Raw genomic sequence first — 55979 nt, forward strand, 5'->3', positions numbered from 1 at the left:
CCCGCGCGCAAGGCCGCAAGCCTGTCCTCGGGCGCGAGCGTCGCGCTGAGCACGATCACGGGAAGGGTGGCTGTTGACGGATGCGCCTTGATCTGGCGGCAAAGGGCAATGCCATCGATATCGGGAAGGTGCATGTCCAGCAGCAGCAGATCCGGTGCCTCCTGCGCGATCTGGCGCAGAACCTCCGCCCCGGTCCAGGCCTGAACGGTATCGTACCGGGCTGCCGAAAGCTTGACCTTCAGCATGATCCGGTTCGTCGCAACATCATCCACGATCAGGATTTTTCCTGCCATGGCGATCCGAACTCCCTTACCCTGAAACGATACCTCCTGTAGCTATGCGTCGATAAGGTTAACAAACTCTTTCACGCCGTAAGGGGGCAGGGGAAATGCAGCATGAATCGGCGCAGGTTCTGGCCATTCGCGCACTTGGCTGGCTGGCCGGTCAGGATGAGATCTTCGACGCCTTTCTTGCCGCTTCTGGGGCTGCGGCAAGCGATGTGCGCGCGATGGCCTCTGACCCCGGTTTTTTATGCGCGATGCTCGATTTCCTCATGCAAAGCGATGCCTGGGTGATTACCTGTGCCGGTGATCTGGGCGTGCCCCCCGAGGTGCTGCAAGGCGCGCGTGCGGTGCTTGGCGGTGGCGATCAGAGGCACTGGACCTGAGGGGATGAGATGACGCGGATAGCCGGGATCCTGTTTGACAAGGATGGAACGCTCTTTGATTTCAACGCTACCTGGGCGGTTTGGGCGCATGGGGTGATTGAGCGGCTGAGCCGCGGCGATGCCGGGCTAGCCGCGCGGATGGCGGACGCGATCGGGTTTCTGCCCGCGCAAATGCGTTTCGCCTCGGGGTCGCCCGTCATCGCGGGCACCCCGGCCGAAGTCGCGGGGTATCTGCTGGCACATCTTCCGGGCCGCGCGCTGGATGAACTGGTGGCCGAGCTGGACGCGGCCGCGCAGACGGCGCCGCAGGTGGCGGCGGTTCCCCTCGCTCCCTGTCTGGGCGAGTTGCAAGCGCAGGGTCTGCGTCTGGGCGTCTGCACGAACGATTCCGAGGCCGCCGCCCGCGCACATCTTGATGCGGCCGGGGTCGCGCAGCTTTTCGACATGATTGTGGGCTATGACAGCGGCTATGGCGAGAAGCCCGCGGCGGGGCCGCTGCTGGCCTTCGCGCAAAGGGTCGGGCTGGAGCCCGCGACGATCGCGATGGTGGGTGACAGCCCGCATGATCTTCATGCCGCTCGGGCGGCGGGCATGGTTGCGGTGGGCGTGCTGAGCGGCCCTGCCGACGAAGCGACGCTTGCACCGCTGGCCGATGTCGTCCTGCCCGACATTTCGGCACTTGCCGCATGGGTAGGGCGTCGGGGCTGACAGCGCCTCTGGCCAAGCACATGCCCACCGGCTAGCGTGAAGCGAGATCGCAAGGAGGCGGGCCATGATCGGGGCAAGAGTGCAGTATCTTCTGTTGGGTATCGCGGGCGGCCTGGCGTTCTGGCTGCTTCAGCAGATCGACGAAGAGATTGCGGCCGGGCGCCTGCTGCTCGCGCTCGGCGTCTTCTCGGTGACGTTCTTCGGCGGTGCCCTTGGGATGCTGAGCGAGCTTGGTCTACGGCGCTCGGTGATTGGTGCGGCGGGGCTGGGTGTGGTCGTTTCGCTCTTGGCGCTTTGGGAAAGCCTAGGGTTTGCTACGGCCGGCCAGATGCTGTCGGCGGGTCATGCACTCGTCGCCGTCGCGACCGTCGCGGCCTTGCCGGTGCCGTTCCTGATCGCGGCCGGCTTGCCCGGCGGCAAGGGCTGGTCCGACTACCGCATCCTGTTCATAGAAAGCTGGAATATCGTCGTGCGATACGGTGCGGCCTGGCTTTTCGTCGGGATCGTCTGGATGGTCCTGATGCTGGGGGGCGAGTTGCTGGAGCTTGTGGGGATCACCTTCCTCACCGAGATTCTGCGCGAAGATATTGTGGTCTCGCTTGTTTGCGGCGCGGCCCTTGGCCTGGGGCTATCGGTGGTGGCCGAGATGTCCGACATGGTCTCACCCTACCTTCTGCTGCGCTTGCTGCGCCTGTTGACGCCGGTGGTGCTGGGGCTGGTGGTGATCTTTCTGGCGGCGCTTCCGGTGCGCGGGCTGACGCATCTGTTTGGCGGCATCTCGCCAAGCGGCGTTTTGCTGGGCATGGCCTGGGCGTCGATTTCTCTCGTTTCCATCGCGGTTGATCAGGACGATATCGAGGCCGTGCATGGCCCGCTTCTGGCCTGGGCCGGGCGCGGGCTAGCGCTGGTGTTGCCGGCGCTTGCGGCGCTTGCGGGGTGGGGTATCGCCCTGCGCGTGCAGGACCACGGCTGGACGCCCGACCGGGTGATGGCGGCCACGGTGGCGGCGGTCGTTCTGGGCTATGCGGGCCTCTACGCGCTGAGCGTGCTGGCGGGACGTGGCTGGATGGCCTGGATCCGCCGCGCCAATATTGTGATGGCGCTGGCCCTCATCGCGCTTGGGGTGTTGTGGCTTTCTCCAATGATCAACCCCGAGAAGATCTCGTCCCGCTCGCAGATGGCGCGGTTCGCGGCAGGTGAACTGACGCCCGCCGAACTGCCGCTGTGGGAGTTTAAGAGCGAATGGGGCAACCCCGGCGCGCTTGCACTGGCCGAGTTGCAGCGAACGGCGCAGGACCCCGCGCAGGGCGATCTTGCGAAACGGCTGGAGAAGTTGGCCAGCGCCGAGAGCCGGTATGATCTGCCGGGGCCCGACGAAACCGATCTTGATCTTCAGGTCGACGGCCTTCGCGGTGCAGTGACCACCGTGGCTGCGGGCGGTGAGGTGCCCGAGGCGCTCTGGATCGAGCTTGTGCGTATGAACGCGCCGGGCTCCGCGGCGGATTGTGCGACAAAGACCGCGGCGGGGAATGGGCGTTGTGTTCTCGTTCTGGCCGACTTCCGGCCCGAGTTGCCGGGCGAAGAGGCCATTTTCTTCCGCGCCCGGCCGGATGGTGCGCTTGAGACCCAAGCCTATCGCGCCGAGGGAGGGCGGTGGCTGACCACAGCGGCGGTGCCTCTGGTCGGGGCCGGGTCGTTGCCTGCGGATGTGCTGATCGACACGCTCTCAGGGCAGGCCCCTGCGCTGGTTCCCTCGGGTATCATGGCGCTTGAGATCGGCGGTGCGAAGTTCACCGTTTCGCCCTGAGCGCCTTGGGGAATTGTTAACGGGCCTGTCCTAACGTGCCTCTGGGACGGAGGCATCATGCATGGCTTGATCAACAAATCGATTCAGGCGTTTCTGCGCGCCAATTACGGCCAGAGGCTATGGTTGCAGGTCGCCGAACGTGTCGGTTTCGATTCCGAGGGGTTCGAGGCGATGCTGCGCTATGACGATCAACTGACCGAGGATCTGCTGCAAGCTTCGGTCGAGGCGCTCGACAAGCCGCGCGGTGTGTTGCTGGAGGATATCGGCGCTTATCTCGCCTCGCTCGAGCCGATCAGGCGGCTGCTGCGCTTTGGCGGAGAGGATTACTGGGAATTCCTGCAATCGCTCGATGAATTGCAGGGTCGTGGTCAGATGACGTTGCCCGACCTAGAGTTGCCTGAACTGGCCCTGCGAACGCTGCGTGGGGGGCAGTTCATTCTGGATGTGGACGGGACGATACCGGGCTGGGGGGCGGTTATGACGGGCCTTTTGCGAGCCATGGCCGATGATTATGGCGCCTTGGCAATGATCGAAGAGGCGGAGGCCGCCGAGGGCAGGGAGGCCGTGCAGGTGGTTTTGTTGGAGGCGGCTTTCAACGAGGGGCGGCGGTTCGATCTGGCGCCCTGTCGGGAGTAGCCGATGAGCGCGCCCTGTGCCTGCCAGAACTGGGTGCGTCTTGCACGGGGGCTTGGCCCGGATGCCTTGGGGCAGCTGATGCCGATGTTTCTCTGGCTTGACCCGCAAGGACGGATCAGCGCCCTCGGCCCGGCGCTTGGCAAGATCCTGGGGCCGGGTCGCATACTTGGATCGCGCTTCGAGCAGCATTTCCGGTTGCGTTGCGCGCGGGCGGGTCGGTCCGGCGTGGCCTCGGCGCTCGATGGCCGTCGCCGGATCAGCCTGTCGCTGCGCGCGCGCCCCGAGATCACCCTGCGCGGCTCGGTCGCCGATGTTGGGCTTGGGGCGGCGGACGGGCTGCTCTTGAACCTCAGCTTCGGGATTCATCTTGCCGAAGCCGTGCGCGAGTTCGGCCTGACGGAAACCGATTTCGCACCGTCGGACATGGCGATGGAACTGCTCTACCTGCAAGAGGCCAAGGCGACCGTGTTGAACGAGTTGCGCGCCCTGACCGTGCGGCTGGAGGACGCCCGCCGCTCCGCGCTGAGCGAGGCGCAGACCGACCCACTGACCGGGGTCGCGAACCGCAGGGCTTTCGATCTGGCGCTGGAACGGCTGATCCGCGGCCTCGGGCGCGGCGGGCAGAGCTTCGCGTTGGCCCATGTGGATCTGGATTACTTCAAGTCGGTCAATGACACGCTTGGGCATGCCGCGGGCGATCAGCTGTTGCGCAACGTCGCGCGGGTGCTTGAGGAAGAGACCCGCCGGAGTGATCTGGTCGCGCGTGTCGGCGGCGACGAGTTCGTGCTGCTGCTACGCGGCGCGACCGATCCCGAACGTCTCCAGTCACTTGGTGCGCGGATCATCGCACGGCTGGAAGAGCCGTTCACCTATGGCGAGCAGACCTGCCGGATCTCGGCCTCGATCGGTGTCGCGCTCTCGCCCGATTACGATGAGCCGACCGCCGAGGCGATGCTGGCCGATGCGGATGCCGCGCTCTATCTGTCAAAGCGGCTGGGCAAGGGGCGCTGCTCGCTGGCCGCGCCACAGGCGGATGCCGAAGGGATGCGCGCCTAACGTCATCGGTGCGTTACATTTTTCTTTCCAGTCCCGAGGCGGATCGGGTAGGGCTTGCGCATGAAGCAGGGCTTTCCCATTGCGGCGCCGGGGATGCGGATCGGCATTCTGGGTGGATCGTTCGATCCTGCCCACGAGGGACACGCGCATATCACCCATCAGGCGATCCGGCATTTCGGGCTGGACCGGGTGTGGTGGATGCTCAGCCCGGGCAACCCGCTCAAGGCGCGCGGTCCGGCGCCAATGGCGCTGCGCATCGCGCAGGCGCGCCGGATCATTCCCGACCCGCGCGTCGATATCACCGATCTCGAGACCCGGCTGGGCACACGCTACACCGCCGAAACGCTCTCGCGCCTGTTGCCGCTTTATCGCGGCGTGCAGTTTGTCTGGCTGATGGGGGCTGATAACCTGGTGCAATTCGATCGCTGGGACAATTGGCAGGAGATCATGCGGATGGTCCCCGTTGGGGTTCTGGCCCGGCCTGGATCGCGCCTGGCCGGAAAATGCGCCCGCGCGGCGCGGATCTTTGACGCGCATCGCCTCCCAGCCGAGCAATCCCACCGCCTGCCGCTGGCGCAGCCTCCCGCCTGGTGCTTCGTCGATATGCCGATGTCCGATCTGTCGTCCTCGGCGATCCGGGCGCGAGGTGACTGGCGCGGCACGGCTTGAAGCCGCGCAAGCTTGCGCGCTAGGCTGCGGCAAGGGCTTCGGTGCGGAGTAGGCGATGCAGCTTTCACGACGTCAGATGATCTTCGGGGCGGGGGCGCTTGCCTGCGCCATCCCGCGTGTCTCTTGGGCGGCTGGTGGGGCGGATGGCCCGATCGCGGGCCTGAGCGGGGATGTCAGCTATGTCGTAGCCGAACTGGCCAGCGGCAAGATACTTGGCGCGCGCAACGCAGAGAAGGCCATGCCCCCGGCGTCCACCGTCAAGGCGATCACCTCGCTTTACGCGCTGGAGACCTTGGGGGGCGGGTATCGGTTCGCCACCCGGCTGATCGCGACCGGCCCGGTCTCGGGCGGTGTGCTTCAGGGCGATCTGGTGCTGGCGGGTGGCGGCGATCCGACGCTGACGACCGACGATCTGGGCGATATGGCCGCGCAACTGGCAGCGTCCGGGCTGCGCGGGGTCAGTGGGCGCTTCCTCGTCTGGGGCGGGGCCTTGCCCTACGCGCCCGAGATCGCCGGCGATCAGCCGATCCATGTCGGCTACAACCCGGCGATCTCGGGTCTGATCCTCAACTTCAACCGCGTACATTTCGAGTGGCGCCGTGCAGGGAAGGGCTGGCAGATCGGCATGGATGCGCGGGGCGAACGGTTCCAGCCCAAGGCCTTCACCGCCGAGGTCGCCTTGGCGAACCGCAAGTCGCCGCTGTTCACCTATGCCAATTCGGGCGGGAAGGAGCATTGGACGGTCGCCGCGAGCGGGTTGAACAAGCATGGCAGCCGCTGGCTGCCGGTGCGCAACCCCGATGCCTATGCGGGCGACGTGTTCCAGACGCTGGCGCGTGCGCAGGGGCTGGCGCTGCCTGCACCGAGATCCGTGCGGGATATGCCGGGCGGCACGGTTCTGGTCGAGCACCGCTCGGAACCGCTCGGCGTCATCTTGCGTGGCATGATGAAATACTCGACCAACGTGACCGCCGAGGCGGTGGGCATGACGACGAGCACCGCGCGCGGAGCGCCTGCGGGGCGCGGCCAATCGGGCGCGTCGATGGGGCAATGGCTTGCGGCACGCATGGGCGGGTCGGGGGCGCGGTTCGCCGATCACTCGGGGTTGGGCGCCGAGTCGCGCATTTCCGCGCAGGAGATGGTGCGTGCGCTTGCGCAGCTTGGCCCCGGCATGGGGCTGCGCGACCTGATGAAGGGGTTCGATCTGCGCGACGACGCGGGGCGCAAGATGCAGAACCAGACGCTCCAGATCGAGGCCAAGACCGGCACGCTGAACTTCGCCTCGTCGCTGGCCGGCTACATGACCGGGCGCAACGGGCGGCAACTTGTCTTCGCGATCATGACGGCGGACATGAATCAGCGCCGCCGCACGGTGGGCCAGGAAACGCCGGCAGGCTCACGCGAGTGGATCCGCCGCTCGAAAATCCTGCAAAGCCGCCTGCTGGAGCGCTGGTCCGCGCTTTAAGCCTCAGAGCTTGACGTGGCGCACCTTGGCGCCCCACTCGATGGCAACCGCGTGGAGGCGGTCGATCGCCATCTCGCCGCGAATCTCCTCAAGCATCCGCAGCTCGGGCTGATGCAGCACGCCATCGGCCGCGGCCACGTCGCAGGCCAGCGCATAGGCGGTTTCATATAGCTTCTGAGGCAGGGCCGCGCGCACGAGGCCAAAGAGCGCCTCAAGCCCCTCTTCCTCTTCAAAGAGCGAATAGACGGTCTGCGCGACGGGACGGATGCGGTCGATGTCATAGGTGGCGAAGATCGGCATGTGGTTCACCATCCGCTCGATCGCGACCAGTTCCGATGTCCGGATGTTCTCATCCGAGGCCGAGACCGCGACCATGACGGCGACAAGCGCGTCTTGCGGGGAAAGCGAGGGCAGGGTGTCGGTCACGGGGGGGCATCCTTTCACTGGTTCTGTGGGCAAATTATTGACGATTGCGCCCCCGTTCAATAGGTGGGTCGCGAATGGGCGCATGGGGCGCCCGGTGAGGTGTGAAATGACGAGCCTTCGTGACGCAGCGATGAAATCCAAAGCCTGGCCCTTCGAGGAAGCCCGCCGGGTTCTCAAGCGTTACGAAAAGAAAGACCCGGAGAAGGGCTACGTGCTCTTTGAGACGGGCTATGGCCCGTCGGGTCTGCCGCATATCGGCACCTTCGGCGAGGTGGCACGCACCACGATGATCCGCCGCGCCTTCGAGACGATCTCGGACATCCCCACGCGCCTGCTGTGCTTCTCGGACGATATGGACGGGATGCGCAAAGTGCCGGAGAACGTGCCGAACCAGGATCTGCTGAAGGCCAATATCCAGAAGCCGCTGACCGAGGTGCCGGACCCGTTCGAAGAGTTCGAGAGCTTCGGCCACCACAACAACGCGATGCTGCGCCGTTTCCTTGATACCTTCGGGTTCGAGTATGAATTCGCCAGCGCGACCGAGTATTACAAGTCGGGCAAGTTCGACGCGATCCTTCTCAAGGCCGCCGAGAAATACGATGAGATCATGGCGATCATGCTCAAGTCGCTGCGCGAAGAGCGTCAGCAGACCTATTCGTGTTTCCTGCCGATCCACCCGGAAACCGGGCGGGTGCTTTACGTGCCGATGAAGAATGTCGATGCCAAGGCCGGCACGGTGACCTTCGACGACGAAGAGGGGCGCGAGTGGACGCTGCCGATCACCGGCGGCAATGTGAAACTGCAATGGAAGCCCGATTTCGGCGCGCGTTGGGCCGCGCTCGACGTCGATTTCGAGATGTATGGCAAGGACCACTCGACCAACACGCCGATCTATGACGGGATCTGCCGCGTGCTAGGTGGCCGCGCGCCCGAGCATTTCACCTATGAGCTGTTCCTTGATGCCAATGGTGAGAAGATCTCGAAATCCAAGGGCAACGGTCTGTCGATCGACGAGTGGCTGACCTATGCCTCGACCGAGAGCCTGAGCTACTTCATGTATCTCAAGCCCAAGACCGCCAAGCGCCTGTGGTGGGATGTGATCCCGAAGATGGTGGACGAGTATCACCAGCAGCTGCGCGCCTACCCGGATCAGCCTATCGACCAGCAAGTGAACAACCCGGTGTGGCATATCCACGGCGGCAACCCGCCCGAGTCGAAGATGGTGGTGCCGTTCGCGATGCTGCTCAACCTCGCCTCGGTGGCCGGTGCGACGGATAAGGAGGGGCTGTGGGGCTTCATCAAGCGCTATGCGCCCGAAGCCACGCCCGAGACGCATCCCGACCTCGATCAGGCGGCCGGGTTCGCGGTGCGCTACTTCCACGATTTCGTCGCGCCCGAGCGTCAGTTCCGCCTGCCGAGCGATCAGGAGCGCGCTGCGATGGAGGATCTGGCGGCCCGCCTCGAAGCACTGCCCGACCAGGATCTGCACCTGACCTTTGCCGATGCGGATCCCTCGGAAGCGTTGCAGACCATGGTCTTCGCGGTTGGCAAGGAGCATGGGTTCGAGAACCTGCGCGAGTGGTTCCAGGCGCTTTACGAGGTGCTTCTGGGCGCGTCGCAGGGGCCGCGTTTCGGCGGGTTCATCGCGCTTTACGGCGTGAAAGAGACCATCGCGCTGATCAATCGCGGTCTTGCGGGCGAACTGGCGGCCTGATCACCCGGCGCGCCAGAGTTTGAACCAGCGCCCCCACCGGTCCGCTAGGGCCTCGGGCGGTTCGGCAAAAAGACGGGAGCCGAGGCGGAATGCCTCGGCTTCCTGCGTTTTCTGGATCTGCCGGAGATGGTGGCGTAGGGCTCTCGCCGCGTCATGCGGTAGATGGGTGGGCGCGGCTTCGGCCAGCACGGCGAGGTCGTGGTGCTGGCCAAGCAACTCGCCCAAGGTGTCGACGATCTGAGCGTGGCCCTGCATCTTCTCGGGCCAGATCGGCTCCAGCAGGCGGGTATGATACCAATGGTGCTTTGTTCGCGACCGCCAGGCGTGCAGGGCCTCATCGGTCGGATCGTGCTGCGCGCGCGCCATCCGGGCTTGCGCTCGTGCGTAGCTCTTGCTCAGGCCGGGGGCGAGCGCCTTCCAACCCTTGCCGATCACGCTCCAATGTGCGGCGCGGTCGCGGATGGTGGCGATGTTTTGCGCGAAGGTCTCAAGGGCTTCGTGCTGGAGGGCCGTTGCGGTGACATCCGACAACCGTTCGTGCATCAGTTCCGCCTCGGCGGAGCCCTGCGCGATACCTTGCAGGGTCTCGCGCATGACCTCGGCGTCGCGCAGTTGTGCGATCCCGGCGGCGGCATCGCGCAGGGCGGCGTTTTCTTTGGCAAAGCTCTCGAAGCGCGGCGCGACAAGACGCAAGAGCCCACGCGTCTTCTTGGTTGCCTTGCGCAACTCGTGAATGTGCGCGGCGCCTTCGGGCTTGCGTGCGAGTTCTACCGCGAAGGATAGCTCTTCGGTTGCGATGCGGCGCAGCATCGCGGTGGTGTCGGTGTCGTCGGCTTGTAGGCGGTAAGGCATGGTGCGGTCAGTCTGGAGGCTTGCCCATTTGGTAGCAAGCCGCTGCGTCGGTTTCGTGACACGGCGAGCGTTCGCTGCCCTCAGCACATTTTTAACCCTGGCGGCTAGTTCTGGCGCGGCCGGTGCGGCGGGCGCCCCGTGCATTTCCATGACGAACCGCCATCGCGCCGCTTCATGCCGGTGGCGCTCGGGTGGGACTGAACCAAGAGGAACCTCGAATGAACATTGCGGTTACGGAGGGTCTGGCGCTAATGCCGCCGGCTTTCGAGTTGGGGCTTGATGTGTGGTCGAGCGCAGACGGAACGGCCGGATCGGCAACCTATCAGGGCGCGGCGAATGCGGCGATCGTTCCGGCCGATCAGGATTTTGGCGCCTGTCTGGAGCTGACCAAGACCCAGTCCACCCAAAAGCTGCGCTACATGGGCCAGACGCCGATCCTGCCTGGCGCCTATCTGCGGATCACGGCGCGCGTCAAGGCGATCAGCGGCAACCTGCCCATCGTGCGGATCGCCGCCTACGCGATGAATGCTTCGGGCCACGTCGCGGGGCTGGTCGAGCGCTCGGCCGAGATCGCGCTGGAAAGCTATGGGCAGGTGGTGAGCGTGTCCGCCATCGTCGGCACAGGGCAGCGCGTGGGCGTGGACATGCCCTGGGGCACCCAGCCCAGCTACGGTCACTTCGGGATCGACCTGACCGGCGCAAACGGCGGCGTCGTGCGCATTGATGACATCGTGATCGAGGATGTGACCGAGGTTTTCCTGCGCGATATGATGGATTGGGTCGATGTGCGCGACTACGGCGCGCGGGGCGATGGCGTGACCGATGACCGCGCCGCCTTCATCGCGGCCGACAATGCCGCCAACGGGCGTATGATCGTGGTTCCCAAGGGCAGCTACCTGATCGGCTCGACGCTGTCGATCAATGCGCCGATCCGCTTTGTCGGCACACTGGTCATGCCCACCGCTGCGCGGCTTTCGCTGATGTCGAGCTTCGACTTCCCAACCTATGCCGAGGCCTTCGGGGGTGAGCTTGCCGGCCTGAAGAAGGCGCTTCAGGCGCTGTTTGCCTATACCGATCACAATTCTCTCGACCTGAAAGGTCGCCGGGTCGAGGTGACCGAACCGATCGACATCAAGGCCCTTGCGCCGGATCTGAGCAGCTTCTCGAACCGTCGTGTCCTGCGCAACGGCCAGCTGAACGTGATCGACGGCGCGGTCTGGGCCGATACGGTTGTGACCTCGCAGGCGACCTATTCCATCAGCGCCCCCGAGACGCTGACCGGCGTCGCCAACATAGCCAATATCCCGGTCGGTGCGCGCGTGTCGGGCACGGGCGTCGGGCGCGAGGTCTATGTGCGCGCGGTCAATGTGGGTGCGGGCTCGCTGACGCTGTCGCACCCGCTGTTTGGCGGGGCGGGGACGCGCACGCTGACCTTCACGCGCCACAAATACGTGCTCGATTTCTCGGGGCTTGCGAAGCTCGACCGGTTCAACATCGACGATGTCGAAATCCTGTGCAACGGCGAGGCCAGCGCGATCATGCTGCCGCCCTCGGGGCAGATGTTCCATGTGCGCGACTGCTACATCAACGCGCCGAAGGACAAGGGGATCACCTCGATCGGCACCGGCTGTCAGGACATGCTGATCGACCGCTGCCAGTTCCTGTCGAACGAAAGCCAGGTTCCGGCGACGCAGCGCGTCTCGGTCGCGTTCAACGTCAATGCCAACGACACCAAGATCCGGGATTCGCGCTTCGTGCGCTTCGGGACGACGATGATCCTGCACGGGACGGGGCACCTGATTGTCGGCAATCACTGGTTCCAGGGCGATGAGGAAACGAACGGCGCCCGCATCGCGGGCCTCGTGTTCACCCAGACCAATGTGCAGTCGGCGGTGACGGGGAACTACATCGACAACTCGGTGATCGAGTGGACGAACGAATACGATCCAACCCCGAATTTCGGCAACGAGTATTCCTTTGGCGGCCTGACCGTCACCGGCAACACCCTTGTCAGCCTCGACGCAGCGCCCTGGTTCACCTGGTTCTCGATCAAGCCCTATGGTTCGGGGCATTTCATTCACGGGCTGAACATCTCGTGCAACGTGTTCCGCGCCATCAACGGCGAGGTCGATCGCTTCGAGAAGGTGGACACGACCTATGCCGACCTCGATCGCTCGCGCTTTCGCAATATCCAGATCGAGGCGAATACGTTCAACGGCGTCGGGCAGTTCGTCTGCAACCCGGTCTTTCTGCAGGTCGATCAGGCGACAGCCCAGACGGTGTGGACCGTCACGCCCGGCGCCTATCTTCCGTTTGGCGGGTGGGCGCGGAATGTGGAAAGCGTTCTGGCCGAGGGGATGATCACCAATAACTCCGGCTCGCGCGTTTCGTCGATGCCCTATGTGGTGGTCGAGCAGGGCGCCGCCAAGCAGGATGTCACGCTGAACTGGGCCGAGGCCGCCAAGGGGCGCGTCCAGGTCAAGATCCGTTGCGATAATCCGAACTGATCCGGTCCCGCGATCGACCGGCAAGAAGGGCGCCCGTTTGGGCGCCCTTTCATTTTTGCGCCAGATCCTCGGCGCTCAACCGATAGGCCCGCGCGAAGCCGCCGTTAAGAAGGCCCGACAAGAGCCGAAACTCGACGAAGAAGAAGTCCGGCAGATTGATGTAGAGCTTGGCCTTGGGATGATCGGCAAGCCATCTGTCGCGCGCCAGGGCGCCGCGCGGGTCATCCGGGGGCAGGGCGTGCGCCTCGGCCTGAAGGCTTAGCCGCGGATGGGTCAGCGGATCGCCCTTGGCGCCCGGCTCACCCAGCAAAAGGCCCGCCCGTGCGTCGTGCCGCAATGCCCGGCTGTGCGCCGAGAGGCCCGATAGCAGGGCCCAAAGCCCGCCTTCGGGGCCCGGGCCCAAGGCGATGCGGCTGACCGAGGGAAAGCCCGTCTCGGGGTCGATAACGGCGAGCGATCCATGCCGCGCTGCGGAAATCAGATCATGCGCAAGTTGGCGCGCGTCGTCGTCGGTGGTGCGGATCGGGGATTGGGGCGGTACCATCCGGGGCCTCCTGCAAGGATCTGCGGGGTCTCTGGGTGCCATGCGTAGCAATGCGCGCACCGCCGGACAAGCGGTGCTTGATACGCGAATGAGTCGCGAACCATTGCAGGAAAGTCGCAAACGCAGATCGCGCCCGAGACGCGCTAGCACTGGCGTCCTCAAAGCGATCCAGCGGCTAGGGCTGCGCCCCTGGCACCCGCCCTGTTCCTTGCGAAGGCATCCGGATGCTGCCGGCTCAGTGGGGCGGCAGCCCGTTGGTAGCCCCCCGCATTTCCCGCGATCAGAGATTCGGCTGCGCAACGCGGGCACGAATCAGCCCTGCGTGCTGCACTGCGGCATCGGAGTTGTGGCAAAATGCATTGATATCGCAGAAGTTCGGGGGTCGGGCTGGTCGGCCACGGAAATGAAAAATCTCACGCAGCCGTGAACTGGCAAGGGTATGAAAGAAAATGTCAAATTTTCGGACATTCCAGTAACATTAACATAATTATCTTTTTTGTTGTGAAGAAATTTACAGAAAATTCAATTTCTATTAGGGGGTTACATGAAACCTGACAATTGGTTTAAAGTGCCGTTGGGGTAGGATGTCTCTGACTTGTTCGGGGGCGGGTTGCGGCCTTGTGCCGCTGGTTTTTCTAGGGAGGATTGGCCATGGCGGCTCAGGAGCAGGCAAACGCAGCGCCCGACGTGCGTGAAGTTCCGGCTGGATTTGAGAATGCTCACGCGAACACGCAGAAGTATCTGGAGATGTACCGTGAGTCTGTTGAAAACCCGGACGCGTTCTGGGGCCGTGAAGGCAAGCGTCTGGACTGGATGACGCCCTACACCAAGGTGAAGAACACGGACTTCACCTATGGCAAGGTTTCGATCAAATGGTTTGAGGACGGCGTTCTGAACGCCTCGGTGAACTGCATCGACCGCCACCTGAAGGATCGCGCGCTGCAGACTGCGATCATCTTCGAACCCGATGATCCGGCTGAGCCTGCCCAGCACATCACCTACAAGGAGCTGTCCGAGAAGGTGAACCGGATGGCGAACGTCCTGCTGTCGCAGGGCATCATGCGCGGCGACCGCGTTGTCATCTACCTGCCGATGATCCCGGAAGCGGCCTATGCGATGCTGGCCTGTGCCCGTATCGGCGCGATCCACTCGATCGTCTTCGCGGGCTTCTCGCCGGACGCTCTGGCGAACCGCATCAACGACTCGGGCGCGAAACTGGTGATCACCGCCGACTTCGCTCCGCGCGGTGGCCGCAAGACCCCGCTCAAGGCCAACACCGACGCCGCGCTGCTGCATTGCTCGGACAAGGTGCGTTGCCTTGTCGTGAAGCGCACTGGCGACCAGATCTCCTGGGTGCAGGGCCGCGACGTCGACCTGCTCTACCTGATGGATCACGTCTCGCCCGACTGCCCGCCGCGCCCGATGAACGCCGAAGATCCGCTGTTCATCCTCTATACCTCGGGTTCGACCGGCAAGCCGAAGGGGGTCGTGCACACGACCGGCGGCTATCTGGTCTATGCCTCGATGACGCATCAATACACCTTCGACTACCATGACGGCGATGTCTTCTGGTGCACCGCGGACGTGGGTTGGGTGACCGGCCACAGCTACATCGTCTATGGTCCGCTGGCCAATGGCGCCACGACGATCATGTTCGAGGGCGTGCCGACCTATCCGGACGCGGGCCGCTTCTGGGAGGTCTGCGAGAAGCACAAGGTCAACCAGTTCTACACCGCGCCGACGGCGATCCGCTCGCTGATGGGGCAGGGGCCGGAATGGGTTGAGAAGTACGACCTCTCGAGCCTGCGCGTGCTGGGTTCGGTGGGTGAGCCGATCAACCCCGAAGCCTGGGTGTGGTACGACAAATACGTCGGCAAGGGCAAATGCCCGATCGTCGACACCTTCTGGCAGACCGAGACTGGCGGCCACATGCTGACGCCGCTTCCGGGCGCGACGCCCACCAAGCCCGGCTCGGCCACCAACCCGTTCTTCGGCGTCAAGCCGGTGATCCTGGACGCGGCGACCGCCGTGCGTCAGGGCGAGACCGAGGCCGAGGGCGTGCTGTGCATCTCGGACAGCTGGCCGGGTCAGATGCGCACCCTCTGGGGCGATCACGAGCGCTTCCAGGAAGCCTATTTTGCGCAGTATCGCGGTTACTACTTCACCGGTGACGGCTGCCGCCGCGACAAGGACGGCTACTACTGGATCACCGGCCGCGTCGATGACGTCATCAACGTCTCGGGCCACCGGATGGGCACGGCCGAAGTTGAATCCGCGCTGGTTGCGCACCCGACCGTGGCCGAGGCCGCCGTTGTGGGCTACCCGCACGACCTCAAGGGCCAGGGCATCTACGCCTATGTCACGCTGATGAACGACATCGAGCCGACGGACGAGCTGCGCAAGGAGCTTGAGAAGTGGGTCCGCACCGAGATCGGCCCGATCGCCAAGCCCGATATCATCCAGTGGGCTCCCGGCCTGCCCAAGACCCGTTCGGGCAAGATCATGCGCCGCATCCTGCGCAAGATCGCCGAGAACGACTTTGGCTCGCTCGGTGACACCTCGACGCTGGCCGATCCTTCGGTGGTTGACGATCTGATCGCCAACCGTGGCAACAAGGGCTGAAACGATGGCAACTGATAACAACGCAGTCGCGACGACGCCCGCCGTTCTGATCCTGCTCGGCCCCCCCGGGGCCGGGAAAGGCACCCAGGCCCGGATGCTCGAAGAGCGTTTCGGCCTGGTCCAACTCTCGACCGGCGATCTGCTGCGCGCCGCCGTTGCGGCGGGCACGCCTGCTGGCCTCGCCGCGAAAGCGGTGATGGAGGCCGGTGGCCTCGTCTCGGACGAGATCGTGCTGAACATCCTGCGCGATCGCCTCGGCGAGCCGGACGTGACCGCAGGCGTGATCCTCGACGGCTTCCCGCGCACGGCGGGCCAGGCCGAGGCGCTTGACGCACTCCTGTCCGAGGCCGGTCAGCGGGTCACCGCGGCGATCAGCCTTGAGGTGGATGACGAGGCAATGATCCAGCGCGTCGCTGGCCGCTATACCTGCGGCAGCTGCGGCGAGGGCTATCATGACGATTTCAAACAGCCCGTTCAGGCGGGTGTTTGTGACAAATGCGGAGGCACGGAGTTCAAGCGCCGGGCCGACGACAACGCCGAGACGGCGCGTGCAAGGCTGGTCGCCTACCACGCCCAGACGGCACCGCTGATCGCCCACTACGGGGCCCTCGGCGTTCTCGAGAAGATCGACGCGATGGGTAACATCGACGAAATCGCCTCGGGTCTCGGGTCGATCGTGGAACGCGTATCGGCTTAATTTTGGGGGAGGGGCGGGCCCGTTCCGGGCCCGTTTCGGAAAAAAACAGGGAGTTACGCTTATGGCGGACAAATCTTCGTCCAATGCCTACTGGAGAGCGAATATCCGGACCATCCAGCTGTATCTGGTGATCTGGTTCGTCTGCTCGTTCGGCTTTGGCATCCTTCTGCGCCCGATGCTGTCGGGCATTGGCATTGGCGGCACCGATCTGGGCTTCTGGTTTGCTCAGCAGGGCTCGATCATCGTCTTCTTGATCCTGATTTTTGCTTATGCCGCGCGCATGAACAAACTGGATAAAGAACACGGCGTGGAAGAATAAGGGAGAGCAGGGACAATGGATCAGTTTACCCTAAACCTTCTCGTGGTGGGTGCGACTTTCGCGCTCTACTTCGGGATCGCGATCTGGGCCCGCGCGGGTTCGACCGCAGAATTCTACGCGGCCGGTGGCGGCGTTCACCCGGTTCTGAACGGTATGGCGACCGGCGCTGACTGGATGTCGGCCGCGTCGTTCATCTCGATGGCCGGTATCATCGCTTTCGGTGGCTACGACACCTCGGCCTACCTGATGGGCTGGACCGGTGGCTACGTGCTTCTGGCGATGCTTCTGGCGCCTTACCTGCGCAAGTTCGGCAAGTTCACCGTGCCGGAATTCATCGGTGACCGCTTCTACTCGGGCACCGCGCGCGTTATCGCCGTTATCTGCCTTCTGATCGCGTCGATCACCTACGTTATCGGTCAGATGTCGGGCGTTGGCGTTGCCTTCTCGCGCTTCCTCGAAGTCGAGGCTTCGACCGGCCTGTTCATCGGCGCCGCGGTCGTGTTCGCTTATGCCGTTCTTGGCGGCATGAAGGGCATCACCTACACGCAGGTCGCTCAGTACGTCGTTCTGATCATCGCCTACACCATCCCGGCGATCTTCATCTCGCTCAACCTGACCGGCAACCCGATCCCGGCTCTTGGCCTGTTTGCCGACGCCAAGTCGACCGGTGAGCCGCTGCTGACCACGCTGAACGGCATGCTCGCCGACCTCGGCTTCAGCTCGTACACGCAACAGTCCGACACCACGCTGAACATGTTCCTGTTCACGCTGTCGCTGATGATCGGTACTGCGGGTCTGCCCCACGTTATCGTGCGCTTCTTCACCGTTCCCAAGGTGTCGGACGCCCGTTCGTCGGCTGGCTGGGCGCTGGTGTTCATCGCGCTGCTCTACCTGACGGCTCCGGCCGTGGCTGCGATGGCGCGCATCAACCTGGTCAACACCGTTTATCCGGAAGGCACCACCGCTGCGCCGCTGGCGTACGAAGCTCGTCCGGATTGGGTCAAGAACTGGGAGAAGACTGGTCTTCTCAAGTTCGAAGACAAGAATGGCGATGGCCTGATCAACTACGTTGCTTCGAAAGATGCCAACGAGCTTGACGTGAACCGCGACATCATCACCCTGGCGAACCCGGAAATCGCTGACCTGCCTGGCTGGGTTATCGCTCTGGTTGCTGCCGGTGGTCTGGCTGCCGCTCTGTCGACCGCTGCGGGCCTGCTCATGGCGATCTCGTCGGCTGTGTCGCACGACCTGATCAAGGGTCAGATCAACCCGGGCATCTCGGAAAAAGGCGAGCTTCTGGCCGCCCGTGTTTCGATGGCCGTTGCGATCGTTCTGGCGACCTACCTGGGTCTGAACCCCCCGGGCTTCGCGGCGCAAACCGTGGCTCTTGCCTTCGGTCTGGCAGCTTCGTCGATCTTCCCGGCGCTGATGATGGGTATCTTCTCGAAGCGTGTGAACTCCAAGGGCGCCGTTATGGGTATGCTCGCGGGTCTGCTGACCACCCTCGTGTACATCTTCCTTCACAAGGGCTGGTTCTTCGTCGCAGGCACCAACAGCTTCACCGACGCCGACCCGCTGTTCCTCTCGATCAAGTCGACCTCGTTCGGCGCGATCGGTGCGATGATCAACTTCGCGGTCGCCTACTTCGTGTCGAACGCGACCGACGATGTTCCGGCCGATGTGCAGGAACTGGTCGAGTCGATCCGCATCCCGAAAGGCGCTGGCGCGGCCACCGGCCACTAAGCGTTTGGGCTTGGGTGGCGCTCCGGCGCCACCCCACAAAATCCCGGGTCGCCCGACAGGGCGACCCTCCTTCTCCGGAGAAAGTCATTATGGGCGGCGCACAACAGGCCATTATCGCGTTTCTTGAGAGCGTCCATCCTTATGACAACCTGCCGCGGGACGAGTTGGTGCGCGTCGCCAGTTCCTTCAGCCGCAGGGAGGTTCCCGCCGGAACCGACATCTATCGCAAGGACGACAAGCTTGAGGGCCTCTACCTGATCAAGTCGGGCGGGGTCGAGATCACCGAGGAGAACGGTGCCCTCGTGTCGATCCTTGGGCCGCGCAACTCGTTCGGCGAGCGCGGGTTGATGCGCGAAGGTATCGCTGTCACCAGCGCAAAGGCGACCGAGCAGACCGTGCTTCTGATGCTCCCGCTGGCCGAATTCGCCCGCCTGAGCGACGAGTTCCCCCCCTTCAAGCGGTTCTTCAACCGCACCCGCGGGCGCGAGTCGCGCCAGGCCGATATCGCGACCATGAAGATCGCCGATCTTCTGGCGCGCAAACCGATGAGCTGTTCGCCCGATGCGACAGTGCGCGAGGCCGCGCAGATCATGCGCGATTCCCATGTCTCCTCGCTCGGTGTGACTGAGGGTGACAAGCTGCGCGGCATCGTCACTGTGCGCGATCTGTCCAACAAGGTGCTGGCAGGCGGGCTGAGCCCCGATGTGCCGGTGCGCGATGTCATGACGCCCGATCCGATCTCGCTGCCGCTCAGTGCGCTTGGGTCGGACATCCTGCACATCATGCTGGAACGCCGTATCGGCCATCTGCCGATCGTCGAAGGCGGCCGCTTCGCCGGGATGATCACCCAGACGGACCTGACCCGCTTCCAGGCGGTCAGCTCGGCCGTGCTGATCCGCGACGTGGCTGGCGCCGACAGCGTCGAAGAGATGGCGGCGGTCACCGCGCGCATCCCGCAGCTTCTGGTGCAACTGGTCGGCGGGCATCACAGCCACGAGGTCGTTACCCGGCTGATTACCGATATCGCCGATGCCGTGACGCGGCGCCTGCTCGCCATGGCCGAGGCCGAGCTTGGCCCGGCGCCCGTGCCCTACCTCTGGCTGGCCTGTGGTAGCCAGGGCAGACAGGAGCAAACCGGCGTCAGCGATCAGGACAACTGCCTGATCATCGACGATGCCGTGACGCCCGACGACATGGTTTACTTCCGCAAACTCGCCAAGATCGTCTCGGACGGGCTGCATGCCTGCGGCTACGTTTATTGCCCCGGCGACATGATGGCGACGGCTGATCGCTGGTGTCAGCCCGCGCGGGTCTGGCGCGACTATTTCCACGGCTGGATCAACAAGCCGAACCCCGAGGCGCAGATGCTCGCCTCGGTGATGTTCGACCTGCGCCCCATTGGCGGCAATGGCCCGAGCCTCTATCAGAGCCTGCAAGAAGAGACGCTGGAGATCGCCGCGCGTAACTCGATCTTCGTGGCGCATATGATCTCGAACTCGCTCAAGCACACGCCGCCACTTGGCCTGATCCGCGGTTTCGCGACGATCCGTTCGGGCGAGCATCGCAATCACATCGACATGAAGCACAATGGCGTGGTGCCGGTCACCGATCTGGGCCGCGTCTATGCGTTGCAGGGGCGGTTGACTGCCGCCAACACTCGGGCGCGTCTGCTGGGTGCCGAGGAGGCGGGGATCATCTCGGCCTCGGGCGCGCGCGATTTGATCGAGGCCTATGACCTGATCGCCACGATGCGGCTTGAGAACCAGTCGCACCTGATCAAGGCGGGGCGGAAGCCGGACAACTATCTGGCGCCGTCGGACCTGTCGGATTTTGAGCGCTCGCATCTGCGCGACGCTTTCGTGGTGGTGCGCACGATGCAGTCGGCCGTTGGACACGGCAAGGCAGCAGTGAGCTAAGGGGTAACGATGGTCAACGATTTCATCACCATGCTGGCAGCGGCCTTTCTGGCCGTCGTCGTGGTTTTCGCGGCACGCCATGCGCTGCGTAAGATCCTCGGCGTACAGCTGCCCAAATGGGCGATGCCTGCGACGGCCGGTGTGGCAATGCTGTTCGCCACGATCTGGAGTGAATACGCTTGGTATCCGCGCCTGCGCGCTGGCCTGCCCGAGACCGCGACGATCCTGCGCACGGTCGAGGAGAGCAAGCCGTGGCGGCCCTGGACCTACGTATTCCCGATGACGGTGCGGGCGATGGCGCTGGATCGCGGCACGGTCCGCCATCCTGCACCGGGGATCGCACAAACCGAACTCTTGTTGATGCAGCGTTGGATGCCGGTACAGCCGGTCAGCGTTGCCTATGACTGCGAAAATGCGGCGCGCGCCGATCTTGTGGAGGGGGCGCAGATCAACCCGGATGGCACGCTGACGGGGGCCGAATGGTACCCGTTGGATGCCACCGATGAGGGACTGAAGGCCGCCTGTCTGGGAGGATGAACATGGCCGACGGTGGGAGGAAACATCGTGTCCTTATCGTGGAGGATGAGGACAACATCGCAATCGCGCTCGACTATCTGATGAGCCGCGAGGGCTTCGATCACGACCGCATCGCCACCGGTGCGGGCGCGATCGATCGCATCCGTGCGACACATCCCGATCTGGTGCTTCTGGATGTCATGTTGCCCGAGGTATCGGGCTATGAGATCTGCCAGGAAATCCGGGCCGATACCGGTCTGAGCGACGTGAAGATCCTGATGATGACCGCGCGTGGTTCCGCCATGGAGCGGCGCAAGGGGCTTGCCCTCGGGGCTGACGGGTTCATCGCAAAGCCGTTCGAACTCAAGGAATTGCGTGACGAGGTGCATCGTCTTCTCGATGAGGGAGCGCAGACATGACCCTGGCCAATCTCAGCCTCCGTTTGCGCGTCTTTCTGTTTTTTGCCGCGCTGGCGGCTGGGAATATCGGCGCCCTGGTCGCTGGAATGGTCTTCGGGTTTGAAAAACTGGGCGTGCCCGAGGCGCTCGATGGTTTCATCATCGGCGGCACGGTCGCCGGTTTCGTGATCCTCGGGTTGATCACCGGCGTATGGTTCCTGTTCGACGAAAACGTGGCCAAGCCGATTGAGCGGCTTGCAGGCGGGATGCGCGCGCGCACCCACGCCGAGGTCGCCTCGGAGCTCGACCAGTCCTCCGGCCGTTATCTGGGCGATCTGGCCCCCGCAGCAGCCGCCGTCACGCAGCATCTGGCCGAGACGCGCTCGGCCCTCATCGAGTCGGTGCAGCGCGAAACCAACCGTCTTGCGCGCGAGAAGGAGCGGCTCGAGGCGTTGCTTTCGGACGTTCCCGTGGGGGTTTTGCTGTGCACACCGGACCATCAGCTGGTTTTCTACAACGGGCAGGCGGTTGACCTTTTGGGTGGTGGCCATGCGCCGGGCCTTGATCGTCGGGTGTTTGATTACCTGCACCAGGCGCCGGTCGCCCATGCCTATGCACGTCTGATCGAGACCGACGATCCCGACGCCGCCTCGGACTTGCTGTGTTCCACGGTGGCTGACGGCAAGGTGCTGGCCGCCCGTATGCGCCTGTTGTCCGAGGGAGAGGATCGTCACATCACCTCCCGCCCCGGCTACGTTCTGACCCTGCGCGATGTGTCGGGCGACATGCGCGCCCATGCGCAGCGAGAGCAGCTGATGGACGAGCTGTTCGACCGGATCCGCCGCCCTGCCGCGGCGCTGCAATCGCTGACCGGGGTACTGACCGCGGATGACGGCCCGTCGGGCGCGGCACGCGACAAGGTGCGCTCGGCAGCGCGAACCGAGGCGCTGATGCTGGCCGATGCGATCCATACCCTCTTCGAGCGTCACGAGGCCAACCGCGCCGACTGGTGGCCGCTCGGGATGATCCGGGCTTCGGACCTTGGCGATGCGGTGCGTGCGCGGGTCGAGGCCGATCACGGTCAGATCGAGATCGAGGCCGCGCCGCTCATGTTGCGCTGCGAGGGTTTTGAGATGGTTGCGCTTCTCGGAACGCTGACGTCGCGGCTAGAGGGCCGCTCCGCGTTCCGCCTTGAGATCTCCGAGGAAGAGGGCGGTGCGCTGATTGCACTGGAATGGCATGGTGCGCCCGTGCCGATCAGCGAGCTTGAGCAATGGCTCGATGCGCCGCTTGAAGTGGGCATGGCCGATGTGACCGGGCGGCGGGTGCTTGTGACCCACGCCAGCGAGATCTGGCCCGAGCCGATGGCTGGCGGACGGGGGCGGCTCTGCATCCCGCTGCGCGAGGCCCGCCGCGTCACCAAGCGCCCCAAGCCGATCCCGCGCGCGGTGGTTTACGATTTCGAACTCCTGGGCCAGGTGCGCGACGCCGAGGTTGCCGCAACGCCGCTGGAACGGCTGACCTATGTGGTCTTCGATACGGAAACCACAGGCCTTTTGCCGACCGAGGGTGATGAGATCGTGCAGATCGCCGCCGTGCGTATCGTGAACGGGCGCCGGGTCGAGACCGAAGTGTTCGACACGCTCGTGAACCCGCACCGCAGCATCCCCCCGGCCTCGACCGAGGTGCACGGAATCTCGGATGCAATGGTCGTCGATGCGCCCGATATCGTCGAAGTCGGACGGCGTTTCCACAAGTTCGCCGAAGGGGCGGTTCTGATCGCCCATAACGCGCCCTTCGATATGGAGTTTCTGCGCCGCAAGGAGTTGGCGATCGGGCAGCATTTCGACAACCCGATCCTCGATACGGTTCTGCTGTCGGCGGTGGTGTTCGGCCAGTCCGAGACGCACAGCCTTGATGCGCTGACCCATCGCCTCGGGATCACGATCCCCGAGGAGGCGCGTCACACCGCGATCGGCGACACGGTCGCAACGGCGGATGCCTTCCTCAAGCTGCTGCCGGCGCTGAAGGCGCGCGGACTGAACACCTTTGGCGAGGTCGTGGCAGAGGTGCGCAAACACGGGCGGCTGCTCAAGGACCTCAACGCCTGAGGATCAGACGATCTCCAGCACGGCCTCGGGTGGGCGCCCGAGGCGCGCCGCCGTGTCGCTCAGGACCAGAGGGCGTTCGATCAGCTTGGGCTGCGCCGCCAGCGCGGCCAGGATCGTCGCGGTGTCCGCCTCGCGCGTCAGCGCCGCGGGGCGCTCCGCCTCTTTCCAGCGCACAAGCGTTTCGGCGGGCTGGTCCAGCAGGGCCAGTGCTTCGGCAAGCTCGGCAACGCTCGGCGGATCGGTGAGGTAAAGCCGCACCTCGGGCGTCAGTCCGCGCGCCTCAAGCAGCGCGAGCGTCTCGCGCGACTTGCTGCAGCGCGGGTTGTGCCAGATCGTCAGAGCCATTTGTCGCGCCCCGTACCCACGGCTTGCGAGACCGAGCCGAACCCGTCGCGCGCCAGCAGCGCATCAAGGCCGCGCGCGATCTCGGCGGCCAGTGACAGCCCGCCATAGACCATCGCGGTGTAAAGCTGCACGGCCGAGGCGCCCGCGCGGATCTTTTCATAGGCCTGTTCTGCGGTGCTGACCCCGCCAACCCCGATCAGCGGCAGCTTGCCCTGCGTGAGACGGGACATCTGCGCCAGCACGCGCGTGGACTTTTCGAACAATGGCTGCCCCGAAAGGCCGCCTTGCTGGCCACGATCTGCACTTTTCAAACCATCGCGCGAAAGCGTCGTGTTCGTGGCGATCAGACCGTCGATGCCCGCGTCAAGCGCGACCTCGGCGATCTCTTCCAGTTCCGCCGCGCTCAGATCGGGTGCGATCTTGAGGAAAACCGGGATACGGCGCGGCAGTCCGTTGCGCGTGTCGATCACCCCGGCCAGCAGTGCCGAGAGCGCCTCTTTGCCCTGAAGGTCGCGCAGCTTCTCGGTGTTGGGGGAACTGACATTGACGGTCGCGAAATCGATATGCGGCCCGGCATGGCGCAGGACGGTGGCGAAATCGGCCGCGCGGTCGGCGCTGTCCTTGTTCGCGCCAAGGTTCAGGCCCACGGGGATACCGGCGGGCTTGGCGGCCAGACGGGTGGTGATCGGCTCCATCCCCTCGTTGTTGAAGCCAAAGCGGTTGATCGCGGCGTTATCCTCGGTCAGGCGCCACAGGCGCGGGCGCGGGTTGCCCTCTTGCGGGCGCGGGGTGGCGGCACCGACCTCAAGGAAACCAAAGCCCGAGCGCATCAACTGCGGCAACGCCACGGCGTTCTTGTCATAGCCCGCGGCCAACCCGATCGGGTTAGCCAGATCGAGGCCCGCAAGCTGCGTCGCCAGACGCGGCGAGGTGATGGGGCCGGGAAGCGGCACCAACCCCGCGCGCAGCGCGCGCAGCGACAGGCCATGGGCGGTCTCGGGGTCGAAGCGGTGCAACAGCGCCAGCCCGGTGCGTTCGATCATGTTCACAGCAAACCCTCGGGGAAGATATGGCCGGTCGCGCCAAGCGGCAGGGAGCGATCCCAGGCCACCTCGGGCAGTTCCAGCGGACGGTAAAGATGCGGAAACAGCGCTCCACCGCGCGAGGGCTCCCATTTCAGGTCGGGGCCAAGCGCCGCGGCATGAACGGCCACCAGCACCAGATCGCTTTCGGTCGCGAAATGCTTGGCGGCGGTTTCGGCCACTTGCGACGCGGTCGAGAAATGGATGAAGCCGTCGGCCAGATCGACCGGAGCGCCAAGGGTGCGGCCCGCGTCACGGAACGCATTCCATTCAGGGCGGCGAAAGATCTTGTAAATCAGCATGGCAACCAAATGCCCTGTGCCCGGAAAATGGTCAATCCCGGCAATGCACCGATATGGCGCCAAGTCACCGCCCTGTTACGCATGGCCGCTAGCCAAAGTCGGAGCGCAACCTTTGACAGCGCGAGAAACTGACCTCACAGTAAAAACTGTCTGACAACACCGGAGGGTTCGATGCAAGCTCGTTTCCTGGCCTCAGCCGCAGCGCTCGCGCTTTCGGCGGGCACGGCTTCGGCCGATTACACGCTGCATGTGCTGCATATCAACGACATGCACAGCCGCATTGAAGAGATCAACAAATACGACTCCACCTGTTCGGCCGAGGATTCGGCCGAAGGCAAGTGCTTTGGCGGCGTTGCGCGCGTGGCCACCAAGATCAACGAGTTGCGCGATGCGATCAAAGCCGAGGGCGGCAATGTGATCGTGCTGGATGCGGGCGACCAGTTCCAGGGCTCGCTGTTCTACACGACCTACAAGGGCGCCGACACGGCCGAGTTCATGAACAAGATCGGCTTCGACGCGATGGCCGTCGGCAACCACGAATTCGACGATGGCCCCGAAGGGCTGGCCGGTTTTCTGGAGAAGGTCTCGTTCCCGGTGCTGTCGGGCAACCTCGACCTGAGCCAGTCGAACGTGCTCAACGGCAAGGTCAGCGACACGGTCGTGCTCGAGGTCGGCGGCGAGAAGGTCGGCATTGTCTCGGCGCTGGCGACCGATACGGTCGAGACCTCCTCGCCCGGTCCGGCGGTGCTTTTTCAGGACGAGGCCGAGAGCCTGAAGGCCGATGTGGCCGCGCTTGAGGCCGAGGGTGTGAACAAGATCATCGCACTGACCCATGTCGGCTTCGTCAAGGACAAGGCGCTTGGCGAGGCGGTTGCCGGGCTCGATGTGGTTGTCGGTGGCCACTCGCACACCAAGTTCTCGAACACCGAGGAAGGGGCCGAGAAATACCCGACGATGGCGGGTTCGGTGCCGGTCGTCTCGGCCTATGCCTATTCGAAATACGTTGGCCATCTCGTGCTGACCTTTGACGATGCGGGTATGCTCAAGGATGCCTCGGGCGATACCGTTCTGCTCGATGCCTCGGTTACCCCCGATGCCGCGATCGCCGCGCGCGTGGCCGAGCTGGCCAAGCCGCTTGAAGAAGTGCGCGCCAGGGTCGTGTCCGAGACCACCACAGACGTCGATGGCTCGCGCGATAATTGCCGGCAGATGGAATGCGCCATGGGGAACCTTGTGGCCGATGCGATGCTCGACCGTGTGAAGGGGCAGGGCGTCAGCATTGCCATCCAGAACGGTGGCGGTCTGCGCGCTTCGATCGACGCGGGTCCGGTGACCATGGGCGAGGTTCTGACGGTGCTGCCGTTCCAGAACACGCTCTCGACCTTCGAGGCGAAAGGCTCGACCATCGTCGCGGCGCTGGAGAACGGCGCGAGCCAGCTTGAGGAAGGCGCGGGCCGCTTTACTCAGGTTGCGGGCCTGAAATACACGCTTGACCCGGCACAACCGGCAGGCAGCCGGATCTCCGACGTCATGGTGATGGACGCGGGCAGCTGGATGCCGATCGACCCGGCGAAGGTCTATGGCGTGGTGACCAACAACTACGTTCGTCAGGGCGGCGACGGTTACAAGATGTTCGATAGCGAGGGCATGAACGCCTATGACTACGGCCCGGACCTCGCCGATGTGACGGCGGAGTATCTGGCCAAGGTCGGCCCCTATACCCCGGCGCTCGATGGGCGGATTACCCGCAAGTAAGCGGCCGAAAATACCAATGCAGCGGGGGCTTCGGCCCCCGCTTTGTCTTGCGCGCCCCGGTTCTGCGCCTAGGATCGCCGCAGGAGGAGCCAATGGACAGCCAGACACCCCAAACCCTGTTGCGCGCGATGTTCGACGCGGCCGTGGCCGCCGCCGATCCGATGCGCGTCATCCCCGCGCATCTGCCGCCGCGCCCGGCCGGACGGGTGGTTGTGGTCGGGGCGGGCAAGGCCTCGGCCCGGATGGCCGAGGCGGTTGAGACGGTTTGGGCCCCCTGCGAGGGGCTGGTAATCACGCGCTACGGCTATGCGCGCCCGACGCGGGGCATCGAGATTGTCGAGGCCGCCCATCCGGTGCCCGACGCCGCCGGAGTCGCGGCCACGCGGCGAATGTTGACGCTGCTTGAACGGCTGGGGCCGGACGATTTCGTTTTGGCGCTGATTTCGGGGGGCGGCTCGGCGCTGCTTTGTGCTCCGGCGGGTGATCTGACGCTGGCCGACAAGCAGGCGGTCAATGCCGCGCTTCTGGCCTCTGGCGCGCCCATCGACCAGATGAACACCCTGCGCAAACATCTGAGCGCGGTGAAGGGTGGGCAACTGGCGGCTGCGGCCTATCCGGCGCGGATGCTGGCGCTGATGATCTCGGACGTGCCGGGGGACGATCCGGCCTTCATCGCCTCGGGGCCGACGGTGGGGGATGCGCGCGGCATTGACGCGGCGCGCGCCATCGTTGCGCGCTACGGGATCGCCCTGCCACCGGCGGCGGAGGCGGTGCTGGCCCAAGGCGGGCGGGTTCTGGCGCCGGGCGATCCGCGTCTGAGCCGTGCCGAGACCCGGATCATCGCCGCCCCGGCGCAATCGCTGGCGGCGGCGGCCGAGGTCGCGCGTGCTGCGGGCTGCGATGTGCGGATGCTCGGCGATGCGCTGGAGGGTGAGGCCCGTGATCTGGGGCGGGCGCAGGCGCGCATGGCGCTGAAACTCGCGACCTCGGGGTTGGATCGGCCGCTTGTGCTGCTGTCGGGGGGCGAATGCACGGTGACGCGGGTTGCCGGGTCGGACGGTGTCGGCGGGCCGAATGCCGAGTTCGCCCTTGCCGCAGCGCTGGAATTGCAGGGCGCGCCGGGTATCTACGCGATTGCCTGTGATACAGATGGCGTCGATGGCGCGGCCGAGGTTGCGGGCGCGATCATCGGCCCCGATACTCTGGCGCGGGCCGAAGCCACGGGGCTGGATGCGCAAGCCGCGCTGGCCCGTCAGGACAGCCACGGCTTTTTTGCGGGGGTCGCAGGGCAGGTGGTGACTGGCCCGACGCTGACCAATGTCAACGATTTCAGGGCCTTCCTGATCCTGCCTTAGACGCCGTAATAGTCGCGATACCAGGCAACGAAGGCCTTCACCCCCTCAGGCACACGGGTCTTGGGCGCGTAGCCGGTAAGGTGCTTGAGAAGGCTCGCATCGGCCCAGGTGGCGGGTACGTCGCCGGCCTGCATCGGCATCAGGTTGCGCGTAGCGGCGCGGCCGGTCGCAGCCTCGATCGCGGCGATGAAATCGGTCAGTTGTACGGCGTCGGAATTGCCAATGTTCACCACGCGCCAGGGGGCCACGGGCGAGAGGCTGTCGCCGTCAGGCACCTCTCCGTTCTCGGGGCGAACGGGAGGCGTGTCGATCAGCAGGCGGATGCCCTCGACCAGATCCTCGACATAGGTGAAGTCGCGCTTCATGTCGCCGTAGTTGTAAACGTCGATCGGCTCGCCGTTCAGGATCGCCTTGGTGAACTTGAAAAGCGCCATGTCAGGGCGGCCCCAGGGCCCGTAGACGGTGAAGAAGCGAAACATCGTCACCGGCAGATCAAAGAGATGCGCATAGCTATGCGCCATGGCCTCGGTTGCCTTCTTGGTCGCCGCATAGAACGACATCTGGTGATCGGCCTTGTCGGTCTCGCGGTAGGGCATCTCGGTATTGGCGCCGAAGACCGAGGAGGTGGAAGCCAGCAGCAGGTGTTGCGGCGGATAAGCACGGGCGGCCTCGAGCAGCTCGAACGTGCCGGTGATGTTGCTGTCGAGATAGGAGCGCGGGTTCTCGATCGAGTAGCGCACGCCCGCCTGTGCGGCGAGGTGGATGACGATGTCGGGGCGCTCATCCGCCATCAGGCCCATCAGCAGACCCGGCGTTTCTACCCGCTCGTTCACCGCGCGGAAATTGGAGTTTTGAAGCAGCATGGACTGGCGGCGCTCTTTCAGGGCGACGTCATAATAGTCGGTCATCGCGTCGAGGCCGATCACGCGGAACCCGTCGGCGAGCAGGCGTTTGCAGGTGAAGTAGCCGATGAACCCGGCCGAGCCGGTGACGAGGGCGGTGCGTTGGGTGGTGGGCGTCATCGGATGTCCTGCTGGGCGGTTTGCCCCTGCATAGCCCGGCGCGTCGCCCAAGAAAACCGTTTCAGGCGGTGACGGTGAAGGGCGCGGGCAGATGGACCTCTTCGAGGTTCGGGGTCGCGCCGATCCGGTCGATGACGGCGAAGAGGCCGGGTTCGGCCAGCGGCGTCAGAACGCCGTGCCAGGTGCCGCGAAGCAGGTTGATGCCCTGCGCCCCGTTCGTCAGGAAAGCGCGCGGCGAGCCGGGCTGGCCGTTTTCGTCGGGGGCGACGATAACAAGGAACGGATCGGCAGTCATCGGGAGGAAGGCCTGGCTGCCCTCGGGGTGACGTTCGAGCAGATCGCAGCGGTAGGGAAGGGCGCGGGGAACGGCCTTGAAGATCGAGATCCCGGCGCGCCCGCCTGTGTCGTCGCCGAAGTCGAGCTGCGCGCGGTCGTGGAAGCGGCCGCAAAGCCCCGCGTTGATCAGCTTGTCGGGGGCACCTGTGGCCGCGAGCACATCACCGAAGGGGGCGAAGGCCACGGGCGTCAGGGGTTCGGCGCGGATCTGCATGGGGTGCTCCGGGTTGGGAAGGCCGGGGGTTTCACACCCCCGGACCCGCGTGGGATATTTCGGCCACGTTGAAGGGGTTAGCGCGCGAAGGGCCCGCGCAGTTTGGCGTGGCGGTTGACGTCCTTGTAGAGCAGGTAGCGGAACGGGCCGGGGCCAGCGGCGTAGCAGGCCTGCGGGCAATAAGCGCGCAGCCACATGAAATCGCCCGCCTCGACTTCGACCCAGTCGGTGTTGAGCTTGTAGACCGCCTTGCCTTCGAGGACGTAGAGGCCATGCTCCATCACATGGGTTTCCTCGAACGGGATAAGACCGCCCGGCTGGAAGGTGACGATGTTGACATGCATGTCGTGGCGCAGGTCGGTCGGATCGACGAAGCGGGTGGTGGCCCACCGGCCATGCGTGTCGGGCATGGCGATGGGGGCGATCTCGCGCTCGTTCGTGACGAAGGCTTCGGGGGCGGGCAGGCCGTGGGCGCGCTCGTAGAGTTTGCGCATCCAGTGGAAGCGCAGAGGGTGGTCGGCGCCGTTGCGCACATGCCAGGCGCAACCGGGCGGGATATAGGCGTAGCCGCCTGCGGAAAGCTCATGCTCCTGACCGTCGAGCGAGAGCCACATCTCGCCATCGGTGACGAAGAGGACGTGTTCGGCGCCCTCCTCCGGATCGGGGTTGTCCGAGCCGCCGTCGGGGCCGACCTCCATCACATATTGGCTGAAGGTTTCGGAGAAGCCGGTCATCGGGCGGGCGATCAGCCAGAGCCGTGTCTCGGTCCAGCCGGGCAGGTAGCTGGTGACGATGTCCGAAAAGCAGCCCTTGGGAATGAAGGCATAGGCCTCGGTGAAAATGGCGCGGCCGGTCATCAGGGCGGTTTGCGGGGGCAGACCCCCGGGGGGCGTGTAATAGCCGGTCATGGCAGTTGATCCTTCAGGCGCAGGTAGGCGATCCGCTCGACCTGGGCGCAGGCTGTGGTGAATTCTTGCTCGGGGCTGTTGGCGATCCGGGTCTCGAAGGCGCGCAGGATGCCCGCCTTGTCATGGTCGCGCACGGCGATGATGAACGGGAAGCCGAAGCGGGCGGTGTAGGTGTCGTTGAGACGGGTGAAGGCCGCCCGCTCGTCATCGGTCAGCGCATCAAGCCCGGCGCTGGCCTGTTCCGAGGTGCTCTCGGCGGTCAGGCGTTTGGCCTGCGCGAGTTTGCCCGCAAGATCGGGATGGGCGCGCAGCACGCCCATGCGCTCGTCGGGGCTGGCCGAGCGGAACATGCGGGCAAGCGCGTTGTGTAGCCCGATGGCACTGTCATGGGCGGGCCCGAGTTCGAGATCGAAGGCGCGTTCCGCGATCCAGGGGCTGTGCTCGAAGATCGAGCCGTAGCGGGTGACGAAAGTGGTGCGGTCCATCTCACTTGGGCGCTCGAAGTGCACGGGTGGGTGGGTGGCGGCCCAATGCGCCGCGATCTGGCCGCGGGTGGCGAACCAGACGCCCTCGTGCCCGCGTGCATAGTCGAGGAAGCGCTTCAGGCCCGCGACCTTGCCGGGGCGACCGATCAGGCGGTTGTGCAGCCCGACCGAGAACATCTTGGCCTGACCCGCCAGCCCCTCGGCATAGAGCGTGTCGAAGGTGTCCTTGAGGTAGGTGAAGAACTGCTCGCCCTCGATATAGCCGGGTGCCGTTGCAAATCGCATGTCATTGGCTTCGAGCGTATAGGGGATGACCAGCTGATCGCGCCCGGCGATGTGGCGCCAGTAGGGCAGATCGTCGTCATAGGTGTCCGAGATCCAGTCGAAAGCGCCCGTTTCCGCCGTTAGCCGTACCGTGTTGACCGAACAACGACCGGTGTACCAGCCGCGCGGGGGGGCGCCCACGACCTCGGTATGCAGACGGATCGCCTCGGCAATCTGGCGGCGTTCCTCATCTTCGGGCATGTCCTTGTGCTCGACCCATTTCAGGCCGTGGCTGGCAATCTCCCACCGCGCAGATTTCATCGCGGCGACCTGTTCGGGGTTGCGCGCAAGGGCGGTGGCGACGCCATAGATCGTCACCGGGATGTTGAGGCCGGTGAACAGCCGGTGCAGCCGCCAGAAGCCCGCGCGCGCGCCGTATTCGTAGATCGACTCCATGTTCCAGTGCCGCTGGCCGGGCCACATGGCCGCGCCTGCGATGTCGGACAGGAACGCCTCGGAGGCCGCGTCGCCATGCAGGACGTTGTTTTCGCCGCCTTCTTCGTAGTTCAGCACCATCGAGATCGCGATGCGCGCCCCGCCGGGCCAGTCCGCGTCGGGGGGATTGGCGCCGTAGCCGCGCATGTCTCGGGGGTAGCGGATCATTGGGGTCTCCGATCTTTTACTTGCCGATCAAAGGCCGAAACCGGCGCTGGCGCAAGGGGTGCCTTGCGGGGTTGGCGGGGCGGGCGCATAGTTGCCCAAAAGGAGGGCGAGATGGACGGATACCTGACGACGCATGTGCTCGATGCCGCCCGGGGCGTTCCGGCAGAGGGGTTGCGCATCGAGCTTTACGCCCATCACTACGGTGGGCGGGAGAAGATTGCCGAGGCCGTGACCAATGCCGACGGGCGCACCGATGGCCCGATTCTGCCTAAGGGGGATTTCGGCCCGGGTGAGTATGAGCTGGTCTTCCATGCGGGCGATTATCTGCGCGCTTCGGGCCAGGCCGGGGCGTCGCCGCTGTTTCTCGACCTCGTGCCGATCCGCTTCGGGATCAGCGATGCGGGCGCGCATTACCATGTGCCGCTGCTGCTCTCGCCCTACGGCTATTCCACCTATCGCGGCAGCTGAGCCGCTCAGCGCCCGGCGCGGGCGTGACGTTGTGAGAATGGATGGGCGACCCCACCGCGCGTAGAGCGCCACGGATTGAGGGCTTGCCGTTTTCACGATGGCGGCGGAAGCTGCTGGAAAAAACGAGGGTCCGATGCTCGACTATACCTTCTGGCTGGAATGGGCGCAGTTCGCCGTGCGCTGGCTGCATGTGATCACCGCGATCGCCTGGATCGGTTCGTCCTTCTATTTCATAGCGCTCGATCTGGGCCTGCGCCCCGAGGAGGGTGCCCCCAAGGGCGTTCATGGGGCCGCATGGCAGGTGCATGGCGGCGGCTTCTACCATATCCAGAAATACCTGGTCGCGCCCGAGCGGATGCCGGCGGATCTGACCTGGTTCAAATGGGAAAGCTACATGACCTGGGTGTCGGGCTTTGCCATGCTGGTGCTGGTCTATTGGGCGGGCGCGCAGTTCTACCTGATCGATCCGAGCGTCGCGGACCTGCCGGCCTGGGCGGCGATCGCGATCTCACTTGGTTCGCTGACGATTGGGTGGATCGCCTATGACCTGATCTGCAAGTCGCGCTTTGGCGACGACAACACGCGGCTGATGCTGTTTTTGTATGTCGTGCTGGTTGTTATGGCCTGGGGCTATACGCAGGTCTTCTCGGGGCGGGCGGCGCTGCTGCATCTGGGCGCGTTCACCGCCACCATCATGTCGGCCAACGTCTTCTTCATCATCATCCCGAATCAGAAAATTGTGGTGGCCGACCTCATGGCGGGCCGCGCGCCCGATCCGAAATACGGCAAGATCGCCAAGCAGCGCTCGACCCATAACAACTATCTGACGCTGCCGGTGCTGTTCCTGATGCTGTCGAACCACTATCCGCTGGCCTTCGCGAGCGAGTGGAACTGGCTGATCGCCTCGCTTGTCTTCCTGATGGGCGTGACGATTCGGCATTTCTTCAACACCCATCATGCACATAAGGGCACGCCGTGGTGGACCTGGGGGGTCACGGCGGTGCTGTTTGCGCTGATCGTCTGGCTCTCCAGCTTGACCGGCCCGCAGGAGGAAATGGACGAGGCCGCCCTGCCGCCCGCCGCGCAGCGTTTTGCCGAGGCGCCGGGGTTCGAGGCGGTGACGGATATCGTGATGGGGCGCTGCTCGATGTGCCATGCCGCCGAGCCGGGCTTTGACGGGATCGGGCGTGCGCCCAAGGCGGTGCATCTGGAGACGCCCGCGCAGATCGCCAATGCCGCGCATCAGATCTATGTGCAATCGGGGCTGACCCATGCGATGCCGCCCGCCAATCTCAGCTTCATGGAACCCGACGAGCGCGCGCAGATCCGCACATGGTATCGCGCCGCGACCGAGGGCTGAGGCGCGCAGCGCGCGCAATGGGGTCCGGAACAATTGCCGAGGTGGCCTTGCAGGGGCCTGCCCGCGCCACTAAGACTCCGGTAAAGGACTTCGAATAATCGTTTCGCGAGATACGCAGGGAAGGGCAGGCCAATGAAAGACCCGATGGACCTCTACATGAACACGCTGGTGCCGATGGTGGTCGAACAGACCTCGCGCGGCGAGCGTGCCTATGACATCTATTCGCGTCTGCTCAAGGAGCGGATCATCTTCCTCGCGGGTCCGGTTCATGACGGCATGTCCACGCTGATCTGCGCGCAGCTCCTGTTCCTTGAGGCCGAGAACCCCTCGAAGGAAATCGCGATGTATATCAACTCGCCCGGTGGGGTGGTGACCTCGGGCCTGTCGATCTACGACACGATGCAATACATCCGCCCCAAGGTCTCGACGCTGGTGATCGGCCAGGCGGCCTCGATGGGCTCGCTGCTGCTGACCGCGGGTGAAAAGGGGATGCGCTTCTCGCTGCCGAACTCGCGCGTGATGGTGCACCAGCCCTCGGGCGGCTACCAGGGCCAGGCGACCGACATCATGATCCACGCTCAAGAGACGCAAAAGCTCAAGCGGCGCCTGAACGAGATCTACGTCAAGCACACCGGCAACGAATACGACAAGGTCGAGGCCGCGCTGGAGCGCGACAACTTCATGTCCGCCGAAGAGGCCAAGAACTGGGGCCTGATCGACGAGATCCTCGACAGCCGCGGCAAGGTCGAAGAGGCCAAGTGATCCCGCCGCTTGCGACGGAATTTTGACATTGTGATGGACGGGGGGCTGTCCTAGACTTTTGGAAAGGCAGCCCTTCAAAGGCCCCGGAGCACTCCGGGACAGCGCAGAGGACGACGATGGCTAACAACAACGGCTCAGACAGCAAGAACACGCTCTACTGCTCGTTCTGCGGCAAGAGCCAGCACGAGGTGCGCAAGCTGATTGCAGGCCCCACTGTGTTCATCTGCGACGAATGCGTCGAGCTGTGCATGGATATCATTCGCGAGGAAACGAAGACCGGCGGCCTCAAGGCCACCGACGGCGTTCCGACCCCGCGCGACATCTGCAAGGTTCTGGACGATTACGTGATCGGGCAGGAGCACGCGAAGCGCGTCCTCTCGGTCGCCGTGCACAACCACTACAAGCGGCTCAATCACAGCGCCAAGACCGATATCGAGCTGGCGAAGTCGAACATCCTGCTGATCGGCCCGACCGGCTGCGGCAAGACGCTGCTGGCGCAGACGCTAGCGCGCATCCTCGATGTGCCCTTCACCATGGCCGATGCGACCACGCTGACCGAAGCCGGTTACGTGGGCGAGGATGTCGAGAACATCATCCTCAAGCTCCTGCAGTCCTCGGAGTACAACGTCGAGCGCGCGCAGCGTGGCATCGTCTATATCGACGAGGTCGACAAGATTACGCGCAAGTCGGACAACCCCTCGATCACCCGCGACGTGTCGGGCGAGGGTGTGCAGCAGGCGCTCCTGAAGATCATGGAAGGCACCGTGGCCTCGGTTCCGCCGCAGGGCGGGCGCAAACATCCGCAGCAGGAATTCCTGCAGGTGGACACCACGAACATCCTGTTTATCTGCGGCGGCGCCTTTGCCGGTCTCGACCGGATCATCGCGCAGCGCGGCAAGGGTTCGGCCATCGGCTTCGGTGCCGAGGTCAAAGACCCCGAATCGCGTGGTGCGGGTGAGCTGTTCAAGGAGCTTGAGCCGGAAGATCTGCTGAAATTCGGCCTGATCCCGGAATTCGTCGGGCGTCTGCCGGTGATCGCAACGCTCGAAGATCTCGACGAGGCGGCACTGATCACGATCCTGACCGAGCCGAAGAACGCCCTGGTCAAGCAGTACCAGCGCCTGTTCGACATTGAGGGGGTCAAGCTGACCTTCACGCCGGATGCGCTGAGCGCGATTGCCAAGCGCGCGATCAAGCGCAAGACCGGTGCGCGCGGCCTGCGCTCGATCATGGAGGACATCCTGCTCGACACGATGTTCGAACTGCCGGGACTCAATGGCGTGCAGGAGGTCGTAGTGAACGAGGAGGCCGTGGACAAGTCCGAGGCCAAGCCGCTTCTGATCTACGCGGACGCCAAGAAAGAACCCAAGACCGCCGGTTAAGGTGGGGACGGCGGGCCAAGGCCCGCCGTTTTGCTCTCCGGGGTCTGCAAATTGCGCCCAAATCACTGGACCTTGCCGCGCCCTGCGCTATAAGGGGCCAAGCAAGCTCTGCGGAGGATAGACATGAAATTCCTGCTTCGCCTTCTGACCTGGTGGAACGGCCAGACCCTCGGCACCCAGATCTTTACCGCGCGCAAGGGCGTGAAGGTCGGCGAGGACGAGCAGGGCAACGTCTATTACCAGACCGCCGATGGCAAGCGCCGCTGGGTGATCTACAACGGCGAGGTCGAGGCAAGCCGCATTTCGCCCGACTGGCACGGCTGGATGCACTTTACCTATCCCGAACCGCCGACCAAGCAGCCGCTGCCGCACAAATCCTGGGAACTGCCGCACAAGGACAACCGCACCGGCCTGGCCGATGCCTATGTTCCCGCCGGTTCGATCCGTCGTGCGTCGCTGATCGAGCGTCGCGATTACGAGGCTTGGCAGCCGGAGTGAGGCTGCCCCTTCAAGGAGGGCGGCATGAGTGAAAATCGCGTAGAAGTGTTTGCAGGGGCGGTCGTTCTGGCCGTCGCGGTTGGTTTCATGGTTTGGGCCGGGCGTGATTCCGGGCCGAGTTCTGGCACTTACCCGCTGCATGCCTCGTTCCGTTCCGTCGAGGGAATCGTTGTCGGCACCGACGTGCGCATGGCGGGCGTGAAGGTCGGCAGCGTGACCGAGATCAAGCTCGACCCCCTGACCTTCTTCGCCGACACCACGCTCGCGCTGCGCGACGACATTCAGCTGCCCGACGATTCGGCCGCGCTGGTCTCGTCCGAGGGGCTCATGGGGGGGTCGTTTGTCGAGCTGGTCCCCGGTGGCAGCCTCGAGACGCTGGCGGAAGGCGACGAAATTCTCGACACTCAGGGTGCTGTCTCCGTGCTGGCGCTGATGATGAAATTCGCGGGCGGAAGCTCGCAGGAAGGGCAGTAATGATCCGTTTGGCGATGCTGGCGCTGGTGCTGGGCAGCGGCGCGGCGATGGCGCAGGACACGCCCGAGGGGCTGGCCGAGGCGCCCGGCGCGATTCTGCGCGGCCTCGACAAGGTGGCAGGCACCTCCTCGGATATCATTCTCTCGGCAGGACAGACGGCCGAGTTCGGCTCGATCAGCGTGACGCTGCGCGAATGCCGCTATCCGGCGGACGACCCGTCCTCGAACGCCTATGCCTATCTGCTGATCAATGAGAAGGGCGCAGCGCAGCCCGCCTTCGCGGGTTGGATGATCGCCGACAGCCCGGCGCTTTCGGCGCTGGATCATCAGCGCTATGACGTCTGGGTCATTCGCTGCAAGATGGAGTGAGCGTCGGGGATCGGCGGTACGGTGAAATCCGCGTCTATCGCCAACGCCGCAGCCAGCCTTCCGCGATACTCCGCGCGCGAGACTTCCGTGGCGCCCAGGCTTGCCAGATGCGGCGTCAGGTATTGCGTGTCGAAAAGCGTAAAGCCCGCGAGGCGCAGGCGGTCCACCGTATAGGCCAGCGCGACTTTTGAGGCATTGCTGGCGCGCGAGAACATGCTCTCGCCGAAGAAGGCCCCGCCAAGGGTGATACCATAGATCCCGCCCATCAGTTGCCCATCCTGCCAGGTCTCGACGCTATGGGCAAAGCCCGCGGCGAAGAGTTCGTCATAGAGATCGAAGAGCGGTCCGTTGATCCAGGTCTCGGGGCGTTCGGCGCAGCCCTCGACCACGGCGCGAAAGGCGGTGTCGGTTCGAATAGTGAAGGTTTCGCGCCGGATGGCTTTCGCCAGTGAGCGCGAAATGTGGAAATTTTGTAGATCGAAAATGCCGCGCCGCTGTGGGTCGAACCAGTGCAACTCGGGCGCATCGCGGCTTTCGGCCATCGGGAAGATGCCCTGGGCATATCCCGATAGCAGCATCCGCGCTGTCAGCTTTGTTGCCATGCCCGTCCCCGAGATCGTCCCGCGCGGCAAGCATGGTCTGATTCCGCCCGGCATTCAAACCGATTGGAGCAAATGAAAACGCCCCCTTTCGGGGGCGCATCGTGATCAGCCGAAGGTCTTGGCGAGCCACTTCTCGAGCCAGTGGATCGAGTAGTCGCCCTTCTGGATATCGGGCTCGGCCAGCAGCGAGTGGAACAGCGGAACGGTCGTATCCACGCCGTCCACGATCAACTCGCCCAGGGCGCGGCTTAGGCGGGCCAGCGCCTCATCCCGGTCGCGGCCATGCACGATCAGCTTGCCGATCAGGCTGTCGTAATAGGGCGGGATCTTGTAGCCGTCATAAAGCGCCGAATCCATCCGCACACCCAGCCCGCCGGGGGCGTGATACTGGGTGATCTTGCCGGGGCAGGGGCTGAAGTTCGGCAGCTTCTCGGCGTTGATCCGCACCTCGATCGCGGCGCCACGGATCGTCAGGTCTTCCTGGCGGAAGTCCATCGGCAGGCCCGCAGCGACGCGGATCTGTTCGCGCACGAGATCGACGCTGAAGATCGCCTCGGTCACCGGGTGCTCCACCTGAAGGCGGGTGTTCATCTCGATGAAGTAGAACTCGCCATCCTCGAACAGGAACTCGATCGTGCCAGCGCCCGAGTATTTCAGCTCGGCCATGGCGTCGGCGCAGATGCCGCCGATGCGGGCGCGCTGCTCGGGGGTGATGCAGGGGCCGGGGGCCTCTTCGAAGACCTTCTGGTGACGACGCTGGAGCGAGCAGTCACGCTCACCCAGATGCACGGCGCGGCCCTTGCCGTCGCCGAAGACCTGGATCTCGATGTGACGCGGCTTCTGGAGATACTTCTCCATATAGACTTCGTCATTGCCGAAGGCGGCCTTGGCCTCGGAGCGCGCGGTGCGGAAGGCGATTTCCAGCGCCTCTTCGTTCTGCGCGACCTTCATCCCACGGCCGCCGCCGCCGGCGGTGGCCTTGATGATGACCGGATAGCCGATCTCGGCCGCGACGCGCTTGGCGGTCTCGTAATCCGGCACACCGCCGTCCGAGCCCGGAACCACCGGAATCCCGAGGTTCTTTGCGGTCTCCTTGGCGGTGATTTTGTCGCCCATGATGCGGATATGCGCAGCCGAGGGGCCGATGAAGGTGATGCCGTGGTCTTCGAGCACCTGAACGAAGGTCGCGTTCTCGGACAGGAAGCCATAGCCGGGGTGGATCGCCTGCGCGCCGGTGATCTCGCAGGCGGCGACCAGCGCGGGGATCGACAGGTAGCTTTCGGCCGAGGAGTTCGGGCCGATGCAGACGCTCTCGTCCGCCATGCGCACATGCATCGCGTCGCTATCGGCGGTGGAGTGCACCGCGACCGAGGCGATCCCCATCTCGCGACAGGCGCGGATCACGCGCAGCGCGATCTCGCCGCGGTTGGCGATCAGGATCTTGTCGAACATGGGGCCCCCCTTACTCGACGATCATCAGCGGAGTGCCGAACTCGACGGGCGAGGCGTCATCGATCAGGATGCGCTTCACGGTGCCGGATTTCGGTGCGGGGATGTGGTTCATCGTCTTCATCGCTTCGACGATCAGCAGCGTCTGGCCTTCCTTGACCGCATCGCCGACCTTGACGAAGGCCGAGGCGCCGGGCTCGGGCGACAGGTAAACGGTGCCGACCATCGGCGAGGTCACGGCGCCGGGGTGGGCGGCCGGGTCAGCCTCGGCTGCGGCGGCGGGGGCAGCAGCAGCGGGCGCGGCCGCCGGGGCCGGAGCGGCCATCGGCGCGGCGGCGTAAACCGGGGCGGGGGCGGCAACGACCGTCGCCTGCTTGACCACGCGCACCTCAAGGCTGTCATCCTCGCCATACTCGCGCACGACGGAAAGCTCCGTCAGCTCATTCTTGTTCAGAAGCTCTGCCAGCGCCTGAATGAATGCCACGTCGTTTTCATGGGATTGTTTGCTCATGCCGTCCTCGAAGGGTGGTGTCGGTTCTCTTGTCGGCCCTTTTTGAGAGGTGGGCCGCGCCTTGATATGGGGGGGTTATACGCCAGCACAACGTGGGAGGAAAGCGCCAACGACTGTCCCGGCGTCATCCTTTGTCGCAGGCGAGGCCGGTGTTTGCGCCTAAAAAAGCGCCGTTTCGCGGCGAAGGAGGGCTGAAAATTCGCGATATTGCCCGGAAAGCGATTTTCTGAATTTTACCACTTGATAAAATTTCCACCTGTGGCAGCGTTGAAAAAAACAACGCCAGCCAGGGAGGTCCGACGTGACCACAAGCCAGCTTACACCCGGTATCGCGCCGGGGCGGCTTTCGCCGGAACAATATTGCGAGAACTTCGCCGATGTCGCGCCGCCGCTGGGCGCGCATGAGGCGCGCGTTGCGGCGGACCGCTGCTATTTCTGCCATGACGCGCCCTGCGTCACCGCCTGTCCGACCTCGATCGACATTCCGCTGTTCATCCGCCAGATCGCCACGGGCACGCCCGACGCGGCGGCCAAGACGATCCTGTCGCAGAACATTCTGGGCGGCATGTGCGCCCGCGTCTGCCCGACCGAGAACCTCTGCGAGGGGTCATGCGTGCGTGAAACCGCCGAGGGAAAGCCGGTCGAGATCGGTCTTTTGCAGCGTTTCGCCACCGATACGCTGATGGAGAAGGGCGCGCATCCCTTTGCCCGCGCGGCCGAGACCGGCAAGCGCGTGGCCGTGGTCGGGGCGGGGCCTGCGGGCCTGTCCGCCGCGCACCGTCTGGCGATGAAGGGCCATTCGGTCACGCTCTACGATGCGCGCGCCAAGCAGGGTGGGCTGAACGAATACGGCATTGCCTCGTATAAGGCGCCGGGCCGCTTTGCGCAGGCCGAAGTCGAGTGGCTGATGCAGATCGGCGGCATCTCGGTGGTTCAGAACTGGGCGCTTGGCCGCGCGGGCGATGGCACGCTTGAGGATCTGCTGGCTGAATACGATGCGGTCTTCCTTGGCATGGGGCTTGCGGGCGTGAATGCGCTGCGTCTGCCGGGCGAGGAACTGGCCACCCCGGCCACCGAATTCATTGCTGAACTACGTCAATCCACCGATCTGGCCACCCTGCCGATCGGGCGCAAGGTGGTGGTGATCGGCGGGGGTATGACCGCTGTCGATGCTGCCGTGCAGTCGAAACTGCTGGGTGCCGAGACCTCGACCATCGTCTATCGCCGCAGCCAGGCCGAAATGCCCGCCTCGGCGCATGAGCAGGAACACGCGGCCACCAGCGGCGTGCGTATCATGACCTACGCGGCGCCCGTGGCGATCCACAAGGTCGCGGACGGACTCGAGGTCGAATTCGCCCGCACCGAGATGACCGGCGCGGGGCTTCGCAAGCTCGACGATACCTTCCGCCTCAAGGCCGATCAGGTCTTTACCGCGATCGGTCAGGCGCTTGGGCCGCTGCCCGAGGGGGTCAAGACCGCTGGCGGCAAGATTGCCGTGGACGGTGCGGGCCGCACCTCGGTCGCCAAGGTCTGGGCCGGGGGCGACTGCGCCGTAGGCGGCGACGATCTGACCGTGACGGCCGTGGCCGAGGGCCGCGATGCCGCCGAAGACATCCACCAATACCTGATGGGGGCCTGATCCATGGCTGACCTGCGTTCCGAATTCATCGGCATCAAATCTCCGAACCCGTTCTGGCTGGCCTCAGCGCCGCCCACCGACAAGGAATACAACGTCCGCCGCGCCTTCGAGGCCGGTTGGGGCGGCGTCGTGTGGAAGACCCTCGGCTCCGAGGGGCCGCCCGTCGTCAACGTCTCGGGGCCGCGCTACGGCGTGATCCACGGCGCTGACCGTCGGGTGCTTGGCATCAACAACATCGAGCTGATCACCGACCGCCCGCTTGAGGTGAACCTGCAAGAGATCAAGTCGGTCAAGCGCGACTACAAGGATCGCGCGCTGATCGTCAGCCTGATGGTGCCCTGCGACGAGGAAAGCTGGAAGGCGATCCTCAAGCGCGTCGAGGAAACCGAGGCCGACGGGGTCGAACTGAACTTCGGCTGCCCGCATGGCATGGCCGAACGGGGCATGGGCTCGGCCGTGGGGCAGGTGCCGGAATATATCGAGATGGTGACCCGCTGGGTGAAGCAGTACTCGCGCATGCCCTGCATCGTGAAGCTGACGCCCAACATCACCGACATTCGCAAACCGGCGGCTGCTGCCAAGCGCGGGGGCGCCGACGCGGTCAGCCTGATCAACACGATCAACTCGATCACCTCGGTCAACCTTGATGAGTTCTGCCCCGAGCCGATGATCGACGGCAAGGGCACCCATGGCGGCTATTGCGGCCCGGCGGTGAAACCCATCGCGCTGAACATGGTGGCTGAAATCGCGCGTTCGGCTGAAACCGCTGGCTTACCGATCTCGGGGATCGGCGGGGTCACCACCTGGCGCGACGCGGCCGAGTTCATGGCGCTTGGCGCGGGCAACGTGCAGGTCTGCACGGCGGCGATGACCTATGGCTTCAAGGTCGTGCAAGAGATGATCTCGGGCCTGTCGGATTACATGGACCAAAAGGGCTTTGCCTCGACCGCCGAGATCGTCGGGCGCGCAGTGCCCAAGGTCACGGACTGGCAGTATCTCAACCTCAACTACGTCACCAAGGCCGAGATCAATCAGGACGACTGCATCAAATGCGGTCGCTGCTATGCGGCCTGCGAGGATACCTCGCACCAGGCGATCGCAGTTGATGAGGAACGCGTCTATTCGGTGAAAGACGAGGAATGCGTGGCCTGCAACCTCTGCGTCGATGTCTGCCCGGTTGATTGCATCACGATGCGCAAGCTGCCGCTCGGCGAGGTCGATCCGCGCACGGGCCGCGAGGTCGCGCCCTATGCGAACTGGACGACCCACCCCAATAACCCGAGCGCGCAAGCCGCCGAATAACACGGCTTGCCCCTCTCCCGGCAGCGCGGCATCCTGCCGGGGGAGGCTTCCGCAATGCAGATACTGAACATCACGCGATGGCCGCTGATCCTGCTCCTCCTCGGGGCGGGGGCCTCGGTGGCATTGCTTTCCTTCACCTCGTTCAATCTCGTGACCTTGGCGATGGCAAATTTCGATGTCATCGGCCGCGCGGGGCTTGTCGCGCTACGGGACGGCGCGCTTTGGCAACTGGGCGAGATTGGTCTTTACGGCGCGATCTCGCTTGGTTGCTGGATGGTCTTCAAGATCTTCGAGTCCGAGGTGATCCTGCGCTATCGCGATTGGGCCAAGCGTTCCACCAAATGACCCGGGCAACGGCCTCAGGGCGCCAGAAGCCGTTCGAACAGCATGTCGAGGAAATTCCCCGCTTCCGCGAAAGGGTCATGCCCCGGGCCGAGGATCGCGCGCACCTGCACGTCGAAATCGGCGTAATGCTGGGTTAGCGCCCAGATCGAGAAGATCAGGTGATAGGGATCGACCGGGGCAAGCTTGCCCGCCTCGACCCACGTCCGGATGACGCCTGCCTTTTCGTCGACCAGCGCCTTGAGGTCACCCTCAATACCATCGATGAATCGCGGCGCGCCTTGCAGGACCTCGTTGGCGAACAGCCGGCTTTCGCGCGGCATCTCGCGGCTCATCTCGAGCTTGCGGCGCATGTAGCCCATGATCTCGGCCTTGGGGTTGCCCTCGGGGTCAAGCGCGCGCAGAGGTGCCAGCCAGATATCCATCAGCCCGCTGAGAAGCTCGACATGGATCGCTTCTTTCGAGGGGAAGTAATAGAGCAGATTGGGTTTCGACAACCCGGCTGCCTGCGCGATCTGGTCGAGTGTCGCTCCACGAAAACCTTGCGCCGAAAACACCTCGAGCGCGGCATCGAGGATCGCTTCGGTGTTGCGGCGCTGGATGCGCGTCTGCGGTCGCTGCGGCGAAGTATCTGTCAATGGAGAGCCCCCTGTTCCGGGCGGCCTATAGCCTAGCATATTTCGCGATTCAACGCGAGATCGGGGTTTTCTGGACGTTTTGCCTAGGGTCGTTGTTCTTTTTGCACAGTTTGCGGTATCATCCTTCCCTTACGTCGCCCATTTGCCCGCTTCATCCCGTTTTGTCGCGGCGTCCGGAGCACCGGAGCGGTCAGTTTGACGGCGAAACGCCGATTCCACGCAGGATGATGGTCTTGACGCTTGCCTTCGCCGCAGCCCAGTCGGCATTGCTGAGCGGCCCGCCGTTCAGCGTCTCGATCTGGTGGCCGAAATCGGCATAGTGCTGGGTCGTGGCCCAAAGCATGTAGAGCAGATGCGCGGGGTCTACCGGGGCCATCTTGCCCTCGGCGATCCAGCGCCGGATGACGGCGCAGCGCCCCTCGGTCCATTCGCGCAGCGTGGTTTCGAGATAGTCCTGGATCACCGGCGCGCCATGCATGACCTCCGAGGCCCAGACCTTCGAGCCATTGGGATATTTGCGCGAGATTTCCATCTTGGCGTCGATATAGGCGCCGATCCCCTCGGCGGGGCCGGCGGCATCGTCCATGGCGTTTGCGGCCTTGAGCCAGATCTTGAAGATCCGCTCGACCACCTTGCGGTAGAGCTCTTCCTTGGTGGCGAAATAGTAATGCAGGTTGGCCTTGGGCAGCCCGGCCATATCGGCGATCAGTTGCATGGTCGCGCCACCGAAACCGGCCTCGGCAAAGACCGTTTCGGCGGCCTTCAGGATCGCGTCTTCATTGGCCTTGCGGGTGGCTGCCCGCGTGGCCGAGAGGTTTCGCCTAATTTTTGGGCGCTCACCACCGACTGCATCATCCATCTGCGCGCCCCCCGGATTTTCCATTGACCGAATGGTCAGAACATGGCTCCCTGAATCTGACCATACGGTCAGAAAAAGATTCGTCGCAAGAGGGCATAAATCGCCCCGCAGCCGACAGGGAGAATGAACGATGTCTGCACCCGGAGAGAACCTCCGCATTAATTCCGCGCGCCTTTGGGACAGCCTGATGGAGATGGCCAAGATCGGCCCCGGCGTGGCGGGTGGTTGCAACCGTCAGACCTTGACCGATGACGACGCCACCGGACGCGCGCTGTTTCAGAAATGGTGCGAGGACGCGGGCCTGAGCATGGGCGTGGACCAGATGGGCACGATGTTCATGACGCGTCCCGGCGAAGATCCTGACGCCCTTCCGGTCTATGTTGGCAGCCATCTCGACACCCAGCCCACGGGCGGGAAATATGACGGGGTTCTCGGGGTCCTGGGCGCCTTGGAGGTCGTGCGCACGCTCAACGATCTCGGGATCAAGACCAGGCATCCGATTGTCGTCACCAACTGGACCAACGAAGAGGGCGCGCGGTTCGCGCCTGCGATGCTGGCTTCGGGCGTGTTCGCGGGGGCGATCCCGCTCGATTACGCCTATGGCCGGACGGATATGGAGGGCGCAAGCTTTGGCGCCGAGTTGGAGCGGATCGGCTGGAAAGGCGAGGAAGAGGTCGGCGCGCGCAAGATGCACGCCTATTTCGAATTGCATATCGAGCAGGGACCGATCCTTGAGGCCAAGGAAAAAACCATCGGTGTGGTGACCCATTGCCAGGGTCTGTGGTGGCTGGAGTTCACCCTGTCCGGCAAGGAGGCGCATACCGGCTCGACCCCCATGCCGATGCGGGTGAATGCGGGTCTGGCGATGGCGCGGATCTTCGAGATGGTGCAGGAGGTGGCAATGGCCGCCCAGCCCAATGCCGTGGGCGGCGTGGGGCAGGTGAAATTCGCGCCGAATTCGCGCAACGTGCTGCCGGGCAAGGTGGTATTCACCGTCGATATTCGTTCCCCCGATCAGGCCAAGCTGGACGGGATGCGCGCCGAGATCGAGAAGCGCGCGGCGGTGATCTGCGAAGAGCTAGGTGTGGGCTGTGCCGTCGAGCCGGTCGGGCATTTCGATCCGGTGACCTTCGCGCCCGAACTGGTGGGCCGCGTGCGCAGGGCGGCCGAGACGCTTGGTTATAGCCATCTCGATATCATCTCGGGCGCGGGACACGACGCCTGTTGGGCCGCGAAGGTCGCGCCTGCAACGATGGTGATGTGCCCCTGCGTAGGCGGATTGAGCCATAACGAGGCCGAGGAGATCAGCCCGGAATGGGCGGCGGCAGGCACGGATGTGTTGTTGCACGCAGTTCTGGAAACCGCCGAGATCGTCGGCTGAGCGCGGCCGGGGGCTCTGCCCCCGGACCCCCGGGATATTTGGGCCACATTGAAGGCCATGGGAGAGTTGTCATGACCACTGTGATCAAGAACGGAACCATCGTCACCGCCGACCTGACCTACAAGGCGGATGTGCTGATCGAGGGCGGCCAGATCATCGAGATCGGGCGGGATCTGAAGGGTGATGAGGTGCTGGATGCCTCGGGGTGTTATGTGATGCCGGGCGGGATCGACCCGCATACCCACCTTGAGATGCCCTTCATGGGCACCTACTCCTCGGACGATTTCGAAAGCGGCACGCGCGCGGCCTTGGCGGGCGGTACGACCATGGTGATCGACTTTGCGCTGCCGAGCCCCGGGCAGGGGCTGATGGATGCGCTGAAAATGTGGGACAACAAATCGACCCGCGCGCATTGCGATTACAGCTTCCACATGGCGGTGACTTGGTGGAGCGAGCAGGTCTTCAACGAGATGAAAGAAGTCGTTGATCGCGGCATCAACTCGTTCAAGCATTTCATGGCCTACAAAGGCGCGCTGATGGTGAATGACGACGAGTTGTTCGCCTCGTTCAAGCGCTGCGCCGAGCTGGGGGCACTTCCGCTGGTCCATGCCGAGAACGGCGATATCGTGGCCGAGATGTCGGCCAAGCTGCTTGCCGAGGGCAATGTCGGCCCCGAGGCCCATGCCTATTCGCGCCCCCCGGCGGTCGAGGGCGAGGCTACCAACCGCGCCATCATGATCGCCGACATGGCGGGCGTGCCGCTTTACGTCGTGCATACCTCTTGCGAGGAGGCGCATGAGGCGATCCGCCGGGCGCGGATGCAGGGCAAGCGTGTCTATGGCGAGCCGTTGATCCAGCACTTGACGCTGGACGAGAGCGAGTATTTCAACACCGATTGGGACCATGCCGCGCGCCGCGTCATGAGCCCGCCCTTCCGCAACAAGCAGCATCAGGACAGCCTCTGGGCCGGGCTTGCCTCGGGTAGTCTGAGTGTTGTGGCGACCGACCATTGCGCCTTCACGACAAAGCAGAAGCGTTTCGGGGTGGGCGATTTCACCAAGATCCCGAACGGCACCGGCGGGCTTGAAGATCGCATGCCGATGCTGTGGAGCGCAGGCGTCAATACGGGTCGGATCACGATGAACGAGTTTGTGGCCGTGACCTCGACCAATATCGCCAAGATCATGAACATGTATCCCAAGAAGGGCGCGGTTCTGGTGGGGGCGGATGCCGACCTCGTTGTCTGGGATCCGGCGAAGAGCAAGACGATCTCGGCCACGAGCCAGCAATCCGCGATTGATTACAACGTCTTCGAGGGCAAGGAAGTGACCGGCCTGCCGCGCTATACGCTCTCGCGCGGGGTGGTGACGGTCGAGGACGGCGCCTTCAAGGGCCGCGAGGGGCATGGCGAATTCGTTGCCCGTCAGCCCGGCACGCCTGTTGGCCGGGCGCTCTCGACCTGGAAAGAGCTGACCGCGCCGCGCCCGGTCTCGCGCTCTGGCATTCCCGCGTCGGGCGTGTAATCGAAGGGGGCGGGGAGCCGCCCCCAACCTCAGGATCAACGACAGAACGATAAGAGAGACGCAATTCCCATGCCGGTGATCGAAGCCAAGGACCTGAACCTGACGTTCCAGACGAATGACGGGCCGGTCCACGCGCTCAAGGATGTCAATCTGGCCATCGAGAAGGGCGAGTTCGTCTCGTTCATCGGGCCATCAGGCTGTGGCAAGACCACCTTCCTGCGCTGTATCGCGGCGCTGGAGACGCCGACGGGGGGCAGCCTGACGGTGAATGGCATGTCGCCCGACGATGCTCGCAGGGCGCGATCTTATGGTTACGTGTTCCAGGCGGCGGGGCTTTATCCGTGGCGCACCATCGCGGGCAATATCAAGCTGCCGCTGGAGATCATGGGCTATTCCCGCGCCGAGATGGATCAGCGGGTCGAGAAAGTGCTCAACCTCGTGGATCTGGGCGGGTTTGGCAAGAAGTTCCCTTGGCAGCTTTCGGGCGGAATGCAGCAGCGCGCCTCGATCGCGCGGGCTTTGGCCTTTGATGCCAAGATCCTGCTGATGGATGAACCCTTCGGCGCGCTGGACGAAATCGTGCGCGACAAGCTGAACGAAGAGTTGCTGAAGCTGTGGAAACGCACCGGGAAAACCATCGGCTTCGTCACCCACTCGATCCCCGAAGCGGTCTATCTGAGCACTAAGATCGTGGTCATGTCGCCGCGCCCGGGCCGGATTACCGATATCATCGACAGCACCCTGCCGCGCGATGAGCGGCCGCTGGAAATCCGCGACAGCGCCGAGTTTCTGGCCATCGCGCACCGGGTGCGCGAAGGGCTGCGCGCGGGGCACGCCTATGACGAATAAGCGGCAGATGCTTTCCCGGCTTGGGCGGTTCGGAGCCGATACATCGTTGGGCTGTGGAGGCAGATCATGAAATCCGTGCTTCCGATCCTGACGGTTCTCGCGGCGATTGTCGTCATCTGGTACGGCGCGGCAGTCGGGCTGAACAGCAAATGGACCTACGATCAGGCCGCGCGTGCGGGGCAGGAGGTCTCGTTCAGCCAGCTTCTGCGCGATACGATGACGCAAGAGCGCCCCGTCCTGCCGGCGCCGCATCAGGTGGCGAAGGGCCTGTGGGAAGGTGTCGCGGGGCAAAAGATCACCTCGAAGCGCAGCCTGGTCTATCATGGCGGGGTGACGTTCTCGGCCACCATGGCGGGGTTTGTGCTGGGCGCGGTGGCGGGCATCCTTTTGGCCGTCGGGATCGTGCATAACCGGGCCATGGACATGAGCGTGATGCCCTGGGCCATCGCCAGCCAGACCATCCCGATCCTTGCGATTGCGCCGATGGTGATCGTGGTGCTGGCCAGCCTTGGTATCAAGGGCCTGCTGCCCAAGGCGATCATCGCCGCTTACCTTAGCTTTTTCCCGATCCTCGTGGGGATGGTGAAGGGGCTGCGCGCGCCTGACGGGATGCAGCTTGACCTGCTGCGCACCTATAACGCCAGCGGGTCCGAAACCTTCTGGAAGCTGCGGCTGCCGTCGTCGATGCCCTATTTCTTCGCCTCGCTGAAGGTGGGGATCGCGGCGGCGCTTGTGGGCACCATCGTGGCCGAATTGCCTGCGGGCGCGACCCAGGGCCTTGGCGCGCGGCTCTTGTCGGGCAGCTATTACGGCCAGACCATTCAGATCTGGGCGGCGTTGTTCGCGGCGGCGGTTCTGGCGGCGGTTCTGGTGATCGCGGTCGGTGCGGTCGAGAAGGTCGTGCTGCGCAAGATGGGGATGGCCCGATGAGTGCGTTGATCTCAGCCTTTGTCTTCTGGGCCGCAGCCACCGCGCTGAACGGATGGATCGCCCGAAGCTACCCGAGTGCCCGCTGGGCCAAACTCTTCGTGCCCGCGCTGTTCGGAGCGACGCTCTTGATCCTGTGGGAGGGGCTGGTGCGTGGCCTCAATGTCAGCCCGGTCATCCTGCCCGCGCCCTCGGCCATCGCCGCGCGGTTCGCGGAAAGCACCGATGTGCTCTGGGGCGATTTCGCCCAGACGATCCTCAAGGGCGCGCTGGCGGGTTACGTGATCGGCTGCGGCGCGGCGGTGCTGGTGGCGATCGCGATTGACCGCTCCCCCTTTCTCAAGCGTGGGCTGCTGCCGGTGGGCAATTTCGTGGCGGCGCTGCCCATCGTGGGGATCGCGCCGATCCTGGTGATGTGGTTCGGCTTTGATTGGCAGTCGAAGGCGGCGGTGGTGGTGATGATGGTGTTCTTCCCTGTGCTGGTGAACATGGTGGCGGGGCTGGCGGCGACCGATCAGTTGCAGCGCGACCTGATGGCCACCTATTCGGCCAGCTACCGTCAGACTTTGGCCAAGTTGCGCCTTCCCGCGGCGATGCCCTTCCTGTTCAATGGGCTCAAGATCGCCACGACCCTGGCGCTGATCGGGGCGATCGTTGCCGAATTTTTTGGCAGCCCGACGCGGGGCATGGGCTTTCGCATTTCAACGGCGGTCGGGCAGCTTGATATGCCGCTCGTCTGGTCCGAGATTGCAGTAGCGGCCCTGGCTGGTTCGGGCTTCTTCGGACTGATGGCGCTGATCGAAAAGGCGGTGACCTTCTGGCACCCCTCGCAACGCAGGCGCTGAGTTTTCAACACCGGGAAAATACCCGGGTTCAACAGTGGAGAGAGTGATGAAGAAATTTCTGATCGGTGCGGCGCTGGCCGCGCTCGCTGCCGGGACGGCGACGGCCGAAGAGGTCAAGCTGCAACTGAAATGGGTCACCCAGTCCCAGTTCGCGGGCTACTACGTCGCCAAGGAAAAGGGCTTCTACGACGAAGAGGGCCTTGATGTCATGATCATGCCGGGCGGCCCGGATATCTCGCCCACGCAGGTCATGGCTGGCGGCGGCGCCGATGTGACCGTGGACTGGATGCCCTCGGCGCTGGCGGCGCGTGAAAAGGGCCTGCCGCTGGTCAACATCGCCCAGCCGTTCAAGTCCTCGGGCATGATGCTGACCTGTCTCAAAGAGACCGGGATCACCGGGCCGGAAGATTTCAAGGGCAAGACCCTTGGCGTCTGGTTCGGCGGCAACGAATACCCGTTCCTGAGCTGGATGGCGACGCTTGGCATTCCGACCGATGGCTCGGAGGGCGGCGTCACGGTTCTCAAGCAGGGTTTCAACGTGGATCCGCTGCTGCAAAAGCAGGCGGCCTGTATCTCGACCATGACCTATAACGAATACTGGCAGGTGATCGACGCGGGGCTCGCCCCCGAGGATCTGGTGACCTTCAAGTATGAGGACGAGGGCGTCGCGACGCTGGAGGATGGTCTCTATGTGCTCGAATCGAACCTCGCCGACCCGGCCTTCAAGGAGAAGATGGTCAAGTTCGTGCGCGCCTCGATGAAGGGCTGGAAATATGCCGAGGAGAACCCGGATGAAGCCGCTGGCATCGTTCTGGACAATGACGAATCCGGCGCCCAGACTGAGGCCCACCAGAAGCGCATGATGGGCGAAATTGCCAAGCTCACCGCTGGCTCGAACGGCGCACTGGACCCGGCGGACTATGAGCGCACTGTGAAGATCCTGCTCGGCGGCGGCTCGGACCCGGTGATCTCGGCCGCGCCGACCGGCGCCTATACGCTGGACATCACCGACGAAGCCCTGAAATAAGGCTTCGCACAGATCCCGAAAGGCGCGCCCCTGTGGCGCGCCTTTTGCGTTTCAGTACCCGTTAACCCGTTTGTGTTTCGCTATGCCAAAGCACGGGGAGGCGTTCATGCAGGACGTGAAGCGATATTCCGAGGATCGGCTGCCCCGATCCCTGGTTCTGGGGGGCGGTGGCCTCTTGCTGGCCGTGGTGGCAGGGCTGTTCTGGCTGGTCTGGGAAAGCCAGTTTGCCGCCCCCGCCGGTTATCTGTTCGACACACCTACGCAACCGGTCGAGGCAGGCTATTGTCTGGCCGTGGCGCAGGCGGTGGGCGCGGGCGGCGTGCCTGTTGGTGGACCGATCTCGGAGGCGCAGGATTTCTGGATCGCGCGGCTGCGCGGATATACCTCGGACATGGCGCGGCCGATTGCGGCGGGGCAGGCCGCCCTGGCGCGCGACATGGCGCAGACCGATCGGGCCTGGCTGCTCGACGCGATGGAGGCCTGCATGCGTCGCGCCATTACCTATGGGGCTCATTTCCGCTCGTTCGACTGACGGCGCAATATTCGCCAGATGACCTCACGGCAGTTGATGCAGATCAGGGCTTGCCTTGAAACTAGACTGCATAGTTCAGTTAAGACGGCAAGCTAGAAGAGGTGAATCATGCTTGGGAAGAAGACGATCGTTGCGCTGTTCATGGCCGTGGCGGTGATGGCGGGCTGTGCCCAGATCGAGGAAGAGGTCGGCCAGTGCGAACCGGGCGTTGCCGACATCTCGCAAGTGGCGACCGCGGTTCCGAACTGTCTGTGATGACGCGGCGGGCGGTGCCTTGGGTGCCGCCCGCAGATTTCTGTAAATCTGTTTGAAACGCGGGTAATTGGCTGTAAATCTGGTGTGAACCAGCAAGGAGCAGCCCATGGCCCGTTCGGCCCTGACCGGAACCCGCATTCGCGAGCGACGCACCGCGCTGCGCATAAAGCAGGCCGATCTGGCGCGTTCCGTGGGGATCTCTCCGGCTTACCTCAACCTGATCGAACACAACCGCCGCCGCGTGGGCGATGAGTTGCTAGGCCAGATCGCCGGTGCGATGTCGGTCGATCCTGTCGCGCTGTCCGAAGGCGCCGAGGGGGCACTGTTCGACGGTCTGCGCGAGGCAGTCGCCGGGGCGGAGGCGGAGGGCGGCGCGCATATGGCCGGGATGCCCGAGCTGGAGCGGATCGAGGAATTTGTGGGTCGCTTTCCCGGTTGGGCCGCGATTCTCGCAGGGCGACAGGCACGGGTGAACGCGCTGGAGCGCGTGGTTGAAAGCTATTCGGAGCGGATGGCGCAGGACCCGTTCCTGCTGGCCTCGCTGCACGAGGTGCTTTCTGCGGTGACCTCGCTGCGTTCGACTGCGGCGATCCTGGTTGAGACGGACGATATTGAGCCCATCTGGCGCGCGCGCTTCCTGCGCACCATCCAGGAAGAAAGCCTGCGCCTGTCCGAAACCGCCGAGGCGCTGGTGGGCTATCTTGATGACCTGGAGGAGGCCGAGACCGGCCTCAGTTCGCCGCTCGAGCAGGTCGAGGCCTGGCTGTCGGCGCGCAACTGGCATCTTGAGGAACTGGAAGAGGCGACCCCGCCGCCGCCCGAGGCATTGATCGCGGGCGTAGCCGAACTGGCTTCAAGCGCGGCGCGCAAGCTGGCGATCGCACATATCGAACGCGCGCAGGCCGATGCGCGCGCCCTGCCGCTGGAGGCCTTCCGTGACGCCGTAGCCGAGCTGGGCATGGATCCGGCGCTGCTGGCAACGCGCTTCGGCGCGCCTCTGGGCGCGGTGTTCCGGCGTCTTGCCACCTTGCCTCTGGCCGAGGGCGCGCAACCGGTGGGCCTTGTGATCTGCGACGGCTCGGGGGCGCTGACCTTCCGGCGCGGTGTGCCGGGCTTTGCCCTGCCGCGCTTTGGAGCGGCGTGCCCGCTCTGGCCGCTCTACGAGGCGCTTGCGCGTCCGATGCAACCGGTCCGCAAGGTTGTGGACATGGCCGGGCGCTTGCCCGAACGTTTCCTGACCTACGCCATCTGCCAACCCAGCCAGCCCGGCGGTTTTGATGGGCCCGTGCTGATGGAGGCGATGATGCTGATCCTGCCGCCCCCGCCCGAGCGCGCGCCGGGCGAGAGGGCCATCGGCTCGTCCTGCCGGATCTGTCCGCGCGGGGAATGTGCAGGGCGCCGCGAGCCCTCGATCCTGTCCGAGGCCTGAGTGCGGGGTTTGACAGTTCTCACGCGGCCCGCAATAGTCGGTTCGGGGAAGAGGAGGAAGCGCCGATGTCTGGAAAGCATGTGCTTCTTGTCGAGGACGAGCCGCATATCGCCGAGGCGATCCGGTTCATTCTGACACGGGCGGGCTGGAAGGTCTCGCTTGAGGCTGACGGAGCGCAGGCCTATGCCCGCATTGGCAGCGAAAGGCCCGATGCGGTGATCCTCGATCTGATGCTGCCGGGTAGTTCGGGGCTCGATATCCTGACCAGTCTGCGCGGGGATGCCACGCTGGCAGAGCTGCCGGTACTGATGCTGAGCGCCCGTGGGCAGGTGCGCGACCGCGATGCCGCAACGCGGGCGGGTGCGACGGCCTTCCTGGCCAAGCCTTTCGCCAATGGCGATGTTCTTGCGATGCTCGACGAGATCGTCACACGCGCCAAAGAGCAGCGGAGCGCCTGACATGCCACAGACGGGCCAGCCGCTTTTCCTCGCCCGCAGATCCTACCGTCGCAGGCGCATGATGGATGCGGTGCGGATGTTGCCCGTGCTGGGGATGGTGCTGTTCATGCTGCCAAGCCTTTGGTTGCCGGGCGAGACCCCCCGGCCTGATACCGGCCGCGGCGGGCTTTATATTTTCGCCGTCTGGGCCGGGCTGGTGGTGCTGGCCTTCGGCCTAGCGCGCGGCCTTGCCCCTGCGATGGAAGAGGAAGAGCGCACCGAGGAATTACCGCTTCAGGAAGAGGACGGCTGATCGATGCCTTTCAACGTCCTCGTCGCGGTTTGTCTGGCCTATGTATTTCTGCTGTTCCTAGTGGCCTTCGTGGCCGAACGCCGGGCGCAGCGCGGACGACTGAGATTCCTGCACCGTCCCATCGTCTATACCCTGTCGCTGTCGATCTATTGCACCGCCTGGACCTTTTATGGCGCGGTGGGCTACGCCGCGCGCTCGGGGCTTGAGTTCGTCACGATCTACCTTGGGCCAACCTTGGTCTTCGTCGGCTGGTGGTGGATCCTGCGCAAGCTCGTGCGGATCGGGCGGGCGCAGCGGGTGACTTCGATCGCCGACCTGATTTCAAGCCGTTATGGCAAGTCGAACCTGCTGGGCGTGATCGTCACGCTGATGTCGGTGGCGACCTCGGCGCCCTATATCGCGCTGCAATTGCAATCGGTTACGCTGAGCTTCGGCGTGTTCGCCGCCGATACGCCCGAGGGGTGGGCGCTGCCCGATCAGGGTTCGACCGCGCTGTGGATTGCCGCGGGCCTCACACTGTTCACCATCCTCTTCGGCACCCGTAACCTTGATGCGAACGAGCGTCACCACGGCGTTGTCATGGCCATCGCGCTTGAGGCGGTGGTCAAGCTGGTCGCGCTGCTGGCGGTGGGGGTATTCGTCGTCTGGGGTATTGCCCATGGGCCGCTGGATGTTCTGGCGCGCACAGATGCCTCGCCTATCGCCGACTGGGATCTGAAGCCGGGCCGTTTCGCGGGGCTGATCTTCGTTTCGGCGGCGGCGATCCTGACTTTGCCGCGCATGTTCCAGGTGCTGGTTGTCGAGAACGTCGATGAGCGCCATCTGGCCACCGCAAGCTGGGCTTTCCCCGGCTATCTGATGCTGATGAGCCTCTTTGTCATGCCCATCGCGGTGATCGGGCTCGAGGTGATGCCCGCTGGCTCGAATCCCGACCTTTTCGTGCTGACGCTGCCGCTGTCGCAGGGGCAGGGTAACCTTGCGCTATTGGCCTTTCTGGGGGGCTTCTCCTCGGCCACCTCTATGGTCATCGTCGCGGCGATTGCGCTGGCGACGATGGTGTCGAACCATATCGTGACGCCTCTGTGGCTGGCTCTGGGGAGCCAGCGCGGCAAGGAGATGGGCGATATCCGCGGCCTCGTGCTGATGTCCCGGCGGCTTTCCATCGCGGTCGTGTTGGGGATGGGCTATGGCTATTACAGCATGTCGGGCGGCTCTGCGGCGCTGGCTTCGATTGGCTTGATCGCCTTCGTCGGGGCCGCGCAGGTGCTGCCTGCGCTGCTCGGCGGGATGTTCTGGCGCGGAGCCACCCGGATGGGCGCGGTGGCCGCGCTGCTGACCGGTTTTGCGATGTGGCTTTACACGCTGTTTCTGCCGTCCTTCGGCGAAAGCGGTCTGATCTCGGCCCAGGTCATGGCGGCAGGGCCTTTCGACATTGGCTGGCTGCGGCCGCAGGCACTGTTCGGGATCGACGCGCTCGACCCGCTGTTGCACGCGCTGTTCTGGAGCCTGCTGTTCAACACCATCTCGTTCATGGTGTTCTCGACGGCCTCCTTCCCCGGCCCGATGGAGCGTCTTCAGGGCGTAGCCTTCGTGAATATCTTCGAGCAGACGCCGGGTGCGCGTAGCTGGCTGCGCGGCCAGGCCGAGGCCGAGGACCTGCTGTCGATGGCGCAGCGCATCCTGGGTGCAGAAGAGGCGCAGCG

Annotated in this window: 57 protein-coding genes (2 of these 57 only partly in view); 41 read left to right on the top strand and 16 right to left on the bottom strand. The window is 64.4% G+C overall.

The annotated features are described in order from the left end of the window. On the bottom strand, positions 1 to 293 hold the 5' end (the start) of the coding sequence (locus N3C64_RS08940) for a diguanylate cyclase domain-containing protein (protein WP_260014009.1). The gene continues 1099 nt to the left of window position 1, outside the view; the window shows 293 of its 1392 coding nt (coding positions 1-293); it begins with the start codon at positions 291 to 293; the stop codon falls past the left edge of the window. Between the two features lie 95 nt (positions 294 to 388). Here N3C64_RS08940 and N3C64_RS08945 point away from each other — a divergent pair, with 95 nt between their 5' ends. The 7 genes from N3C64_RS08945 to dacB all read left to right on the top strand — a co-directional run bounded on the left by N3C64_RS08945 (position 389) and on the right by dacB (position 7008). Then, on the top strand, positions 389 to 667 hold the full coding sequence (locus tag N3C64_RS08945; RefSeq protein WP_218630971.1) for a DUF3572 domain-containing protein: 279 nt from the start codon (positions 389 to 391) through the stop codon (positions 665 to 667). Between the two features lie 9 nt (positions 668 to 676). Further along, positions 677 to 1375, top strand: a complete 699-nt coding sequence (locus N3C64_RS08950) for an HAD family hydrolase (protein WP_218630972.1) — start codon at positions 677 to 679, stop codon at positions 1373 to 1375. A gap of 64 nt (positions 1376 to 1439) precedes the next feature. After that, on the top strand, positions 1440 to 3182 hold the full coding sequence (locus N3C64_RS08955; protein WP_260014011.1) for a DUF4153 domain-containing protein: 1743 nt from the start codon (positions 1440 to 1442) through the stop codon (positions 3180 to 3182). A 57-nt stretch (positions 3183 to 3239) separates the two neighbouring features. After that, positions 3240 to 3818, top strand: a complete 579-nt coding sequence (locus N3C64_RS08960; protein ID WP_260014012.1) for a heme NO-binding domain-containing protein — start codon at positions 3240 to 3242, stop codon at positions 3816 to 3818. A gap of 3 nt (positions 3819 to 3821) precedes the next feature. Beyond that, positions 3822 to 4874, top strand: coding sequence for a GGDEF domain-containing protein (locus tag N3C64_RS08965; RefSeq protein WP_260014013.1), 1053 nt, complete (start codon positions 3822 to 3824; stop codon positions 4872 to 4874). 60 nt (positions 4875 to 4934) lie between these two features. After that, positions 4935 to 5543: a nicotinate-nucleotide adenylyltransferase gene (locus tag N3C64_RS08970; protein ID WP_218630976.1), complete on the top strand. Its 609-nt coding sequence runs from the start codon at positions 4935 to 4937 to the stop codon at positions 5541 to 5543. Positions 5544 to 5598: 55 nt separating this feature from the next. After that, entirely contained in the window at positions 5599 to 7008 is a 1410-nt protein-coding gene (gene dacB / locus N3C64_RS08975) for a D-alanyl-D-alanine carboxypeptidase/D-alanyl-D-alanine endopeptidase (RefSeq protein ID WP_260014014.1), read from the top strand. A gap of 3 nt (positions 7009 to 7011) precedes the next feature. On the opposite strand, the gene N3C64_RS08980 is transcribed toward dacB, so the two are convergent. Continuing rightward, the gene (locus N3C64_RS08980; RefSeq protein WP_218630978.1) at positions 7012 to 7434 is read right to left on the bottom strand and encodes a tellurite resistance TerB family protein; all 423 of its coding nucleotides are present in this window, start codon (positions 7432 to 7434) and stop codon (positions 7012 to 7014) included. Positions 7435 to 7540: 106 nt separating this feature from the next. Here N3C64_RS08980 and N3C64_RS08985 point away from each other — a divergent pair, with 106 nt between their 5' ends. Beyond that, positions 7541 to 9148, top strand: coding sequence for a lysine--tRNA ligase (locus tag N3C64_RS08985; protein WP_260014015.1), 1608 nt, complete (start codon positions 7541 to 7543; stop codon positions 9146 to 9148). Here N3C64_RS08985 and N3C64_RS08990 read toward each other — a convergent pair whose 3' ends face one another. After that, positions 9149 to 10000 carry a CHAD domain-containing protein gene (locus tag N3C64_RS08990; RefSeq protein ID WP_260014016.1) on the bottom strand — a complete coding sequence of 284 codons (852 nt, stop codon included), beginning with the start codon at positions 9998 to 10000 and terminating at the stop codon, positions 9149 to 9151. It lies immediately after the preceding gene. Positions 10001 to 10218: 218 nt separating this feature from the next. On the opposite strand from N3C64_RS08990, the gene N3C64_RS08995 reads away from it, so the two are divergent. Next, positions 10219 to 12507: a glycosyl hydrolase family 28-related protein gene (locus tag N3C64_RS08995; protein ID WP_260014017.1), complete on the top strand. Its 2289-nt coding sequence runs from the start codon at positions 10219 to 10221 to the stop codon at positions 12505 to 12507. A gap of 49 nt (positions 12508 to 12556) precedes the next feature. Here N3C64_RS08995 and N3C64_RS09000 read toward each other — a convergent pair whose 3' ends face one another. Further along, positions 12557 to 13051 carry a HugZ family pyridoxamine 5'-phosphate oxidase gene (locus N3C64_RS09000; RefSeq protein WP_260014018.1) on the bottom strand — a complete coding sequence of 165 codons (495 nt, stop codon included), beginning with the start codon at positions 13049 to 13051 and terminating at the stop codon, positions 12557 to 12559. A 651-nt stretch (positions 13052 to 13702) separates the two neighbouring features. Between N3C64_RS09000 and acs the strand changes: the two genes are divergently transcribed. From acs to N3C64_RS09040, 8 genes are all read left to right on the top strand, one after another. Beyond that, positions 13703 to 15673 carry an acetate--CoA ligase gene (acs, locus tag N3C64_RS09005; RefSeq protein WP_218630983.1) on the top strand — a complete coding sequence of 657 codons (1971 nt, stop codon included), beginning with the start codon at positions 13703 to 13705 and terminating at the stop codon, positions 15671 to 15673. 4 nt (positions 15674 to 15677) lie between these two features. Continuing rightward, positions 15678 to 16370, top strand: coding sequence for an adenylate kinase (locus tag N3C64_RS09010; protein WP_218630984.1), 693 nt, complete (start codon positions 15678 to 15680; stop codon positions 16368 to 16370). 61 nt (positions 16371 to 16431) lie between these two features. Continuing rightward, positions 16432 to 16689, top strand: a complete 258-nt coding sequence (locus N3C64_RS09015) for a DUF4212 domain-containing protein (protein ID WP_218630985.1) — start codon at positions 16432 to 16434, stop codon at positions 16687 to 16689. Positions 16690 to 16704: 15 nt separating this feature from the next. After that, on the top strand, positions 16705 to 18432 hold the full coding sequence (locus tag N3C64_RS09020; protein ID WP_218630986.1) for a sodium:solute symporter family protein: 1728 nt from the start codon (positions 16705 to 16707) through the stop codon (positions 18430 to 18432). Between the two features lie 89 nt (positions 18433 to 18521). Beyond that, entirely contained in the window at positions 18522 to 20348 is a 1827-nt protein-coding gene (locus N3C64_RS09025) for a DUF294 nucleotidyltransferase-like domain-containing protein (RefSeq protein ID WP_260014019.1), read from the top strand. Between the two features lie 9 nt (positions 20349 to 20357). Then, entirely contained in the window at positions 20358 to 20885 is a 528-nt protein-coding gene (locus N3C64_RS09030) for a hypothetical protein (RefSeq protein WP_218630988.1), read from the top strand. Positions 20886 to 20887: 2 nt separating this feature from the next. Continuing rightward, entirely contained in the window at positions 20888 to 21283 is a 396-nt protein-coding gene (locus tag N3C64_RS09035) for a response regulator transcription factor (protein WP_218630989.1), read from the top strand. Then, positions 21280 to 23373 (top strand): 3'-5' exonuclease, encoded by a 2094-nt coding sequence (locus N3C64_RS09040; RefSeq protein ID WP_260014020.1) that lies wholly within the window; start codon positions 21280 to 21282, stop codon positions 23371 to 23373. Before N3C64_RS09035 ends, N3C64_RS09040 begins: the two co-directional genes overlap by 4 nt. A 3-nt stretch (positions 23374 to 23376) precedes the next feature. Here the strand turns inward: N3C64_RS09040 and arsC are convergent, their stop codons facing one another. The 3 genes from arsC to N3C64_RS09055 are packed head-to-tail and all read right to left on the bottom strand — an operon-like array spanning position 23377 to position 25102. Further along, positions 23377 to 23718: an arsenate reductase (glutaredoxin) gene (gene arsC, locus N3C64_RS09045; RefSeq protein WP_218630991.1), complete on the bottom strand. Its 342-nt coding sequence runs from the start codon at positions 23716 to 23718 to the stop codon at positions 23377 to 23379. Continuing rightward, positions 23709 to 24767, bottom strand: coding sequence for a quinone-dependent dihydroorotate dehydrogenase (locus tag N3C64_RS09050; RefSeq protein ID WP_260014021.1), 1059 nt, complete (start codon positions 24765 to 24767; stop codon positions 23709 to 23711). The genes arsC and N3C64_RS09050 overlap by 10 nt, the downstream gene beginning before the upstream one ends. Next, positions 24764 to 25102 carry a DUF952 domain-containing protein gene (locus tag N3C64_RS09055; RefSeq protein ID WP_260014022.1) on the bottom strand — a complete coding sequence of 113 codons (339 nt, stop codon included), beginning with the start codon at positions 25100 to 25102 and terminating at the stop codon, positions 24764 to 24766. Before N3C64_RS09055 ends, N3C64_RS09050 begins: the two co-directional genes overlap by 4 nt. A 171-nt stretch (positions 25103 to 25273) precedes the next feature. Between N3C64_RS09055 and N3C64_RS09060 the strand changes: the two genes are divergently transcribed. Together N3C64_RS09060 and N3C64_RS09065 are read left to right on the top strand one after the other, a co-directional pair. Further along, positions 25274 to 26857 carry a bifunctional metallophosphatase/5'-nucleotidase gene (locus N3C64_RS09060; RefSeq protein ID WP_260014024.1) on the top strand — a complete coding sequence of 528 codons (1584 nt, stop codon included), beginning with the start codon at positions 25274 to 25276 and terminating at the stop codon, positions 26855 to 26857. Between the two features lie 92 nt (positions 26858 to 26949). Beyond that, the gene (locus N3C64_RS09065; RefSeq protein WP_260014025.1) at positions 26950 to 28212 is read left to right on the top strand and encodes a glycerate kinase type-2 family protein; all 1263 of its coding nucleotides are present in this window, start codon (positions 26950 to 26952) and stop codon (positions 28210 to 28212) included. Here N3C64_RS09065 and N3C64_RS09070 read toward each other — a convergent pair. The 4 genes from N3C64_RS09070 to puuE all read right to left on the bottom strand — a co-directional run bounded on the left by N3C64_RS09070 (position 28209) and on the right by puuE (position 32104). After that, positions 28209 to 29234, bottom strand: coding sequence for an NAD-dependent epimerase/dehydratase family protein (locus tag N3C64_RS09070; protein ID WP_260014026.1), 1026 nt, complete (start codon positions 29232 to 29234; stop codon positions 28209 to 28211). The genes N3C64_RS09065 and N3C64_RS09070 overlap by 4 nt on opposite strands. A 61-nt stretch (positions 29235 to 29295) precedes the next feature. After that, positions 29296 to 29784, bottom strand: a complete 489-nt coding sequence (locus N3C64_RS09075; protein ID WP_218630997.1) for an ureidoglycolate lyase — start codon at positions 29782 to 29784, stop codon at positions 29296 to 29298. A 77-nt stretch (positions 29785 to 29861) separates the two neighbouring features. After that, positions 29862 to 30692: a bifunctional allantoicase/(S)-ureidoglycine aminohydrolase gene (locus N3C64_RS09080; protein WP_218630998.1), complete on the bottom strand. Its 831-nt coding sequence runs from the start codon at positions 30690 to 30692 to the stop codon at positions 29862 to 29864. Continuing rightward, a complete protein-coding gene (puuE, locus tag N3C64_RS09085) occupies positions 30689 to 32104 on the bottom strand; it encodes an allantoinase PuuE (RefSeq protein WP_260014027.1) in 1416 nt (471 codons plus the stop codon). Before puuE ends, N3C64_RS09080 begins: the two co-directional genes overlap by 4 nt. A 111-nt stretch (positions 32105 to 32215) precedes the next feature. On the opposite strand from puuE, the gene uraH reads away from it, so the two are divergent. The 7 genes from uraH to N3C64_RS09120 all read left to right on the top strand — a co-directional run bounded on the left by uraH (position 32216) and on the right by N3C64_RS09120 (position 37416). Then, positions 32216 to 32572, top strand: a complete 357-nt coding sequence (uraH, locus tag N3C64_RS09090) for a hydroxyisourate hydrolase (RefSeq protein WP_260014028.1) — start codon at positions 32216 to 32218, stop codon at positions 32570 to 32572. Between the two features lie 133 nt (positions 32573 to 32705). Next, positions 32706 to 33932 carry a urate hydroxylase PuuD gene (locus N3C64_RS09095; RefSeq protein ID WP_260014029.1) on the top strand — a complete coding sequence of 409 codons (1227 nt, stop codon included), beginning with the start codon at positions 32706 to 32708 and terminating at the stop codon, positions 33930 to 33932. 132 nt (positions 33933 to 34064) lie between these two features. Then, positions 34065 to 34694 carry an ATP-dependent Clp protease proteolytic subunit gene (locus N3C64_RS09100; RefSeq protein ID WP_218631002.1) on the top strand — a complete coding sequence of 210 codons (630 nt, stop codon included), beginning with the start codon at positions 34065 to 34067 and terminating at the stop codon, positions 34692 to 34694. Between the two features lie 116 nt (positions 34695 to 34810). Beyond that, on the top strand, positions 34811 to 36076 hold the full coding sequence (clpX, locus tag N3C64_RS09105; RefSeq protein WP_260014030.1) for an ATP-dependent Clp protease ATP-binding subunit ClpX: 1266 nt from the start codon (positions 34811 to 34813) through the stop codon (positions 36074 to 36076). Positions 36077 to 36199: 123 nt separating this feature from the next. Next, positions 36200 to 36574: an NADH:ubiquinone oxidoreductase subunit NDUFA12 gene (locus N3C64_RS09110; protein WP_218631004.1), complete on the top strand. Its 375-nt coding sequence runs from the start codon at positions 36200 to 36202 to the stop codon at positions 36572 to 36574. Between the two features lie 24 nt (positions 36575 to 36598). Then, positions 36599 to 37048 carry an outer membrane lipid asymmetry maintenance protein MlaD gene (gene mlaD, locus N3C64_RS09115; protein WP_260014033.1) on the top strand — a complete coding sequence of 150 codons (450 nt, stop codon included), beginning with the start codon at positions 36599 to 36601 and terminating at the stop codon, positions 37046 to 37048. Continuing rightward, a complete protein-coding gene (locus tag N3C64_RS09120) occupies positions 37048 to 37416 on the top strand; it encodes a DUF2155 domain-containing protein (protein ID WP_218631006.1) in 369 nt (122 codons plus the stop codon). Before mlaD ends, N3C64_RS09120 begins: the two co-directional genes overlap by 1 nt. Here N3C64_RS09120 and aat read toward each other — a convergent pair. The 3 genes from aat to accB form a co-directional block, all read right to left on the bottom strand. After that, entirely contained in the window at positions 37380 to 38018 is a 639-nt protein-coding gene (gene aat, locus N3C64_RS09125) for a leucyl/phenylalanyl-tRNA--protein transferase (protein WP_260014036.1), read from the bottom strand. The two genes, N3C64_RS09120 and aat, sit on opposite strands and share 37 nt — an antisense overlap. 105 nt (positions 38019 to 38123) lie before the next feature. Beyond that, positions 38124 to 39470, bottom strand: a complete 1347-nt coding sequence (gene accC, locus N3C64_RS09130) for an acetyl-CoA carboxylase biotin carboxylase subunit (RefSeq protein ID WP_218631008.1) — start codon at positions 39468 to 39470, stop codon at positions 38124 to 38126. Between the two features lie 10 nt (positions 39471 to 39480). Next, positions 39481 to 39978 carry an acetyl-CoA carboxylase biotin carboxyl carrier protein gene (gene accB, locus N3C64_RS09135; protein WP_218631009.1) on the bottom strand — a complete coding sequence of 166 codons (498 nt, stop codon included), beginning with the start codon at positions 39976 to 39978 and terminating at the stop codon, positions 39481 to 39483. 301 nt (positions 39979 to 40279) lie between these two features. On the opposite strand from accB, the gene N3C64_RS09140 reads away from it, so the two are divergent. From N3C64_RS09140 to N3C64_RS09150, 3 genes are read left to right on the top strand one after another with little or no spacing between them, the layout of a single operon-like run. After that, on the top strand, positions 40280 to 41617 hold the full coding sequence (locus N3C64_RS09140) for an NAD(P)-dependent oxidoreductase (protein WP_260014039.1): 1338 nt from the start codon (positions 40280 to 40282) through the stop codon (positions 41615 to 41617). A gap of 3 nt (positions 41618 to 41620) precedes the next feature. Continuing rightward, positions 41621 to 42919, top strand: a complete 1299-nt coding sequence (preA, locus tag N3C64_RS09145) for an NAD-dependent dihydropyrimidine dehydrogenase subunit PreA (RefSeq protein ID WP_260014041.1) — start codon at positions 41621 to 41623, stop codon at positions 42917 to 42919. 54 nt (positions 42920 to 42973) lie between these two features. Then, positions 42974 to 43264: a hypothetical protein gene (locus N3C64_RS09150; RefSeq protein WP_218631012.1), complete on the top strand. Its 291-nt coding sequence runs from the start codon at positions 42974 to 42976 to the stop codon at positions 43262 to 43264. 14 nt (positions 43265 to 43278) lie between these two features. Here N3C64_RS09150 and N3C64_RS09155 read toward each other — a convergent pair whose 3' ends face one another. Together N3C64_RS09155 and N3C64_RS09160 are read right to left on the bottom strand one after the other, a co-directional pair. Continuing rightward, entirely contained in the window at positions 43279 to 43899 is a 621-nt protein-coding gene (locus N3C64_RS09155; RefSeq protein ID WP_375546106.1) for a TetR family transcriptional regulator C-terminal domain-containing protein, read from the bottom strand. A 190-nt stretch (positions 43900 to 44089) separates the two neighbouring features. Further along, on the bottom strand, positions 44090 to 44758 hold the full coding sequence (locus tag N3C64_RS09160; protein WP_260014043.1) for a TetR/AcrR family transcriptional regulator: 669 nt from the start codon (positions 44756 to 44758) through the stop codon (positions 44090 to 44092). Between the two features lie 130 nt (positions 44759 to 44888). Here N3C64_RS09160 and N3C64_RS09165 point away from each other — a divergent pair, with 130 nt between their 5' ends. The 12 genes from N3C64_RS09165 to N3C64_RS09220 all read left to right on the top strand — a co-directional run. After that, positions 44889 to 46139 carry a Zn-dependent hydrolase gene (locus tag N3C64_RS09165; RefSeq protein WP_260014044.1) on the top strand — a complete coding sequence of 417 codons (1251 nt, stop codon included), beginning with the start codon at positions 44889 to 44891 and terminating at the stop codon, positions 46137 to 46139. 71 nt (positions 46140 to 46210) lie between these two features. Continuing rightward, positions 46211 to 47662, top strand: a complete 1452-nt coding sequence (hydA, locus tag N3C64_RS09170) for a dihydropyrimidinase (RefSeq protein ID WP_260014045.1) — start codon at positions 46211 to 46213, stop codon at positions 47660 to 47662. Positions 47663 to 47731: 69 nt separating this feature from the next. Beyond that, entirely contained in the window at positions 47732 to 48511 is a 780-nt protein-coding gene (locus N3C64_RS09175) for an ABC transporter ATP-binding protein (RefSeq protein ID WP_260014046.1), read from the top strand. A gap of 66 nt (positions 48512 to 48577) precedes the next feature. Next, complete coding sequence (locus N3C64_RS09180; RefSeq protein WP_218631018.1) at positions 48578 to 49441, top strand: ABC transporter permease; 864 nt, start codon at positions 48578 to 48580, stop codon at positions 49439 to 49441. After that, positions 49438 to 50283, top strand: coding sequence for an ABC transporter permease (locus tag N3C64_RS09185; RefSeq protein WP_218631019.1), 846 nt, complete (start codon positions 49438 to 49440; stop codon positions 50281 to 50283). Before N3C64_RS09180 ends, N3C64_RS09185 begins: the two co-directional genes overlap by 4 nt. Positions 50284 to 50329: 46 nt before the next feature. Further along, the gene (locus N3C64_RS09190; protein ID WP_218631020.1) at positions 50330 to 51310 is read left to right on the top strand and encodes an ABC transporter substrate-binding protein; all 981 of its coding nucleotides are present in this window, start codon (positions 50330 to 50332) and stop codon (positions 51308 to 51310) included. Positions 51311 to 51416: 106 nt separating this feature from the next. Beyond that, entirely contained in the window at positions 51417 to 51842 is a 426-nt protein-coding gene (locus N3C64_RS09195; RefSeq protein WP_260014047.1) for a hypothetical protein, read from the top strand. 108 nt (positions 51843 to 51950) lie between these two features. Continuing rightward, a complete protein-coding gene (locus N3C64_RS09200) occupies positions 51951 to 52097 on the top strand; it encodes a hypothetical protein (RefSeq protein WP_218631022.1) in 147 nt (48 codons plus the stop codon). A 106-nt stretch (positions 52098 to 52203) separates the two neighbouring features. Beyond that, positions 52204 to 53526, top strand: a complete 1323-nt coding sequence (locus N3C64_RS09205) for a short-chain fatty acyl-CoA regulator family protein (protein WP_260014048.1) — start codon at positions 52204 to 52206, stop codon at positions 53524 to 53526. Between the two features lie 65 nt (positions 53527 to 53591). Continuing rightward, positions 53592 to 53984, top strand: a complete 393-nt coding sequence (locus tag N3C64_RS09210) for a response regulator transcription factor (RefSeq protein WP_218631024.1) — start codon at positions 53592 to 53594, stop codon at positions 53982 to 53984. Position 53985: 1 nt separating this feature from the next. Continuing rightward, positions 53986 to 54276 (top strand): hypothetical protein, encoded by a 291-nt coding sequence (locus N3C64_RS09215; protein ID WP_218631025.1) that lies wholly within the window; start codon positions 53986 to 53988, stop codon positions 54274 to 54276. Positions 54277 to 54279: 3 nt separating this feature from the next. After that, positions 54280 to 55979, top strand: partial view of an ATP-binding protein gene (locus N3C64_RS09220; RefSeq protein ID WP_218631026.1) — the 5' portion only. It continues 1006 nt past the right edge of the window; only the first 1700 of its 2706 coding nucleotides appear in the window; it begins with the start codon at positions 54280 to 54282; the stop codon falls past the right edge of the window.

This window comes from Sedimentimonas flavescens, from assembly GCF_025154035.1.
GTDB lineage: Bacteria > Pseudomonadota > Alphaproteobacteria > Rhodobacterales > Rhodobacteraceae > Rhodobacter > Rhodobacter flavescens.

Coding starts and splice junctions, on each gene's coding strand:
- N3C64_RS08945 (WP_218630971.1), top strand. CDS start 389: ATGCAGCATGAATCGGCGCAGGTTCTGGCCATTCGCGCACTTGGCTGG.
- N3C64_RS08950 (WP_218630972.1), top strand. CDS start 677: ATGACGCGGATAGCCGGGATCCTGTTTGACAAGGATGGAACGCTCTTT.
- N3C64_RS08955 (WP_260014011.1), top strand. CDS start 1,440: ATGATCGGGGCAAGAGTGCAGTATCTTCTGTTGGGTATCGCGGGCGGC.
- N3C64_RS08960 (WP_260014012.1), top strand. CDS start 3,240: ATGCATGGCTTGATCAACAAATCGATTCAGGCGTTTCTGCGCGCCAAT.
- N3C64_RS08965 (WP_260014013.1), top strand. CDS start 3,822: ATGAGCGCGCCCTGTGCCTGCCAGAACTGGGTGCGTCTTGCACGGGGG.
- N3C64_RS08970 (WP_218630976.1), top strand. CDS start 4,935: ATGAAGCAGGGCTTTCCCATTGCGGCGCCGGGGATGCGGATCGGCATT.
- dacB (WP_260014014.1), top strand. CDS start 5,599: ATGCAGCTTTCACGACGTCAGATGATCTTCGGGGCGGGGGCGCTTGCC.
- N3C64_RS08985 (WP_260014015.1), top strand. CDS start 7,541: ATGACGAGCCTTCGTGACGCAGCGATGAAATCCAAAGCCTGGCCCTTC.
- N3C64_RS08990 (WP_260014016.1), bottom strand. CDS start 10,000: ATGCCTTACCGCCTACAAGCCGACGACACCGACACCACCGCGATGCTG.
- N3C64_RS08995 (WP_260014017.1), top strand. CDS start 10,219: ATGAACATTGCGGTTACGGAGGGTCTGGCGCTAATGCCGCCGGCTTTC.
- N3C64_RS09000 (WP_260014018.1), bottom strand. CDS start 13,051: ATGGTACCGCCCCAATCCCCGATCCGCACCACCGACGACGACGCGCGC.
- acs (WP_218630983.1), top strand. CDS start 13,703: ATGGCGGCTCAGGAGCAGGCAAACGCAGCGCCCGACGTGCGTGAAGTT.
- N3C64_RS09010 (WP_218630984.1), top strand. CDS start 15,678: ATGGCAACTGATAACAACGCAGTCGCGACGACGCCCGCCGTTCTGATC.
- N3C64_RS09015 (WP_218630985.1), top strand. CDS start 16,432: ATGGCGGACAAATCTTCGTCCAATGCCTACTGGAGAGCGAATATCCGG.
- N3C64_RS09020 (WP_218630986.1), top strand. CDS start 16,705: ATGGATCAGTTTACCCTAAACCTTCTCGTGGTGGGTGCGACTTTCGCG.
- N3C64_RS09025 (WP_260014019.1), top strand. CDS start 18,522: ATGGGCGGCGCACAACAGGCCATTATCGCGTTTCTTGAGAGCGTCCAT.
- N3C64_RS09030 (WP_218630988.1), top strand. CDS start 20,358: ATGGTCAACGATTTCATCACCATGCTGGCAGCGGCCTTTCTGGCCGTC.
- N3C64_RS09035 (WP_218630989.1), top strand. CDS start 20,888: ATGGCCGACGGTGGGAGGAAACATCGTGTCCTTATCGTGGAGGATGAG.
- N3C64_RS09040 (WP_260014020.1), top strand. CDS start 21,280: ATGACCCTGGCCAATCTCAGCCTCCGTTTGCGCGTCTTTCTGTTTTTT.
- arsC (WP_218630991.1), bottom strand. CDS start 23,718: ATGGCTCTGACGATCTGGCACAACCCGCGCTGCAGCAAGTCGCGCGAG.
- N3C64_RS09055 (WP_260014022.1), bottom strand. CDS start 25,102: ATGCTGATTTACAAGATCTTTCGCCGCCCTGAATGGAATGCGTTCCGT.
- N3C64_RS09060 (WP_260014024.1), top strand. CDS start 25,274: ATGCAAGCTCGTTTCCTGGCCTCAGCCGCAGCGCTCGCGCTTTCGGCG.
- N3C64_RS09065 (WP_260014025.1), top strand. CDS start 26,950: ATGGACAGCCAGACACCCCAAACCCTGTTGCGCGCGATGTTCGACGCG.
- N3C64_RS09070 (WP_260014026.1), bottom strand. CDS start 29,234: ATGACGCCCACCACCCAACGCACCGCCCTCGTCACCGGCTCGGCCGGG.
- N3C64_RS09075 (WP_218630997.1), bottom strand. CDS start 29,784: ATGCAGATCCGCGCCGAACCCCTGACGCCCGTGGCCTTCGCCCCCTTC.
- N3C64_RS09080 (WP_218630998.1), bottom strand. CDS start 30,692: ATGACCGGCTATTACACGCCCCCCGGGGGTCTGCCCCCGCAAACCGCC.
- puuE (WP_260014027.1), bottom strand. CDS start 32,104: ATGATCCGCTACCCCCGAGACATGCGCGGCTACGGCGCCAATCCCCCC.
- uraH (WP_260014028.1), top strand. CDS start 32,216: ATGGACGGATACCTGACGACGCATGTGCTCGATGCCGCCCGGGGCGTT.
- N3C64_RS09095 (WP_260014029.1), top strand. CDS start 32,706: ATGCTCGACTATACCTTCTGGCTGGAATGGGCGCAGTTCGCCGTGCGC.
- N3C64_RS09100 (WP_218631002.1), top strand. CDS start 34,065: ATGAAAGACCCGATGGACCTCTACATGAACACGCTGGTGCCGATGGTG.
- clpX (WP_260014030.1), top strand. CDS start 34,811: ATGGCTAACAACAACGGCTCAGACAGCAAGAACACGCTCTACTGCTCG.
- N3C64_RS09110 (WP_218631004.1), top strand. CDS start 36,200: ATGAAATTCCTGCTTCGCCTTCTGACCTGGTGGAACGGCCAGACCCTC.
- mlaD (WP_260014033.1), top strand. CDS start 36,599: ATGAGTGAAAATCGCGTAGAAGTGTTTGCAGGGGCGGTCGTTCTGGCC.
- N3C64_RS09120 (WP_218631006.1), top strand. CDS start 37,048: ATGATCCGTTTGGCGATGCTGGCGCTGGTGCTGGGCAGCGGCGCGGCG.
- aat (WP_260014036.1), bottom strand. CDS start 38,018: ATGGCAACAAAGCTGACAGCGCGGATGCTGCTATCGGGATATGCCCAG.
- accC (WP_218631008.1), bottom strand. CDS start 39,470: ATGTTCGACAAGATCCTGATCGCCAACCGCGGCGAGATCGCGCTGCGC.
- accB (WP_218631009.1), bottom strand. CDS start 39,978: ATGAGCAAACAATCCCATGAAAACGACGTGGCATTCATTCAGGCGCTG.
- preA (WP_260014041.1), top strand. CDS start 41,621: ATGGCTGACCTGCGTTCCGAATTCATCGGCATCAAATCTCCGAACCCG.
- N3C64_RS09150 (WP_218631012.1), top strand. CDS start 42,974: ATGCAGATACTGAACATCACGCGATGGCCGCTGATCCTGCTCCTCCTC.
- N3C64_RS09160 (WP_260014043.1), bottom strand. CDS start 44,758: ATGGATGATGCAGTCGGTGGTGAGCGCCCAAAAATTAGGCGAAACCTC.
- N3C64_RS09165 (WP_260014044.1), top strand. CDS start 44,889: ATGTCTGCACCCGGAGAGAACCTCCGCATTAATTCCGCGCGCCTTTGG.
- hydA (WP_260014045.1), top strand. CDS start 46,211: ATGACCACTGTGATCAAGAACGGAACCATCGTCACCGCCGACCTGACC.
- N3C64_RS09175 (WP_260014046.1), top strand. CDS start 47,732: ATGCCGGTGATCGAAGCCAAGGACCTGAACCTGACGTTCCAGACGAAT.
- N3C64_RS09180 (WP_218631018.1), top strand. CDS start 48,578: ATGAAATCCGTGCTTCCGATCCTGACGGTTCTCGCGGCGATTGTCGTC.
- N3C64_RS09185 (WP_218631019.1), top strand. CDS start 49,438: ATGAGTGCGTTGATCTCAGCCTTTGTCTTCTGGGCCGCAGCCACCGCG.
- N3C64_RS09190 (WP_218631020.1), top strand. CDS start 50,330: ATGAAGAAATTTCTGATCGGTGCGGCGCTGGCCGCGCTCGCTGCCGGG.
- N3C64_RS09195 (WP_260014047.1), top strand. CDS start 51,417: ATGCAGGACGTGAAGCGATATTCCGAGGATCGGCTGCCCCGATCCCTG.
- N3C64_RS09200 (WP_218631022.1), top strand. CDS start 51,951: ATGCTTGGGAAGAAGACGATCGTTGCGCTGTTCATGGCCGTGGCGGTG.
- N3C64_RS09205 (WP_260014048.1), top strand. CDS start 52,204: ATGGCCCGTTCGGCCCTGACCGGAACCCGCATTCGCGAGCGACGCACC.
- N3C64_RS09210 (WP_218631024.1), top strand. CDS start 53,592: ATGTCTGGAAAGCATGTGCTTCTTGTCGAGGACGAGCCGCATATCGCC.
- N3C64_RS09215 (WP_218631025.1), top strand. CDS start 53,986: ATGCCACAGACGGGCCAGCCGCTTTTCCTCGCCCGCAGATCCTACCGT.